The organism is Streptococcus sp. HMSC10E12 (assembly GCF_001807855.1).
Lineage (GTDB): Bacteria > Bacillota > Bacilli > Lactobacillales > Streptococcaceae > Streptococcus > Streptococcus salivarius.
This window is the reverse complement of sequence record NZ_KV791087.1, coordinates 212,385-269,235: the sequence shown is the minus strand read 5'-3', so window position 1 is coordinate 269,235 and position 56,851 is coordinate 212,385. Positions and strand designations below refer to the sequence as shown.

Below are 56,851 nucleotides of genomic sequence, written 5' to 3'. Positions count from 1 at the left end.
CCCAAAGTATACGAAGCCGGTGGGATGATTAGTTTAATTGGCATGATACTTGGGATAAGGATAGCAATTGCAGTTAATAAAGCTGCAAAGGTCATTTCTTGAATTCTCTTTTTCGGTTTCATAATTTACTCCTTTTTACTGTATATACATTAGTATATTACAGTGTATAGTTATATAAGTCAATATTTTTCAGAAAAAAACACTAGAGCAATATGCCCTAGCGTTTTAAGTCTCTTATTTACGTTTTTTCTTAGCTTTTTTCATCTTATTAGCTTGACGCTTCATCGCATGTTTCATGGCAAATGAACCAACCTTACCTTTAAGGCCACCACCAAGCATTTGGCTAAGATCCATATTTCCAAGATCCGGCATACCAGCGCCACCCATCATGCCTTCGAGAGCAGACATATCCATATTACCCATATCAGGCATATTTGGCATGTTTTTTGGCAAATTATTTGGGTTAAGACCCATTTGACGCATCATTTGCTCCATATCACCAGACATAACACCTTGCATCATTTGTTTGGCTTGGTTGAAGTCTTTAATAAACTTGTTTACTTCGATGAAGGTATTCCCTGAACCATTGGCAATACGGCGACGACGACTTGGTGTCAAAAGATCTGGATTTTCACGTTCTTCAGGAGTCATAGATGATACGATGGCACGTTTGCGTGCAATTTGCTTTTCATCTACTTTAACATTAGCCAAGGCTGGATTGTTAGCCATACCTGGCAACATCTTAAGCAAATCTTCCATTGGACCCATATTTTGTACCTGGTCTAATTGGTCAATGAAGTCATTGAAGTCAAAGGTGTTTTCACGCATCTTTTCAGCCAACTCAAGAGATTTTTTCTCATCGTACTCTTGAGAAGCTTTTTCGATAAGGGTAAGAAGGTCACCCATACCCAAAATACGACTTGACATACGGTCTGGGTGGAAAGTCTCGATATCCGTAATTTTCTCACCAGTACCCGTAAATTTGATTGGCTTGCCGGTAATCTCACGAATAGAGAGAGCCGCACCACCACGTGTGTCCCCATCAATTTTAGTAAGAACAACACCAGTGATATCTAGCTGTTCGTTGAACTCCTTGGCAACGTTAGCAGCTTCCTGACCAATCATGCTATCCACAACCAAGAGAATTTCGTTTGGATGAGCAAAGTCCTTGATATCATGCAACTCTTGCATGAGAGTCTCGTCAATCTGCAAACGACCAGCCGTATCAATCAAGACATAGTCATTCTTATTGGCACGCGCTTGTTCCAAACCATTTTTGACAATCTCAACTGCTGGTGTCTCTGTTCCCATATCAAAAACAGGAACATTGATTTGTTGCCCCAAAGTTTTCAATTGATCAATGGCTGCTGGACGATAGATGTCCGCCGCAATCATCATTGGACGGGCTTCTTGTTCCTTGATCAACTTATTAGCCAATTTACCAGCAAAGGTTGTCTTACCAGCCCCTTGGAGACCAACCATCATAATGATTGTTGGAATCTTTGGGGATTTCTCAATTTCAGATGTTTCAGACCCAAGAATATCTGTCAATTCTTCATTAACGATCTTGATGATTTGTTGCGAAGCATCAAGAGTATCAATGATTTCGTGACCTACAGCACGTTCACGAACACGTTTAATGAATGTCTTAACAACTGGTAGGGCTACGTCTGCTTCAAGAAGTGCCAGACGAATCTCTTTAGTGACTTCTTGAACTTCTTTCTCTGAAAGTTTTCCTTTACGTCTTAAATTTTTGAAAACGCCTTGCAAGCGTTCCGTTAAGCTTTCAAAAGCCATATATCATTTCCTCTCTTAATTTCTGCTTGAATCTAATCTCTATTATCAATGCTGCTAAGCACAGCAATTTGTTCCTGAAGATAGCTATCGTCTGGATATTTTTCCATAATATCATCAAAAATTTGGCTACGAACAATGTAATCTGAATACATATGTAGTTTCATCTCGTAAGCTTCTAAAATCTTCTCAGTACGCTTGATGTTATCATATACAGCCTGACGACTCACACCAAATTCCTCGGCAATTTCTGCCAAACTATAATCATCTGCATAATATAGCTCAATATAGTTCATCTGCTTATCTGTTAACAAGGCTGCATAGAACTCAAAAAGGGCATTCATGCGATTGGTTTTTTCAATTTCCATAAGCTCCATTTTACCATAAAATCATGGTGTTAGCACCATTCTTGTGCAGAAAAAAGCCGTGACTGTTAATTGTTCTCCAAATAAAATTCAAAACGGTCGCCAACATAGTAACTTCGTACATATTCGAAAGCCTGCCCGTCTTGGAGGAAGGAAATTTGTGTCAGACTCAAGAGAGCATCGCCAGTTTTAACCTTGAGGTGCTTGGCTAAACTACTATTGGCCAAACTTGCTGATATGGTCTGCTGACTTTTCCCTATTTCATAGCCATTATCAGTTAAGGTCTTGAAGAAGTGTTCGGTAATTTCTGATTCCTTAAAACCTCGGATAATTTTCTCAGGGATACTGGCAATCTCATAGGCAACTGGAATGTCATCGGCAAAACGAACACGTTCCATACGAATGACATAGGACTGCGGTAAAACACCTAAATTCTTGATTTCAAATTCATTGGGATGTACACGTTTATAAGAAATGAGCTCACTAGATGGTTTCTTGCCTTGGGATTTAACAATCTCTGTGAAACTCGTGGTTCCACGCATCTTTTCCTTAACTCGACTGCTAGCCACAAAGGTTCCACTGCCTGGTTTGCGTTCTAAAATCCCCTCATCCACTAAAAGTGTTATCGCCTGGCGCACAGTCATCCGACTCACATCAAAAGTCTCGCAAAGATCTCGCTCGCTAGGGAGACGTTGCCCGATTTTCCAAGTACCATCATCAACATCTTCCTTAATCTTATCATGTATGCGAATATACGCTGGTAACATCTAATACCCCCTTCTGTACCCCTATTTTACAAAAAAAGTAACAGAATTGTAAAGAAGAGTATGATACTTACAGTTTCTCGTATAAATCTAGGTGCTAAGTCCATAAATTTGTGATACAATGATTGCATAAGAAAGAGTCCATGTGTGACGTAAAAAGAAAGGGTAATAATGACTGACATTTCTACTTTGAATGATGTGCAGAAAATCATTGTTCTAGACTATGGTAGCCAATACAATCAGCTGATTGCACGTCGTATTCGTGAATTTGGCGTTTTCTCTGAATTGAAAAGCCATAAAATTACCGCTGATGAAGTCCGTGCCATCGATCCTATCGGTATCGTACTATCAGGTGGTCCTAACTCTGTTTATGCCGAAGATGCCTTTGGTATTGACGAAGAAATTTTTGAACTTGGTATTCCAATTCTTGGTATCTGTTACGGAATGCAACTGTTGACCCACAAACTTGGTGGTAAAGTTGTTCCTGCTGGTGAAGCTGGTAACCGTGAGTATGGCCAATCAACACTTCGCCTTCGTGCCCAATCAGAACTCTTTGCAGGAACTCCTGAAGAACAAGTCGTTCTTATGAGCCACGGTGATGCTGTTACAGAAATTCCAGAAGGTTTCCATCTTGTTGGTGACTCAGTAGATTGCCCATTCGCTGCAATGGAAAATACTGAGAAAAACTTCTACGGTATCCAATTCCACCCAGAAGTTCGTCACTCTGTATATGGTAACGATATCTTGAAAAACTTTGCTTTTGGTATCTGTGGTGCCAAAGGTGACTGGTCAATGGCTAACTTCGTAGATATGCAAATTGCACAAATCCGTGAAGCAGTTGGTGACCGTAAAGTCCTTCTTGGACTCTCAGGTGGGGTCGACTCATCTGTTGTTGGTGTCCTTTTGCAAAAAGCAATCGGAGATCAATTGACATGTATCTTTGTTGACCACGGTCTTCTCCGTAAAGGTGAAGGTGACCAAGTTATGGAGATGCTCGGAGGTAAATTTGGCCTTAACATTATCCGTGTTGATGCTTCTAAACGCTTCCTAGACCTCTTGGCTGGTGTTGATGATCCTGAGAAAAAACGTAAAATCATCGGTAACGAGTTTGTTTACGTCTTTGATGACGAAGCAAGCAAACTTAAAGGTGTAGACTTCCTAGCTCAAGGAACACTCTACACTGATATTATTGAATCAGGTACTGAGACAGCCCAAACAATCAAATCTCACCACAATGTTGGTGGTCTTCCAGAAGACATGCAGTTTGAATTGATTGAACCACTTAATACCCTCTTTAAAGATGAAGTTCGTGCCCTTGGTACTGAGATGGGAATGCCTGATGAAGTTGTCTGGCGTCAACCTTTCCCAGGACCAGGACTTGCCATCCGTGTTATGGGTGAAATCACTGAAGAGAAACTTGAAACTGTTCGTGAGTCTGATGCTATCCTTCGTGAAGAAATTGCAAAAGCCGGTCTTGATCGTGATGTATGGCAATACTTCACTGTTAACACAGGCGTTCGTTCTGTCGGTGTTATGGGTGATGGCCGTACTTATGACTACACTATCGCTATCCGTGCTATTACTTCAATTGACGGTATGACAGCTGACTTTGCGAAACTTCCATGGGAAGTTCTTCAAAAGATTTCTGTTCGAATCGTTAACGAAGTTGACCACGTTAACCGTATCGTCTACGATATTACAAGTAAACCACCTGCAACTGTAGAGTGGGAATAAAATATAAACCTAATTTAAAGTGACTTGATTGATTTAACAGCATTTTGAATTGTTTTAAAACGCTAAAATCTAATTAATTATATTTGGTTCCCCACCAAATACCCCACCAGAATTTCTTTCTGGTGGGGATTTTTTATATCTTATTTAAAAAATAAACCAATAAGCAATGATATGGGGTCAGAAAAATTTTTCCTTTTCTGATGTTCAGTACTAACTCTTACAACATACTTAGACAATGGGGAAAATCAAAACACTCAGATTGTTATTTATTTGTAAAAATTTCACTTTAACCATTTGCTATATTGCTTTCATTGACATTTAGCCCATAAATTTCAAAATCATGATAGGATCCATTATAGAACTCGAATTGGGAAATTTTGCTTTCCTTTTTAAAACCTAAACTGATTGGTATAAACTTACTTTTAACATTATCAACATCTATATAAATCAAAATCTTATCAATTTTAAATTTGGATGGAATGATTTTTATTAATTCTTTTAATCCCTGCTTTACAAAACCTTGATTTTCATATTTTTCTGATATCCAATATCCAATTTCGGCTTGATGTTTTTGTAAATCAATATTATGTATATCTATCATCCCTACTGGTTTCTGATTGACGCAAATTGTTAACATAAATAACTCATTACGCTCCATTTTTTCACGTGCATACTTTATAAACGCTCTTTCATTTTCAATACTTTTCATATCTTCCACCCAAGGAAGCCACATAGCAAGACGTTCTCGTTCAGTAGAAACAATCTCATATAACCCTTCACTATGGCTATCGGATATATATAAAAGTTGGCATCGTTTCCCATGTGATTTAAACTCTATGAATAGTTCCGAGTCCAAGTTGGTAGAATCCATTTCATACTCCTTGTTATAAATGATAATATTCTTTAACTCTTTATTTACGAAATCATTATATAACTTTTTTACTACTTTTCATATGAATAAAATTTTGTCTATCTTTTTAAGGTCAGAGCCTATTACAACAACAAACGAATTAAGGTAAAACTAAAGGACCTAGTCCTATATAGCAGAAAACTAAATCCTTCACTTAAATTATTTGTGTAACTTTCTGGTATCAGTGCAAGTCTACACCACTCGACTCTTCACATAGTCAGGATAGCATAGATAGATGTTTGCTTACTTAGTGAAATCCAATACTTTACGTCCTTGAATTTCACCTTTTTCCATTTGATCAAAGACTTCCACCGCTGTATCAACAGGAACGGTTTCAACAACTGGTACTACCAAGCCTTGTGCACCAAAGTCGAAGGCTTCTTCTAAGTCTTTACGTGTACCTACAAGAGATCCAACAACACGGATACCATCTAGAACTGTTTTGACAATTGAGAGCTCCATATATTCAGATGGGAGACCAACCGCAACGACTGTTCCACCAGCACGTACACTATCGATAGCCTGATTGAAAGCAACCTTAGAAACAGCTGTTACAACAGCACTGTGTGTACCGCCAGTTTTTTCTTGGATATAGCCTGCTACATCTTCAACTTCTTTACCGTTCACCACTAAATCAGCACCAGATTCTTTAGCCAAATCAAGTTTATCTTGGTTGATATCAACAGCCACTACTCGTGCATTGAAAACTTTCTTAGCATATTGAATAGCCAAGTTACCTAGTCCTCCAGCGCCATAAATAGCTACCCATTGACCAGGTTCAACTTTAGCTTCTTTAATAGCTTTATATGTTGTAACTCCCGCACAGGTAATAGATGAAGCTTGAGCAGGATTAAGTCCTTCTGGAACTTTCACAGCATAGTCGGCGGTAACCAAAGCATAGTCACTCATACCACCATCAACACTATAACCAGCATTTTTTACAGAACGACAGAGTGTTTCACGACCAGTTGTACAGTATTCACAATAACCACATCCTTCGAAGAACCAAGCGATTGATACACGGTCACCTTTTTTAAGTGTTTCAACCCCTTCGCCAACTTCTTCGACAATACCAATACCTTCGTGGCCCAGTATACGACCTGGTACTTGACCAAAGTCTCCATGAGATACGTGAAGGTCAGTATGACAAACGCCACAGTACTCAACTTTAACCAAAGCTTGGCCATGACCTACTACTGCTGGTTTTTCATGATCAACAACTTCAACACCTGTGCTTGCTTGATTAACAACAACTGCTCTCATCTTAATTACCTCCATATGATAACTTTTAACACCTTCATTATAGCACTTACAGAGGTAATATCAACGCTTACATAAAGTTTTTCTTAGCTTGCGAAAACTTTCTTGAAAAGTCTCTATACAAATTCGATAAGTACTATTTTTTCTGCTGATATAGCTATATTTCAATCATTCCCAAGATATCTATACTGTCTCACAAGTGTCTTGGAATCCGGTAGGCTGACTTCAAAATGGAAATAATGATTGCGTCCATCTCTGGCATTCTCTTTATTTAATAAAAAATAATTCTTTTGACTGATGGCCATCTCCCTCATAATATCATCCGTCAAAAAGGTTAAGGGAATATCCATGGCAGAATAGCGATAAAAGTCCTCTTCAAATTTTAAATAGCTAGCAGAAAAATAATCAATTTGAAGTTTATCATCATAAATTTTTCTCTTCCTCATCTATGTTTTCAACCCCCAAACTAATTTCTAATATATCCTTTGTTAGAATACATTTATGTCGCTTGCAAGATTTTATAGTAACTTGATTAAAATCCAAGTCAACCACATAGCCACTACATCTACAGCACCTACCTTGATCCTTTATCTGGAAATTTCCCAATAATTGACCTGAATAAAGCTGGTTTAATAAAGTAAACTTCTCTAAATCATCCAAATGACTCGTAAGATTTTCTTTAGTCTTATCTTCATGTAGGGAACTTGTGTGTTCCGACAAGAAAAAGCCCATCCACTTCATCATTCCCCTATCTTTATGTTCCCTAGCTGATTGAAAGGGAAGGTAACTACGGTCTATCATTTTAAGCCATCTAATCCCCCAGCCGAGTGTCCACCAATAAGCTTACTTCGAGCAAGACTCCTAGATGCCCCCTGTAAAGAAGTCGCTTTTTGAATGGTCGTAAAGCCAAATTCCTGACGAATACTATCTATAGCTGACTGAAGCCTTTCTTCTTTATCAATGTCATCTGGATTATCAAATAAAGAAAGAATTTGAAACCCTTCATCTACAAAATTTGCATAAGAGACACTCACACTTCGAACAGCCCCTCCTTGATATTTCTTCCTAAAGAGTGCAATGACATGTCCTATTAATATCCTTGTGTTATTAGCAGGTTCAATCTTCATCTGTGCTTGTAGCGAACGCTTGCCCTCTAACTTTGAAAATCCAATGCTAATGGTAACTTGACAAGCTTTCTTATGAGCTCGTCTTAACCTAATGGCTACCTGCTCCGCCATCTCTCTTAGAATCAATTCAATATCAGCTTGACGCTCATAGTCTCGTGGTAAGATTTGAGAATTTCCTAAGCCATGTGACTTTGGTTTATAAGGTTTATGAACATTACTCTCATCAATACCGTTAGCATGAAAAAAGAGGTCTAAACCTACAATACCTAACTCCTTTTTAAGAGTATCAGGATTGCTATTAGCAAGTTCTCGAATGGAGCAAATTCCCAACTTGTTTAGCCGCTTCTCCATCCGCTTACCAATCCCCCAGAAATCAGTCATATGGGGAATATTCCAAACCTTAGTCTCGACATCTTCATAGGACCAGTTGGCTCTCATAGTAGCCGTATGTTTAGCCTCATTATCAAGAGCTAACTTAGCCAATAGGGGATTGCTGTTAGACATCCCAACTGTCGAGTAAATACCTGTCTCCCTCCAAATATCTCTTTGAATACGCCCTGAAATCATATCTAACTTATCTTTTCTTGTAACTGTTCTATCGGGAATAAAGTAATTCAGTGACGACGTGAGATCAATGAAACCCTCATCAATGGAATAAGGAAGAATGTCTTCAACACTGGCATAATTCTGGAAAATGTGTTGAATTTGGATATTCTTTTTTATATAGAGGTCCATTCTAGGAGGAACGATAAAGGTAACCTTGGCCCAAGATTCGATGTAATTTACAAAATCTCTATCCGTTGGAAGTCCCTGCTTTTTGGCATTATAATAATGAAACTTACGAGAATGAATGTCAAAAGGTAAGTCATAAGAACGACTAACATTTGACTTGCCAAAAACCTGCTTAAATATGGGGGAGGAGGCTAATATCAAACCATTAGCATTTTCAGCCCTGCTCATCACACATAGAGAAGTCTTAAGAGGGTGCAGCCCACGTTCAACACACTCTACACTCGCATAGAAAGATTTCATATCTACAAAAGCAATATCACTTTGCGGTTCTCTTGAATAATCAAAATATCCCATGCTCACCCTTTCGTTAGTTTATAAACTAACATTAGTATAAAATATAACTTGTTTTATTTCAAGTATTTTCCACAAAAAAATAACAACATCCCTTCTAGAATGTTGTTATCCTTCTATTTTTTCCCTTTAACTTGGTCGGTGGCAACATCTTCACCAAACCATTTGTCAGAAATCTTTTGGAATTCTCCATTTTTATAAAGGGTTCTAAATCCTTGATTGATTTTTTTGATCAGTGTCTTATCTGCCTTACGAGCACCTACAGCAAAGCTTTCACCCTCGTAACCAGCAGGCATAACGTTATACTGATCCAGAACTCCTGATTTTTCTAAGTAGTAATTAGCATACACACGGTCAATCAATAGGCCGTCAATACGTCCACTATCAAGGTCAATCAAGGCCTGAGTAAAGGTCGAATATTGGACTGCTTTTTGGTTGGCCACGATATCCTTCAAAATCTTCGGAGAAGCATTGAAAGCATCATAACCGGAAGAGCCTGCTTGGGCACCTAAGGTCTTACCTGCCATTCCTGCAACAGAATCAATTCCCGAAGACTTTTTGGTTACCAGTACTTGTTCATTGACCATATAAGGCACTGTAAAGTCTGCAGACTGCTTACGCTCATCCGTGACCGAGTAACCATTCCAAATGAGGTCAATTGTCCCATTCTTCAGTTCTGTTTCTTTCATATCCCAGTCAATAGCCTGCCATTCGACATCGATACCATACAATTTAAAAACTGCAGTAGCAAGATCAATATCAAAACCAACATAGCTACCATCCTTTTCCTCATACCCCATAGGAACAAAGGTCGCATCAAAACCAATTTTGATTTTCTTTTCTTTGGTATAGGTCTGCCACTGATTTTTCTGAGTTGCAAAATGTGAGCGCGAGCTACAAGCCGATAGCGCAAACAAAGGCAAAATGACAAGACAGCCTAGCAAAATCGTTTTTACTATTTTTTTCATGGAAAATCCTCACTATTTTGGATTGATAGTGACAATCTCATCGGCGATGTGCTGTGCAAACTGCATATCGTGAGTGATAACGATTTGCGTAATCCCAGTCTCACGATTCTGCAAAATCAATTTCTCAACTTCTTGACGCAACTCAGGGTCAAGAGCTGATGTTGGTTCATCATAACCGACAATTTTCGGATCAATCATCATAGCACGCGCAAATGCAACACGTTGTTTTTGTCCCCCAGAAAGAGAGTAAGGATAAGCATTTCCGTGAGCTCCAAGGCCTAAACGGTCAAGCAGAGCTTGAGCTTTTTTCTGAGCATCCTCCTTAGACATTCCCATCGTCTTAATTGGCGAAAGCGTTAGATTGTCTAAGACTGTTAAATGTGGAAACAGTTGGAAATCTTGGAAGACAAAACCGAGCAAATTACGGCTTTCCATCTGATCCAAAGGAATCTCTTCATTTTCATAAATAATTTGTCCTGAATCAATGGTTTCAAGTCCTGCTAGCATACGCAAGAGAGTCGTTTTACCACCACCAGATGGTCCGACAATAGCCAAGATTTTTCCTTCTTCTACTGTCAGATTATACTTATCAAAAATTTTGTGTTGACCAAATTGCTTGGAAATATTTTTTAATTCTAACATAAGGTCTCCTATTTATAATAGTTGAATTTCTTTTCGATGTTTTTCGAAGCCACAGTCACAACACCCACAAGGATAAGATAGATAGCTCCAGCCACAAACATCGGTGCTAAGGTCGCATCACGGTTCGCAGCGGTACGACTTTCCAAAAGAAGGTCTCCAACCCCAAGCACATAAACCAATGATGAATCCTTAACCAAGTTAATAATCTCGTTAAAGATACTTGGCAAGACAATCTTGACTACCTGAGGAAGGATAATGTAGCGGATGGTTTGGAAAGGACTAAGTTTAAGCATTTTTGCTGCTTCGTATTGTCCTTTCGGAATAGCCAAGATTCCTCCACGGAAAATCTCTGCGAAATAAGCTGCATAGTTAAGCGTAAAAGCAAGAATAGCAGCTGGTAGACGATCGAAGACAATTCCTACACTCGGAAGAACATAATAAACGAAGATCAATTGTAAAAGGAGGGGCGTTCCACGCATAATCCAAACGTAAAGGGTGAGTAACCAATTTAAAGGTTTGAATTTAATCTGCATTAAGAAAGCAAGTACAATCCCTAATGGAATCGACAGTACGATAACAATGAAGAATACTTGAAGTGTGACTACCGCACCGTTCAAAAGGGCTGGTAATACTTCCAAAACGTATGACATATAAACTCCTATAATTATTTAGTATTGCTGAATATTATACCAAATTTTTAAAAAAAATGATATAAGATTTTGAAAATAGTAAAAAGGAGTGCGACTAGACCCACTTTTTAAATGAGTTCATAGTCACACTCCTGAGAGACTTAAATAATCTGTCCTGAGAAACAAACAATACTTAAGTCTAGCATCTCTAAAGCTTATTTAGATTTTCTTAACAAATTCAGATTTAAGTTTCATAGCACCAAAACCATCAATCTTACAATCAATGTTGTGGTCACCTTCAACCAAACGAATATTTTTAACACGTGTGCCTTGTTTAATATCTTTTGGCGCACCTTTAACTTTCAAATCTTTGATAACCGTAACAGTGTCACCGTCAGTAAGACGTGTGCCATTGCTATCAAGAACCACAAGTCCTTCTTCTTCTGCAACTTCGTTTGGATCCCACTCATAGGCACATTCAGGACATACAAGCAAGATTCCATCTTCATAAACATACTCTGAGTTACATTTTGGACAATTTGGTAATGACATAATTCTCTCCTAAGATTGTGATATAGATACTATTCTACTTTAGATTTCTCAATTAAGCAAGGGTGAAAACGATAAAAACAAACAAACAACATCCCTTACACTGTAAGAGATGTTGGTATTTTTATTCAACAGTAACTGATTTAGCCAAGTTACGTGGTTTATCGACGTCGAGTCCACGATGGAGTGTTGCAAAATAAGCAATCAATTGTGTCGGTACAACCATTGAAATTGGTGACAAGTAAGGGTGAACGTTATTAAGAACGATGTCATCGCCTTCTTTAGCAACATTTTCCTCAGCAATAGTCAACACTTTAGCACCACGTGCTGCTACCTCTTGGATATTACCACGAGTGTGGCTAGCAAGAACAGCGTCAGACAAGAGGGCAATAACAGGTGTACCATCTTCGATCAAAGCAATCGTTCCGTGTTTCAACTCACCTGCTGCAAAACCTTCACATTGTATATATGAGATTTCTTTCAATTTAAGACTAGCTTCCATAGCAACGTAGTAATCTTGACCACGACCAATATAGAAAGCATTACGTGTTTCTGCAAGAAGAGCTGCCACTTTCTCGTCAATGACTTCTTTTTCAGAGAGTGTTGATTCGATAGATTGTGCTACAAGTGACAATTCATGTACCAAGTCGAAAGCTTTAGCTTTTTCATTACCATTAGCCTCACCGACTGCTTTAGCCAAGAAGGCAAGAGCCGCAATCTGAGCAGTGTAAGCTTTAGTAGAAGCTACGGCAATTTCTGGGCCAGCATGAAGAAGCATTGTATGATCAGCTTCACGAGAAAGAGTAGATCCCGGAACGTTTGTCACTGTCAAACTTGGAATACCCAACTCGTTAGCTTTAACAAGAACCTGACGGCTGTCTGCTGTTTCACCTGATTGGCTAATAAAGACAAAGAGAGGTTTCTTGCTAAGGAGTGGCATACCATAACCCCACTCAGAAGAAATACCAAGCTCAACTGGTGTATCTGTCAACTCTTCGAGCATCTTCTTAGAAGCAAAACCAGCATGATATGATGTTCCTGCCGCAAGAATATAGATACGATCAGCCTCTTGAACAGCCTTGATAATATCAGCATCTACAGTCACTTGCCCCTTGTCATCTGTGTAGGCTTGGATAAGCTTACGCATCACTGTTGGTTGCTCATCGATTTCTTTGAGCATGTAGTAAGGGTAAGTGCCTTTACCAATATCAGATAGGTCAAGTTCAGCTGTATAGCTATCACGTTCTTTTACATTGCCATCATAATCTTGAACTTCAACACTATCAGCTTTCACGATAACTAACTCTTGATCGTGAATTTCCATGTATTGATTAGTTTCGCGAATCATAGCCATGGCATCTGAGCAGACCATGTTATAGCCATCACCAAGACCAATCAAAAGTGGTGATTTGTTTTTTGCAACGTAAATTGTTGAGGCATCTTCAGAATCCATGAGGGCAAAGGCATATGATCCACGGATAATGTGAAGAGCTTTCTTGAATGCTTCAAGAGTTGACAAACCATCTTCTTCAACGAATTTTCCAATCAAGTGAACTGCAATTTCAGTATCAGTTTGACCTTTGAAATGGTGACCAGCAAGGTATTCTTCCTTAATTTCAAGATAGTTTTCAATAACACCATTGTGAACCAAAACGAAACGTTCTGTTTCTGAGCGGTGTGGGTGAGCATTGTCCTCTGTTGGTTTACCGTGAGTTGCCCAACGAGTATGTCCAATACCGGCTGTGCCTTCTACTCCTTCAGTTTTAGCAGCAAGTTCCGCAATACGGCCAACAGCCTTAACCAATTGACTAGATGCATCGCCCGCTACAAAGATACCAGCTGAATCATAACCACGGTATTCTAGCTTTTCAAGTCCTTGAATCAAGATATCAGTTGCATTTGTGTTACCTACAACACCAACAATTCCACACATATTTTTAATAATAACCTCAGATCAAAGAGGTCATGTCTCCTTCATTTAAAATTGGTATAGTCAATAAGCTCTTTAAAAAGCTTAACGAGGACAGTATATTGCATATATTTGACATTGTCAAGTATAAAAATTGGTATAGTCCTAAAAAGACCTTTTACTTGCCTCTTATCCTAAGGAATAATCCTTAAAATATGCTATAATAAGGCTATGCGAATTCAACAATTACATTATATTATCAAAATCGTCGAAACCGGCTCAATGAATGAAGCTGCAAAACAACTTTTCATTACGCAACCAAGTCTTTCAAATGCTGTTCGTGACTTGGAAAGAGAAATGGGAATTGATATCTTTATCCGTAACCCTAAGGGAATCACCTTAACCAAGGATGGCGTTGAATTTCTCTCTTATGCCCGTCAGGTAGTGGAACAAACGAATCTCTTGGAAGAACGCTACAAGAGTCACACAGAGACACGTGAATTGTTTAGTGTTTCCTCTCAACACTACGCTTTTGTTGTCAATGCCTTCGTCTCACTTCTCAAGAGAGCTGATATGACACGTTACGAGCTCTTCTTACGTGAAACACGTACTTACGAAATTATTGAGGACGTTAAAAACTTCCGTTCAGAAATTGGTGTTCTCTTCCTTAACAGCTATAACCGAGATGTCTTGACTAAGATGTTTGACGACAACCGTCTCACATATACCAGTCTCTTCAAAGCTAGACCACATATCTTTGTCAGCAAGTCAAATCCCTTGGCTAAGCATGAAGTTGTCTCTTTAGAAGATTTAGAAGACTTCCCATACCTTAGCTACGACCAAGGGATTCATAATTCCTTCTACTATTCTGAAGAAATTCTCTCTCAGATTCCCCATAAAAAATCCATCGTGGTTTCAGACCGCGCGACACTCTTCAACCTATTAATCGGTTTGGATGGTTATACCATTGCTACAGGTATTTTAAATAGTAATTTGAATGGTGATAACATTGTCTCTATCCCGCTTGATATTGATGATGAGATTGATATTGTTTACTTGAAGCATGAAAAGGCAACCCTCTCTAAAATGGGGGAAAAATTCCTAGATAACCTCGTTAAAGAAGTCACTTTTGACAACTAATAGATGTTAGTCCCCAGCATATAATGTTGGGGACTTTTTATCGCCCAAACTATTCAATTTTGGTGCACAAAAAAAGAGCCTTTCGACTCTCATCATTATTTATAATTTTTATAGCTTGCCCAAGCCTCATCTATAGATAAGGTCTCAGCATCTGTGTATGAGCCTCTATAGCTATTCCAAACAAGGCCACTTGTTGAAGCAGTTGCTTGAGTAACTGGAGCTTGATCGTAGGCAGTCAAACCATAGTATGCAATAATGCTATTTAATTTAGAAGCGTAAAGACTGTCAGTTGCATAAGTTCCTGTCAGTGCTTGAGTGGCATCTGCATAACTACTTGTATTTGATTTCCATGTACCAGCATAAGTTGATGACGTCATCAAAGCAGCATAATCGGCTAAAGAATCACTTAGACTTCCATAAGAACGGAAAGGTTCATCAATCTCATAAGTCTTCCCTGTACCATCGTCTTCCCAAGTACGCATGGTCACAGAATTCCCGTTATAAGAGCCCTTAATCCCGAAGAAGTTGTAATAAGGAGCTTGACTCAAACCTGACTGACCTGAATTTGATTCCAGAATGGCTTGAGCAATTAGAACAGAAGCATAGATATTGTAATCTTGACCAATCTGTCTAGCAGTCTCTCCGATACTATCAATAAAAGCCGTCGTAGTTTGATTGTAGGCAGCTTCAGCTTTAGCATTAACACTGTTATCATTTTTTCTATCTGTTGTGAAAGCTAGAACCAAAAAAAGTGAACACATAAAAGCTCCCACGATAAAAATCATATACTTCTTTAAATGACGATACATACAACCCTTCCTTCATAATATTTCCGATTATAATATTTTAATACTATTCTATCAGAAAAACTGACAAGTCGCAACTTTCAGACCTATTTTCCTTGATAAATAAAGCAAATGTCATCTTTACATCATATTTATAATAAGCTATAATATAGTCAAATTTTAAGGAGATAGATGAATGAAAATAAAAGAATTCTTACTCGGATTAAGTATTGCAATACTTATATCTCTCCTAGCATGGTTCCTTGGAAACTTGTTCCCTATCATTGGTGGACCTGTCCTTGGTTTATTTATAGGACTTCTGCTAGGAATAATTCTAAGAGATTCACAGAAACTTAAAGCAGGAATGCAATTCACTTCTAAAAAAGTATTACAATACGCTGTTATTCTTCTTGGATTTGGACTAAATCTTTCCCAAGTCTTTAAGGTTGGCGTAACATCACTTCCCATTATTCTAGTAACTATTACTACAGCACTGCTTACTGCTTATGTCGTCCATCGCGTGTTCAAGCTAGATAGTGAAATTGCTACTTTAGTAGGTGTTGGTTCTTCTATTTGTGGGGGATCTGCTATCGCTGCAACTGCTCCTGTAATCAAGGCTAAAGATGAATCTATTGCAACAGCAATCTCTGTAATTTTCTTTTTCAATATCTTAGCAGCTCTACTCTTCCCTCACTTGGGATCCTGGTTGGGACTTAGTAATCAAGGCTTTGCCATATTTGCTGGAACAGCTGTCAACGATACTTCTTCTGTAACTGCTACAGCCAGCTCTTGGGATAGCTTACATGGAACATCCATTCTAGAGCAGGCAACAATTGTTAAGTTGACTCGAACGCTTGCTATCATCCCTATAACTCTTGGGCTTTCTGTATGGCAGTCGCGAAAGGACAATACAAAGGAAGCATTCTCGCTAGCCAAAGCAGTGCCTAACTTTATCCTTTGGTTCCTTTTGGCCTCACTGATTACAACTGTTTCAATGTCACTCGGTGTAACACCTGCCGTCTTTTCACCTTTAAAAGACCTTTCGAAATTTATGATTGTTATGGCCATGGCAGCTATTGGTTTCCAAACAAATCTCAAACAACTAATCACTAAAGGAGGCTCAGCACTTCTAGTGGGAGGAGTTTGTTGGTTATTAATCAGTCTTGCTTCTCTTCTCATGCAAAAGCTATTAGGACTTTGGTAAAAGACATCTAAAAAACTCACAATCTTGCTAAGTTTGTGAGTTTTTATTATAGAATCATTTTTTATACTCAAAGACATAGGTTTGAATAACCTTGTCCCCATCGTTTGTTACTTTCAAATCAACATTGTAACTCTTAGTTTCACCACTAATATCCTGAACCTTATAATCACCATCTTTTTTTACAGAAGAGGTGGTCTGCCCTGAATAATGCTTTACTTCAAGACTTGAAGTTCTGTCTAGAGAAAAAGGAATGAGCCCATTTAAAGAATATAGCCCATACAAAATAAGACATAAAAAGCTCAGTGACGCAAGGCTCACCAAATAATATTTAACAAAAGCCCCCAATTTCAACCCCTGTTTACTCACTTAGTTGTTATCTTCCTTTAACTTAACATTATTTTTATTAGAGTATTTTCAAATTTTATTTTACACACATTTGCGTATTTTGTCAAATTATTTGATATTTAAAACAGAACCTATATTTTTTTATATACTAAAAGCCGTTAGATGACTAACGGCTATTTTTTATTTCTGAAATAACGTATTCAAGACGGCTATAGAGACCAAGTAATAAGTCGTAACTTCGATTTTCATTTTCTTTCAAAACAGTGAAAACTGTTGTACTATAGGTAAATTCAAAGAAGTCATCTAATTCCTTGAGCCAGTCATCAATAACCCCTAAATTTTGATCAATAATTGCAAACAAACTTGGTTGATACCAGATTGTACCTTCGATATAAAGGTTTTTGTCAGATAATTTAGATAGGGATACTTTCAAGTCAGCAAGCTCTCGTTTAGCAAGATTTGGTTCAATCTTTAAATCAAAAAGCAAGCGTGCATCATGATTTAGAATATCGAGTTCTGCTTGAAGCAGTTGAATATAATGTATCGCTACTAAATACTGGTTCATGGGTCTCTCCTGGTCATCTGAAAATCGTACTATTATTGTACCACTAAAGAATGAAAAAATGTAGTAATTATTTAATTTTTTACAGGATTTTTTTAGAAAAAATACCATGCTTTAAATTTCTATTTAAAAATAATGACACTAGCGATTTTCTAAGAGTTTAAGAAATGAAAGATTTTTTTAAAAAAGAAAAACACTCACGAATGAGTGCAATTCTAGTATTAATGACTAACCATTTCTTGGGCAATTTCAAAGCCACTAAGTTTTCCAGGATAGTAAGTTGGCCAATTATCCATCTCTTTTAGAATCTCATCTTGGCTACTATTTCCGAAGAAAATATGGAAATGTGCTGAAGTTGTTGGATCTATTTGATGATCTGAAAATTGGACATACTGGTAAGGGTTATCTGCTGCTTGACTGTCAGTTGCTGTGAAGAGATAACGGACACCTTTTTTACCAGAAGCATAAGTTAAAATCTTATAACCATCATAACGATAAGTGTGTGTCACGCTACTTCCATCATTTTTTGTGAAAGTCATGGTCATCTTTTTACCATCAATAGCAATTTTAGAAACATCTGTTTGATAGCCCTTAGTGTAGTACTCTTTATACTCTTGTGCGGTTTTATCCTTATTCGATAGAGCTTTGTATTCAAATACTTGATCTAAAGTACCATCTTGGAGGTAAGGATAGACCGATTGCCATTCACCAGACCAATCAGAAAGTTCCCTATCTTTGACATCTTTGTCATCAAAGTAACCATTTTGGACTGTTTTCTTATCATCGCTTCCTGTTTCAGGTTGGATAGCTTTACCTTCAACATCTGTTGTTAAACGAAGGTTTTTGAGATTCTCAGTCATAACACTGACATAATCTTCACCTTTTTTCAACTGTTCCTTAGTTAGTGATTCAATTGGATTTAAAACTGCTGTCTTAACTCCTACTTCGTTAGCTAAGGTTTTGGCAACGCTACTTGAAGCATTTTCCTCAAAGTAGATATAGTTAATATCATATTCTTTGACATACTTAGAAAGGCTAGCGATACGTTTTGCAGATGGATCAGATTCAGCTGAAACACCTGAAATTGGTACTTGTGTCAAACCGTAATCTAAAGCAAGGTAGGCAAAAGCTGAGTGCTGGGTAACAAAACTTTTCTGTTTCGCTTGACTTAAGGCTTCAGTATACTCCTTATCCAAAGTCTTTAATTTTTTAAGGTATTTCTCGGCATTGGTTGTAAAGACTGCTTTTTTATCTGGGTGTTGAGCAATCAAACCGTCCCTAATAGTTTCAACTAATTTTTGAGAACGTTTAGGTGAGAGCCAAACATGAGGATCATATTCGTGGTGATGCTCTTCTCCACCGTGATCATGATCTTCTTCCTCTATTCCAGGTAAGAGAACCATGCCTTGACTTGCCTTAATGATTTTTGTATTTTTAGTGTTGATAGACTTTTCAACTTTTGGAACCCAGGTTTCCATATTTTCATTTAGGTAGACAAAAGTGTCTGCTTTTTCAATGTCAGCGACATTCTTAGTAGATGGTTGAAAATCGTGGGCTTCACTACCAGCGGGAATAAGATAAGACACCTCTCCCTCATCGCCAACAACCTGCTTTGTAAATTCATAAACAGGGTAAAAGCTGGTCACAACCTTCAAGTCGCTATTTCCTTTTGAACCGTGGTGACTAGTCGTATAATAAATACCTGCACCAGCAGCTAAAACAACTGCTGCTATTCCTGCTAGGCCAAAAATGCGTTTCTTTTTCATGATATTCCTTTCAAAATACTTAACCAGTTAATAGTTTACTGGTTAAGTATATCACACTTCATTTATTTTGCAAGTACTAAAATAAAAAAATTGAAATATTTCGATGAAAAAGAATTATTTGATATACTGGAAATATCATTTGGAAAGTAGGTTATACATGTTTCGTAAATTAACCCTATATCTTTTTTTATTGCTTGCATCCATTGGCCTGACTTATGATACACAATCATACACCTCAGGTGCCTTGTCTGGTTCAGCATACGGTATTATTGGACTATCAACACTAATTGCCTTATGTTATATCCTACCAGGAATATTTCTGGTTCGATACTTAGGCAAGAGATGGCAGGTGAAACCACTTGTTCTCATATTTGCTCTAATTGGTGGAGTCTTTATCACAGGATGGATAGCTGGTTATGCCAATACCATTTCTCACGACTGGGTGACTGCTCATCTTTCTTCAAAGAGTTTCTTCTACCGCTTTGAGGATGCTCTTATGGCTCCCCTAGTTGAAGAACCCCTCAAACTAGCTGCTTTTCTCTTTGCTATCTATATGGTGCCAACAAAAAGTTACAAGGAGCTCTTGCTTGTCGCTATTACGGCAGGTCTTGGCTTCCAGATTAGTGAAGACTTCTCCTATATTCTTTCAGATTTGCCTGATGGTTTTTCTTATACGATTTCGGGAATCCTTGGTCGAACTATTGGTGCTGTATCGTCTCACTGGCTTTACACGTCCTTCCTTGCTATGGGGCTAGTCCTTATATGGCGTTCACGTCAAAAACTCATTAATTCCAAGTACAGTCTTATTGGTATTCTTTATGCTTGTGGTGCTTTTGCGACACACTTTGCTTGGAATTCACCTCTTAGAAATTTAGAAAGCGATTTGCCATGGGCATCAGGCCTTCTCATTTCACTCAATCTTTTCTTTTTCATTACACTTTACCAACTCCTCTCGAAACTGGATGAAGAAAACAAGTAAGGTTAGACTACGAAAAAACCTTTCCATAAAATTGGAAAGGTTTTTTTGATGACTTTAATCACTCATAGAAAAACGATTAGTCATCAAGTTACTTGCATCATCTAAGACTTTTGCCAATAGTTTATCTGTTTCTGACTGAATCTTATCACTAATTTTTTGATTTTCAGATTCAAAATCAATACTCTCACCATTTGCTAAAGCATTGTCGACATGATTAATCATAGCATGGCCAAGAGCCATCGTTGTTTCTACATAAGCATCCAAATCAGCCTCATGCTGTTGGAAATGAGGATCACAGATAGCAGCAATCAAACGATTACTCCAGTAGAAATTGCCTGTATCTACTTTATCAGTTGTTTGACGGAAATAAGCAGGTGTTGTTCCGACCTGAGTCCAGAATGGCACCATTGTACCAAATGGCATTGATCCATAGGCTAACCACTGAATACCAGTTGTTTCTGATGGTTTGTTAGGACGCATTTGCAAGAGAGCTGTTTGACTAGTACGGTTAATACCGATTGGACGGAATTGGCGTTGACTCACTGCATCTCCTTGAGGTCCATAAGGATCATAAGGCGTATCTTGGTAATGAAGACTCAAAACGTATTTAACATCTTCAACTGTAATTTTGCGGTATGGTTTTTGGCACCATGGAATAAAGAATGATTTTGGATCATAGTCTTTTTCTGGGTTCAAAAATTTCTGCATAGCCCAAGCGCGTGGTGTATTATAATGACGATCCTTATCTCGTTGGCTACCAAAAGCATAACGTGGATTAAAGTGTTCATTAGAATAAGTCAAATCCAAGTGATGTTTATTAATAAAATTTCGAATGTCTGGTGAGGCAAGATAGTCGTCTGGATTTTCAAACTCATAGTGATCGATACCAAGTTGGTTTGGGTTAGTAACATAGGCATCGTCTGGAACACGTCTTGCAATCCAATGGTGACCACCAATTGTTTCTAACCACCAAATTTCTTCAGTGTCTGAAAAAGCAATACCGTTTGACTCGTAAGTTCCGTAAGTTTCAAGGAGTTGTCCCAAACGAAGAACACCTTCACGCGCCGTCTTGATATATGGCAAGACCAAAGTCAACATATCCTCTTCTCCAAAACCATCTTTAACAAGAGGATCAGCGCCGAGAACACGCGCATTAGTCGTGATTGTTTCTGTTGCACTCATGGCAACATTAGCTGAGTTAATACCAGCTTCACCCCAAATACCGTCTTTCCCAAGCGCATCTGGGACAGAGGTATATCGTAGAGGATTATCTGGTAAATCAATTGAAAAATTGCTAAGCACAGACTGGTAATGACGCGGTTGGTCTTCAGGGGTCACGACGAGAAATTCTTTGGGCGTAAAAACGCCTGATTGAGAATCCTCAGTACGTGCAATCATGGTAGAGCCGTCATATGAGGCTTTCTTACCTACTAAAATCGTTGTACAAGCCATAAAAGCTTCCTTTCTACTTACAAATCGTCCGCAATCTTATTGATTTTTCTGAGACGATGGTTAACACCACTCTTGGTCAGAGGAGGTTCTATACTATCTGCGATCTGCTGGATAGAGTAATCTGGGTTGGCAATACGAAGTTGGGCAATTTGGCGCAGCTCCACCGGTAAAATCTCCAAGCCAACCGTATCCATAATCTTGATAATATTATTAATTGTTTTCATACTAGCACTAATCGTTCTAGCAATATTGGCTGTTTCCGCATTATTGGCACGATTCAGATCATTTCTGGTTTCTCGCATAATTTTGACTTCTTCGAAGGTATCCTTAGAGTTCATTGCGCCAATAACAAGGAGAAAATCCATAATGTCCTCAGCTTTTTGAAGATAGGTCACAAAACCATTTTTATGACTCAAAACCTTGGCATCGAGCATAAATTTTTTCATGAGAGAAGCTAAATCCTCTGCGTGGTCTTGGTAAACGGAAAAAATTTCTAATTGATAACGGCCTTTTTCAGGATCACGTACTGTTCCAGTCGCCAAAAAAGCGCCTCGTAAATAGGATCTTCCAGCTTCGTCATCTTCCATTACTGATGTTTCAATACCTGTTTCAAAGCCAAAGAAAGAATCCGCCAATTGTAAATCGGACAAAATATCATTGACATGGTCAGCGACAAAAACCGTGTAAACACGATTTTTCTTGAGATTGGTCTTGTTGTGATGTCTCAATTCAGGATTACTCTGATAACGACTTTCCATTAATTGGTAGATATGTCGTGCAATCTTTGCATTTTCTGTTGAGATGGAAAGAGTCAATCCTTGGTTGGTCAATCCAACAGAACCAGACATCTTAATCAATGCTGACAATTCAGCCTTGTCTTTGCTTGAAGCAGCAATTATCTCTTCTTTAACCTTAATTGTGAAACTCATGACTTGTTCCTCACTAGATGCATGAGCTCATCCACTACCAAGTCACCATGGTGGAAGGCACCACCATTTTCAAGTCGCAAAAAATTAGAAGACACAACTGTTTTAGCTTCACGACGTAAGCCCTCAAAATCATGCTCAACCTGAACAAGGTATTCATCAAATTTATTACTAGCCATGTATTCCTTAGGCACTTTCTTGATGTTAACTAAGACATTGTCAATCACATCAGAGCCAAGATGACGATTAAGAACAGCCACATGGTCGGCATCTGAGAATTGTTCAGTTTCTCCGTACTGAGTCATAATATTACAAATGTACGTGACATCAGCCTTGGTCTCGATAAGAGCCTGACGAATCTCTGGTATCACAAGGTTGGGCAAAATCGATGTATAAAGAGATCCAGGACCTAAAACAATCATATCACTATTCATAATAGCATCAACAACCTTACGACTGGCCTTAGGCTCTTCGTCATTATAGGTATTTGTCACATAAACGCGCTCAATCATGCCATCGTACTGGGCAATACTACTCTCCCCTGCTACTTCATGACCATCTTGAAAAACGGCATGAAGCGTCAAAGCTGTCTCACTAGCTGGATAAATCTTTCCTGTAACATGGAAGAACTTCGTCAGAAGCTGCATAGCATTATAGGTAGATCCCTGCATTTCTGAAATTCCAGCGATGATTAGGTTTCCGAGTGGATGACCAGCCAAAGCACCATCGGTTTTATCAAAACGATATTGGAAAACTCTTTCATAAAGTTTAGGCATATCACTCATAGCTACCAAAACATTACGCAAATCCCCTGGAGGTGTCAGTTGCATGATATCACGCAAATCTCCCGAAGAACCGCCATCATCAGCTACAGTTACCACAGCAGTGATATCAACATCCTTATGACGCAAACTACGAAGAATGACTGGGATACCAGTTCCCCCACCTATTACTGTAATTCTTGGTTTTTTCATGAACGATTCACTGTCTCCTTACGTCGATCCTTATCACGATGTGTTTCATTGACTGTCCAATCATTTTTCAAATCTTGAGCCAGACGATGTGCAAAGGCTACACTACGGTGTTGACCACCTGTGCAGCCAACAGCAATGGTAAGAACAGACTTACCTTCTTTTTTGTAGCCAGGCAAGATTGGTTTAATAAGCTGTGTCAAATGATTGTAAAAGTCTTCTGATTCCTTATGTTTCATGACATAATCAAAAACTTCTTTATCCAAACCTGTGAGGTTACGAAGTGCAGGATCATAATAAGGATTTGGCAAGAAACGGACATCAAAAACCAGATCTGCATCCAATGGCAATCCATATTTAAAACCAAAACTCAAAACTTCAATACGGAAAGAAGATTGGTCTTGTTCAGATGAGAACTGTTCAGAAATAGCCTTACGCAACTGGCGTGGGGTTAATTCTGTCGTGTCAACCACGTTTTGACTCAAACTCTTAAGCGGTGACAAAAGCTCACGCTCAAGCTTGATGCCATCCAAAACACGGCCATCTGCCGCAAGTGGGTGACTACGACGTGTCTCTTTATAACGAGAAACCAATTCACCATCCGTGGCATCCAAGAATAGAATCTTGAAATTAAGTTCCTCATTGCTTTCCAATTTATCCAGAATATCGTTAATCTCATCGAAGAACAAGCGACTACGCATATCAACAACAAGAGCAATCTTATCTGTCTCTTCACTATGTTTTACCAATTCGATAACCTTAGGTACCAAAGAGGGTGGCATATTATCAATGGTGAAGTATCCAATATCCTCAAAGGATTGAATTGCTACAGTCTTACCTGCACCACTCATCCCTGTTACAACAACTAAATTAATTTTTTTCGTTCCCATGAGACTCCCTTTCTAGTCTTTCTTCTTTCAAGACACGAATATCGTCTGACATCTTCTCAACTTGTTGGCTAACCCCCATAATCATTTCTGTCTGCAATTTTTGAATTGTCAAAAGATCTGATTGGTCTTGTTGGACCAAGTGGTCAATTTTTTCATGCAAAAGTCGGATTTCTTCCTTAGACTGGGTATTGACCTGATAGTCGTTACGCGCTTGTAAACGGTCGTAATCCGATGCTCGATTCTGACTCATCATAATCAATGGTGCCTGAACGGCTGCTAGAGTAGACAAGGCCAGATTCAACAGAATAAATGGATATTTATCAAAGGCAATCCCAAAAGGTTGAACAACATTAAGCCCCATCCAAATAGCCATAAAAGCAACGAATGACAAGATAAAAGTCCAAGATCCACCAAATCGGGCCACTTCATCCGCTACTTTTTGACCAAAAGTGATCCTACTATCCAATTGTTCCTGGATGTCTTGATCCTCGTACAATAAACTCTTGGTCACATCGTGAACGGTTTCCCGAACATGTTCGTTTTTCTCATTAGCATTTGCAATAACTTCATCAAGAAAAACCAACCTATAATCCAAAAGACTGATATTACTAATAAAATCATGTCCTTGTAAATCAGGGTAATCTTTTTTCAAAAGCACCTGCAAACGACTATTTAGACGTTCGAAATAGGAACCATCGGTTTCATCGAACCACTCTTTAGAGATATAATCCTGAACTCTCTTAACCTGCATATTTTCGCCTTCTTTCTAGGCTCTATTATACCATATTGAAAGCTTAAACGTTCAATAGATAAAGGAAAAGAGTCCAAGACTAACCTCAGACTCCTCCATTATTGGGACAATTAATTTAAACTCTTCTTATTGGTAATTTAAAGTCCAGTAGTAAGTACCGTCACCAGCGACAACACAAGCTACTGCTGCTTGAGTAGCATCTGGACTCATGAGAAGTTCACGAATACCACTACTCAACCATTTATTGGCTACAACTGAACCATCAGATTCACGACGGTAAACAATACCATCACTGTTGTAAGTGTGTGAAATATCTTTGGCATGTGGAAGGGTTGTGCTATTGTAAAGATCATCAGACCATGTAAGTGCTGGCAAACCAGCAGCTGTACGTTGAGCATTGATTTCATTAAATGCAGCCTTAGCTGAGTCAACTTCAACATAATCAGAGTTTTCAGTTGGTTCTACATGATAAACAAATTTAACATAACCAAATTCAACATCACTATATTTTTTGTCGTCAACACCGCTCTTGAGATTAGCTGTAATAACATAGTCACGTGCCCAAGCACTGCCCTTAGAAGCGTTGAAGTTGTCAACATCTTCAATTTCCCAAGTTACATTACAATCCCAGCCAGCATTATCTAAGAATTTTGGAGCAAAATTCTTAATAACATAATCTTTGAATTCATCCACATTTTGGAATGGAAGAGCTTCACCAGCTTTACCAGTACCAACTACATTTTCAGAATACAACTTAACACTTGATGCATTGTCATCGTACATGTATTCGTCGTTTCCTGCTGGTTTATGGAAATCTGGATCAAGCTCAGGGTCATCATTGGCAGTACCATTGTAGAGTTTCCATTTACCATCAACCCATTTGTAGTAACCATCGATACCACGCGCATTATCTTCATCTGTCAATGCCACACGGTAGTAATAGGTACCGTTGTCATCTACAAATCGTGGATCTGAATACATGCGATAATCTGTTGGTGGCAATGTTGGTTTTGGCAACTTATCATAGTCAATGTTTGTTTCAGGCGCATATGGTGGTTTTTCAAGTTCAGGAGCTTCAGAACTTGTTTCTGATGTTGAACCTGTCTCTGAAGTTGCTGCTGAAGAAGATTCAGACGTTACAGCAGAACTTGAGTTACCATTCGATACTACTTCTGAAGTTGAATTACCTGTTGAAGCAGCATCTGAAATTGTAGAAGAAGTTGAATCTACGGTTGATGGTGCTTCTGAGCTTGCTGATGACGTTGAATCTACGGTTGATGGTGCTTCTGAAGTTGCAGACGATGTTGAATCTACGGTTGATGATGCTTCTGAAGTTGCAGATGATGTTGAATCTACAGTTGATGGTGCTTCTGAAGTTGCAGATGAGCTTGAATCTACGGTTGATGGTGCTTCTGAGCTTGCTGATGAAGTTGAATCAACGGTTGATGGCGCTTCTGAGCTTGCTGATGACGTTGAATCTACAGTTGAAGTTGTTGGAGCTTCAGAATCTGTGCTTGAAGCCTTAACAAGCACCCACTTACCATTTGAATAATAGTAATAATCACCATTATCTTTCAAATAATAGTGAGTACCATTTTCATAACGGTAGTGAGGGTCATTTCTCAAAACCTCATAACCTGTCGTTGGTGTATTGTTAGAACCACCATTGTTGTTATTATAGTCACCACCACGAACCCAACGACCGTTATAGTTAACATAGTAGCTACCATCACTCAAGATGTAGTACAAATAGCCATTGCTATAGCGGTAAGTACCTGATTCGTTGTAGTTGTTGTAACCAGGATTATAGTTGTTATAGCCATAATTATAGTTATAATTATAGCCATAGTTATAGTTTGGATAGTAATTATTGTAACCGTAGTTATAGCCATAATTGTAAGTATAGCCTGGATAATAGCCATTGTAGCCGTAGTTATAACCATAGTTTGGATAATAGTTGTTATACCATGAGTTATAACTATAGTTATTAGAATAACCACGTCCATAATAACTATCGGCTTGTGCATGATTGTTGCCAACTACTGTTGGTGCTAAAATAGCTGCCCCTAGGACAGCACATGAAAATAATCGTAAACTCTTTCTCATTGTCTTTTCCCCTTTTAAAAAAAATATACCTTTTATAAGCAATCGCTTACATTTCCATTTACACTTTAATTGTAAGAAATAAAACTTCTATTGTCAAATTATTTCAATAATAGAAGTTTCTCAGACTAAACCAATAGAAGACTAACAAAGACCTAACTTTCTTTGTGAAAAACGGTTAGGCAAACCTCTTTTAGGGCTTAAAGGCAAGTGTTTAAACAAAAAAAGCCCTCTATTTGTATAAGGACTTTTAGCGTAACATTAACGATTATCAATATTTTCTGGGTAAAGATCGTGATTAAAGAGACGTTGCTCAGCCATCTTCTCATACTTTGTTTCAGGACGACCATAATTATAATAAGGGTCAATCGAGATACCACCACGAGGTGTAAATTTACCCCAAACTTCCAAGTAACGAGGGTTCAAAAGCTCCACCAAATCTTTACCAATGGTATTAATACAGTTTTCATGGAAGTCTCCATGATTACGGTAACTAAAGAGATAAAGCTTTAGAGATTTAGACTCAACGCAGAGCTGGTCTGGAATATAAGAAATATAAATACTTGCAAAATCAGGTTGCCCAGTAATAGGACAAAGTGATGTAAATTCTGGACAGTTGAATTTGATAAAGTAATCATTATCAGTATGACGATTATCAAAAGACTCCAAGACTTGTGGAGAGTATTCAAAAATATAAGGTGTCTCCTTATTACCAAGGAGAGTGAGGTTTTTCATTTCTTCTTGTTGTGACATTTTTCTTCCTTTGTTGTTAATTTTTCTAGACCTTTATGTGTTCATTTTTTAATCTAAATTTCTAATGTTAATCATTAAAAAAGTAAAAATACTATCAATTCTAAGCTTATAGAATGTGAAGATTAGACTCCGCGCTCATTATCATAGAGTAGAGTATGAAGCTGAGGGAGAACACGCACATTTCCCCACGAGTCGTCAGCGGCTACTGTCTCCCAAAGCTCTTTGAGGCGATCTAATTGATGTTGGACAATATTACCTTCTGCTTTCGGTTCAGGATTACCCGCTGAAAGAAACATGACATCTGGCTGATAACGTTCTTGAATCATTTTAGCAAAGGCTAAATCATCATCGTCGAAAACAGGAACCTTAAAGGTAACTTTATCAGGATCAAGTTGTGAAACAATAAAGTCAAGGGTTTCCATATTGACTTCCATCTTGGATGATGGTGGTTTAGGACTTAAGGTTACTTGATCAATATCCTTTAACCACTCCTGCCAGCGAGAACCCTGTGTCTCAACGGCCAAAGTTACTCCTCTAGCCTTGAGTTTTGAAACGAGTTCTGCCATATTTGCTGCTAAAAGAGCTGGGTTCCCTCCAGACAGAGTAACATAGTCGTAAGTTCCTAGCGCATCCAAAGCTTCAATAACTTCATCAGCTGTCATACGCGTTGGCTTCTCTGACCCATCCCAAGTAAAGGCAGAATCACACCAATCACAATGGTAATCACATCCTGCCGTCCTTACAAACATGGTCTTTTGCCCGATTGCTCGACCTTCTCCTTGAAAGGTTGGTCCAAAAATTTCAAGCACAGGTAGTTTGAGTACACGTTCTCTAGTCATCCAACCACTCCCGTCTAAACTCTGCAAAGGCTGTTGGTGTTTCATAAAGACGCACATATTCCAAACGAAGTCCTCTCTCCTCAGGCAGATGTTGACTCGTTATCTGAAAAATCCAGAAAACCATATTTTCCGCAGTTGTGTTCATATAAGGCAGAGTCTCATTGAGATAACGGTGATCTAAGTGAGGTTCCAAATGGTCCTTATAAATGCTCTTTAGATCACCAAAATCGAAGGTCATGCCACGCTCATCCAAGTATCCACTTACTGCAATCTGAAGATGGTAGGTATGACCATGAAGTGATTTGCATTTGCCTTCATAATTAAAGAGATGGTGGGCAGCATCAAAAGTAAACTCTTTAGAAACCATTGTACGGTGAGGATTGTAAACCAAGGACTCACCTGTTTCTTTTTTGATTTCTTTCGGTGCAAAGAACATTAAGCTTCTCCTCTTTCCGCTAGATATTTTTCAAGGCCTTTTTGACGCAAGTGACAGGCAGGGCATTCCCCACAACCAGTTCCAATAATACCGTTATAGCAAGTTAGCGTTTTTTCACGAACATAGTCAAAAGCTCCTAGTTGGTCAGCCAAAGCCCAAGTCTCAGCCTTATCTAACCACATGAGTGGGGTTTGGATAACAAAATCATAGGCCATGGCAAGATTAAGTGTGACATTAAGCGATTTGACAAAAACATCACGACAGTCTGGATAACCAGAAAAATCTGTCTCACAAACACCTGTAACAATGTCAGTGATACCACGTTGCTTGGCTAGAACAGCTGCAAAAGAAAGGAAAAGATGATTACGCCCGTCCACAAAAGTATTAGGAACTTCACCTTCTTCTGCCTCAATCTCAATATCAGATGTTAAGGCATTTTCAGTGATTTGACCAAGCAAAGACATGTCCAAAACATGGTGTTTAAGCCCTTGTTCTTGCGCAATCTCTTTAGCTACTTCAATTTCCAAGCTATGACGTTGGCCATAAGCAAAAGTAACTAATTCAACTGTTTCATAATGTTTTAGCGCCCAAAATAGGCAAGTAGTAGAATCTTGACCGCCACTAAAGACGACCAAAGCTGATCGACGTTTCATAATATTCCTCTTTATTCATGATGTCTGAGACACATAAAAAGGCCCCTTGGGGGAGCCAAAAAAACGCCAGTAATGGTTTTTTTTAGCGATGGTGTCTCCCAAACATCGAAAATGATTTATCTTTAATAGTCTATCACAGTTAAGAAAAAAAGAAAAGAGCCAAGGCTCTCTTCATTAATCAATCTCAGCGATAACTTCGATTTCAATTTTAACATCTTTTGGCAAACGTGCCACTTCTACCGCAGAACGTGCTGGGAAATCAGATGTAAAGGCAGTTGCATACACTTCGTTAAATGGAACGAAATCGTTAATGTCACTTAGGAAGCAAGTTGTTTTAACAACGTGATCAAAGTCTGTACCTGCTTCTGCCAAAATAGCACCAACATTTTTAAGAACTTGTTCTGTTTGTTCTTGAATTGTTTCACCAATGATTTCACCTGTTTCTGGTGACAATGGTACTTGACCAGAAGCGAACAAAAGGTTGCCTACAATTTTACCTTGGACATAAGGTCCGATTGCTGCTGGTGCTTTATCAGTATGAATAGTTTTTGCCATGATAGTTCTCCTTTGACTAATATGTTGCTATTATAACAAAATATTCTGAAAATTGAAACATATAATTCCAAAAAGAAAAGAATCAGCGCTAGGCTAATCCTTCTCCTACTATTTCAGATACTTTTTGACATAGCTATAATAGTCTGGTTTGTCTTTTTTATTAAGTGCAAAGAGCATTTGACCCTTAAGGGGCTCTTTCTCATCATTTGGTTCTAGAAAGAGAGCAACCTCTTTGGATTTAGTTGGGAAAAATACTGTATAAGACGTCTCTTTTCCCTGATCTTTTACTTTTAGCGAATAATAGGTAAAGTCATCCTTAGACTTGGGACCATCCACTGTATAGTTATAATCCTGCTCACCAATCTTGACCTTATCTTTCTTGAAGACAATCGTATAATCCTTCTTTAAGGCATCTTGTGCCTGCCATTCACCCTCTAGTGAGGGAGTAGTCTTGCTACAAGCTACCATCGAAACCATACAAAGTAAGGTCAAAAGACCAAGTAACCATCTTTTCATACTTTTGCACTCCTAAAGAATTTTACTTATGGTTTGATACGGTGCAACATACGTGGGAATGGAATAGCTTCACGGATGTGTTTTGTTCCAGCTACGAAAGTAACCATACGTTCAATACCGATACCAAAACCACCGTGTGGTACTGAACCATATTTACGAAGGTCAAGGTAGAATTCGTATTCTGAACGGTCCATTCCGAGTTCATCCATTTTAGCTACAAGAGCATCGTAGTCATCTTCACGCATTGAACCACCGATGATTTCACCATAACCTTCTGGAGCCAAAAGGTCTGCACAAAGAACGCGCTCAGGATTACCAGGAACTGGCTTCATGTAGAAGGCCTTAAAGCTTGCTGGATAATTAACAACGAATGTTGGAACACCAAAATAGTTAGAAATCCAAGTTTCGTGTGGAGAACCAAAGTCATCTCCATGTTCGAGGTGCTCATAATCTGTATCTTCATCATTTTCATGTGCTTGAAGAAGGTCGATAGCTTCATCATATGACACGCGCTTGAATGGCTCAGCAATGTATTTCTTAAGAAAATCTACATCACGTTCAAGGATTTCAAGAGCTTGTGGCGCACGATCAATAACACCTTGAATAAGAGCCTTAACATAAGCTTCTTGCAAATCAAGTGACTCATCATGTGACAAGAATGAATACTCAGCATCCATCATCCAGAACTCAGTCAAGTGACGGCGTGTTTTAGATTTTTCGGCACGGAAAACAGGACCAAAGTCAAATACACGACCAAGAGCCATAGCACCAGCTTCAAGGTAAAGCTGACCAGATTGGCTTAGGTAAGCAGGTGTACCAAAGTAATCCGTTTCAAACAATTCTGTTGAATCTTCAGCTGCATTTCCTGACAAAATTGGACTATCAAATTTGATGAAACCATTTTTATCAAAGAATTCGTATGTTGCGTAAATAATCGCATTACGAATTTGTTGAACAGCCATTTGTTTACGTGAACGCAACCAAAGGTGACGATTATCCATCAAGAAGTCAGTTCCGTGTTCTTTTGGTGTGATTGGGTAATCATGTGATTCACCGATGACTTCTACTGCTGTCACATCCAACTCGTAACCAAATTTTGAACGTTCGTCTTCTTTGACCACACCAGTCACATAAACTGATGTTTCTTGGCTAAGACGTTTAACAGTATCAAATTTTTCAGTACCTTCTTCTTCACCGTATTTTTCGATGAAGTTAGGTTTGAAAGCTACCGCTTGGAAGAAGGCAGTTCCATCACGCAATTGAAGAAAGGCCAATTTCCCTTTACCTGATTTGTTAGCTACCCATGCACCGATAGTGATTTCTTCGCCCACGTGTTTAGGCACATCAATAATTGAAACTAATTGTTTAGACATGTAATTACTTCTCTTTTCTTTTGATCTATATTAATTCTATTTTTCCATAAAGGCTTTGATTCGGCGGACTGCTTCTTTCAAAGTATCTAAGTCTGTTGCATAGCTAAGACGAATATTTTCAGGTGCGCCGAATCCTGCACCTGTTACCAAAGCGACTTCAGCCTCTTCAAGAATAGCGTTTGTAAAATCATTAACATTTGTGTAGCCCTTGATTTCCATCGCTTTTTTAACATTAGGGAAGAGGTAAAAGGCACCTTGAGGTTTGATGACTTCAAAACCAGGCACTTCAGCTAGGAGTGGATAAATCGTATTCAAACGTTCCTCAAAAGCTTGACGCATTTCTTCGATAGAAGACTGATCACCTGTTAAGGCTTCAATAGCAGCATATTGAGAAACTGCTGTAAGATTTGATGTCGTTTGACTGATAATCTTAGCCATACCTGAAATAATTTCTGGATTTCCGACAGCAAAACCAACACGCCAACCTGTCATAGCATAGGTCTTGGAAACACCATTAATCACGATTGTTTGCTTACGAATGGCATCTGAAAGACTTGAAATTGGAGTAAAGGTATTGCCATTATAGACCAAACGGCCATAGATATCATCTGCTAAAATCAAAATATCGTGCTCAACCGCCCAGTCACCGATTGCTTGCAATTCTTCCTTGCTGTAAATCATTCCTGTTGGATTTGATGGAGAATTAAGCAAGACAACTTTAGTTTTTTCAGTGCGAGCAGCTTCAAGTTGTTCAACTGTTGCTTTAAAGTGATTAGCTTCAGTCGTTTGGAAAGTGACTGGAACACCCTCAACCATTTTAACTTGGTCTACATACGAAACCCAGCAGGGTGTTGGAATAATGACTTCATCACCAGGATTGATGACCGTAGCAAAGAAAGCATATAAGATAAACTTCGCACCAGTGCCGACAACAACCTCATTTGGTTTTACAGCATAGCCATAGAAGTTTTCCATGTAAGTGCTAATCGCATCCTTAAGTTCTGGAAGTCCAGAAGCTACGGTATAGAAACTTGCCTTACCATTTTCAATAGAGGTAATAGCAGCATCTTGAATGTTCTTAGGTGTTACAAAATCTGGTTCACCAAGTGTCAAACTCAAGATATCACGTCCTTGAGCTTTAAGAGCTTTAGCACGCGCACTGGCAGCTAAAGTAACACTTTCTTCCATTTGTAATACACGATTTGATAATTTTGTCATTTCATTATAGTCCTTCCACTTTAATAACCTGACCTGAGATAAAATCAACCAGATAATACTGGGTTCCTGACTTCACTTCCCAAATAGGAGTTTTGCCATATTTTCCTAGGTGGACATAGGATATATCCTTAGCACCGTAGGCCTTAGCAGCTTTCTTGGCCACTGACTTACTAATACCATCCGATTGCTTGTAGATATCAACCTCACCTGAATCATGACTCACGATAACAGCTATTTTCTCACCTTGACCAGACTTTCCAAGAAGTCCGTAATAGGTAGCCTCACCATGGTAGATATCAAATTCAGTAACAGTCTTAATATCTGCTTTGCTCTCTGCTATGGCAATAACCTTCTTTTCAGCGTCTACATAAGGCTTAGTCGCTACAATAAGAATAGCAGTCAAAGAGGCAATTAAAGTCACAACGATTACAATTATTCCAAAAATGAACTGTTGCTTTTTGGTCCAGGGTGAACGTTGTTTACGCATAATGCCTCCTAAAAAAGTTTCTGAATTTATTATATCAGAAAATGATAAATCTTTACATAGCAATATAGCTAGTATTGAGCAATTAAGTCTATCTTTTTTATAAGTCAGTAAAATTTATAAAACCTAAGTAATCTTAGAAAAGGTTGGTTTTAAAAAGTTAACTTTCTTGTTCTAAGAAATCCTGAATATCCTCTTTGACTTCCTCGAACTTAGCGTGCTTAAGCGCAACTTCTTGTGTCACTTCTTTTAGAAATAGTTTTCCATAACTCTTAACGAGCGGGCGATTATCCATAAGAAGAATAGTCGAGCGCTGTTCTGGACGTCTCTGAGCACGCCCAATAGCTTGTTTAAAACGTAAAACCGTCATGGGAAGACTGTAACTATCAAATGTGCTCTTTCCTTGCTTAGAAAACCAAGATTCAATCTTTTGATAGAATGGATCCTTAGGATTGTCAAACGGCAGACGTGCAATAACCTCAATTACCCTATCTTGTTGGGCAAAGTCCACACCTTCCCAGAACGACCCCATACCCAGAAGGAGATTGGTCTCACCTCTATCAAAACGTTTTTTGACATTAAAAGCAGTCCCATTTTTCTCTTGAGTTAGGTGACGAACTTCCCTATGATCCAATAAATCTGAAACAGCCATCATACTCTTTCGAGACGTGAATAGTACTAAAATTGGATATTCCATTTCAGATAGCTTCTGGAGACGCTTTGCAAGAGCAACTTCATACTCTTCCTCAGAAGCAATACCAATCATAGGCATACTTTGATCAATCCAAATAGCTTGATTGGGTAAAGTGTCCATTGGGAGGCTAACCTTGCGTACCTGTTTTAAGCCCAACAAATCAGCCACATCAACATCAGGTCCTACATCAATAGTTGCTGAAACAATTATCACTTTTTGGGCACTTGGTAGATAAGCTGAAAGTTCTAAGAGCTCTTGGCGTGATGCCTTTAAATAAGTCACACGATGTTCCTGATAATAGTCTGTTTCAAGCCAGAAATGGCTGTAAAGGGGTGTCTTCAAGGGAGACAACATCTCCATCAAATCACTTTCACCCTCCAGTTCAGAAATGGTTTGTAGCAAACGATCTAATTGCTGGCGATTATACTGCTTCTGAGGAAATTGTTGATGTTCTTGGATTAGATGGCTAACTTCAAACTGCAGATTTTCGAGCAAGCGTTGTTGAAGCAAGCTTTGACTACCACTATCAAGAATTCGATGAATATATTGCAACAGGACAGTAAGATTGACTTGATGACGTGAAAATTGTTCTAAAGCCAGGACCATCTTTTGTCCCTCATCAATCACAAGAGTTTTTCCTCGAACAAAATCATAATCATCTTCCATACGCGTCAACAGATAAGCATGGTTGGTCACAACTACCCTAGCTTCCTGGGCTTTTTGATAGGACTGTTGCCAGAAATCATATTCGGCAAAAAGACTGTCAGCTTTTAACTTACCATCGTGCTTAATCTCATCAAAATAAGCCATATAGCGCTGTTTTTGTCTGATTTCGTCAAGATCCCCTGTCTCTGTTTCAGTCAACCAAACCAAGAGTTGCATTTTATAACGATTAACCAAACGGTTACTATCCTGACGAAGTAAGGTTTGGTAGAAGGCATCTAACTTGATATAATTCTGAGGTCCTTTGAGACTATGAAAGTTAATATTAAAGACATCCGATAATGCTTTAGCTTCTTGATTCATAATCTGATTTTGAAGAAGCTTGGTTGGAACAGCTACTACTACTTTATCTACATCAGATTGTGCTAACAAGGGAAGCAAATAGCCATAGGTTTTCCCAATTCCAGTCTGAGCCTGAATCATGGAAATAGCAGTATTATCAAGCTCCGTCCTTACTGCCTCAGCAAACTCTCTTTGTTTAGGTCTTGACTCTAAATCTAAGAGAGCAATATTGGTAGCAAAATCTTGAGACAGTTTTCGTTCCGCCTTATAAGCCACAGGTCTACGAAGAACAATTCCGGATTCTTCAAGCATGACATATTCCTTTGAAAGACCTAAATTTTGATCTCTTATAGCATCACGAATAACCAACTCTGTCTCAAAAAGTAGATTATCTGAAAAAGTTAAAAGCATCTCAATGGTCTGTCTAGGTAGGCTGGCAATCTTATCCATCAAATGAAACAAAAGCTGTCCGGTCGCTCTCGCATCTTCAATAGCGGTATGGGCCTGAGCTAGGTCAAGATTAAGAACCTTGGATAAATGAGATAGCTTATATTGTTCTAACGTCGGATAAAAGACCTGAGCCAATTCGACAGTATCCACACGAGGAGTCCTTAGTTCGAAGCCCTCCATGAAAAGTGCCTCTGCAAGCAAATTGGCATCAAATTTAACATTATGGGCAACAAAAATACAGTCCTCAATCAGTTCAAAAATGGTTCTAGCAATTTCCGAGAAATCTGGGGCTTGAGCCAACTGCTGATCGGTAATCCCTGTTAAATGAATAATGTGATCATCTAGTTCTTGGTGTGGGTTAACATCACTCGCAAATTCGTCAATCACCTGACCATTTTGCATGATGACAATTCCCACCTGTATAATACTAGCCGTTGACGAAGCGGAGGTTGCTTCCAAGTCAACAATGGCATATTTATTCGTGTTTTTTTCACTCATAGTGACCTTATTATAGCATATCCAAAGCCTCAAAAAAAGACAAAGCCATCATTCTGATATTGGAAAAAGCCTGAAATTCGTGCTACACTAGAGCTATGAAAATAAGACGAATTTTAAATCCTGTTGCCCAGGAAAATACCTATATTTTAGAAAACGATACAGCCTGTCTAGTTATTGATCCAGGAAGTGATACTTTTAGTATCTTAACTGAACTTAAAGCAATCGACAAACCAGTTGCTGCTATCCTTTTGACACATACACACTACGACCACATTATGAGTGTTGAAGCAGTCCGTCAGGCATACAATCATCCTCCTGTTTACGTTGCTGAAGCTGAAAAAGACTGGTTGCTGAACCCTATCGATAATTTATCTGGACTACCACGTCATGACGATATGGAAGACGTTATTGTCAATCCAGCAGAATACTACTTCGATTTCACTCAGGACTATAACATCGAGGATTTCCAGTTTAAAGTTGTTCCAACCCCAGGACACTCTATTGGAGGTGTTTCTTTTATCTTTGATAAAGAAGAAACTGTATTTTCTGGTGATGCCCTCTTTAAAGAAACAATTGGACGCTGGGACCTTCCAACAGGGAACCACGAACAATTACTCACTAGTATTAAAGAACAACTCTTTACACTTCCTAACCACTACAGAGTTTTCCCAGGTCATGGATGGGACACCACTATTGGTCATGAGAAGGTCTTTAACCCACATTTTTCATAAGAATAAAAGCTCAGCAAACTATAAAGCTGGGCTTTTTACATGCATAAAAAAGAAGGTCTAAAGACCTTCTTACTTGAAATACTAGATTGTATTTATTTAGATTTGATATAGTTAACACCATCAGCTTTTGGTGCTACTGCTTTACCAAAGAATGCAGCCAAGACAATAATTGTCAAGACATATGGTGCAATTTGCAAGTAGACGTTTGGTACATGTGAAATAAGCGGAAGTTGTTTCCCGATAATTGCCAATGATTGTGACAAACCGAAGAATAAACTTGAGAGCATAGCTCCAACTGGATTCCAACGACCAAAAATCATAGCAGCCAAGGCGATGAAACCAGGACCTGCAATCGTCGTAATAGCAAAGTTGTTAGAGATGGATTGAGCATAAACTGCACCACCAACACCACCAAGGAATCCTGAAATCATGACACCATAGTAGCGCATACGGTAAACATTAATACCAAGTGTATCCGCTGCCTGTGGGTGCTCACCTACTGAGCGAAGACGCAAACCAAAGCGAGTCTTGAAGATAACCCACCAAGACACAACTGAAACCAAAATCGCTACATATGCAATCAAGGAAACGTTCGTAAAGAAGACTTTACCCAAGACTGGAATGTGGCTCAAAATTGGAAATGATACAGTTTTAAAGTTATGGCTAATAGCTGGTGTTTGGCCGGCACCAAAGATAACACGTGTCAGAAAGACTGCTAAAGATGGAGCAATCAAGTTCAATACCGTACCAGAGACAACATGATCCGCACGGAAATTAATGGTCGCAACCGCGTGGAGCAATGAGTAAACAAGACCAATAAGACCTGCTACAATTGCGGCAATCCAAGGAGTTGCATCACCAAAACTATCTGCAAAATTCAAGTTAAAGAGAACACCTGCGAAGGCTCCAATAACCATGATTCCCTCAAGACCGACATTTACGATACCGCCTCGTTCAGAGAAAGTACCACCGATACTTGTGAAAATCAATGGTGCTGAGTATTTCAGCATAGAGGCAACAATCAAGGCTAAAATTGTAATGAAGTCCATATTAGTTTTGTCCTCCTTTAGCTTTCACTGACTTTTGACGAGGGCGAACCCAATATCTAATAATATAGTTAGCACCGACAAAGAAGATAATCAAAGCAGATACAACGTCGATAACTTCAGGAGGCACACCAATCATACCACTCTTACCTACAGACAAGACACCATAAAGAAGGGCAGCAAACGGAATACCAATAGGTGAATTAGTAGCCAAAAGAGCAACCGCCATACCGTTCCAACCAATTGCCAATGAAGAGTTTTGAACAAAGGCATTTTGGAAGGTACCAAGTCCTTCTACTGTTCCTCCAAGTCCACAAAGGGCACCTGAAATAATCATAGACATGATAATAACACGTTTTGATGACATCCCTGCATATTCAGATGCATGAGGGTTAAGACCTACAGATGTAATTTCAAAACCAGTTGTTGTTTTCTTAAGCAAGAACCAAACTAAGAAGGCAGCCGCAAGAGCCAGGAAGAAACCAATATTGAAACGCGAACCACCAGTTATTTGAGATAAGTACTCTGTTTGATAACTAGCTGAGGCTACAACCTTGTTAGAAGCTTCTGAAGAACGCAACATATCAGCTGTAAACCCAAAGCGAATAATATTGTTTGCTACATACAAAATGATGTAGTTCATCATGATGGTAACAATGACCTCACTAGTTCCCAAGTAAGCACGGAGAATACCTGGAATAGCCCCAGCGATACCACCTGCAACCAGACCGATAATGACTGTACAGATAACTGAAATCACCTTTGGTAAGTCAGGGAATGACAATGCAAACCATACGGCAGAAACCCATCCCGCCAAGGCCTGTCCTGGCAAACCAACGTTAAAGAAACCTGCCTTAGATGCAACAGAGAATCCTAGTGCAATCAGAATCAGCGGACTCATGGCACGAAGAATTTCACCAATATTTTTCAATGAGCCGAAGGCCGTTGTGAAAAGATCATAGTAAGCCCAGAATGGATCGTAACCGAAAATCAACATCAAAACGGCTCCAATCAGCATTCCTAAGAGGACAGCAATTAAAGGAACTGCCCAATTTTGTACTTTTTTAGACATTTGCTTCCTCCTTATTCAATTGTCCACCAGCCATAAGAATACCAAGATCTTGCTTATTCGTTTCAGCAGGATCTAGAATTCCCTGAATTGCACCATCATAGATAACCGCAATTCTGTCTGACATATCAAGAATTTCATCCAATTCAAAGCTGACAACAATCACAGCCTTACCTTTATCACGTTCTGCGATAATACGTTTACGGATGTACTCAATGGCACCAACGTCAAGACCTCGAGTTGGTTGACTTACAATAAGAAGTTCTGGGTCACGGTCAATCTCACGAGCAATAACAGCTTTTTGTTGGTTACCACCTGACAATTCACCACCAGCAATTAACTCTCCTGCACCACGAACATCAAATTCTTTCATCAATTCACGCGCTTTAGCATTGATGACATTATAGTTCAAGATACCATTCTTAGAATTTGGCTCTTTGTAGTAGGTTTGAAGAGCGATATTTTCAGCAACTGTCATTTCAAGGACCATACCATCACGGTGACGATCTTCAGGAATATGACCAACACTCATTTCAGTAATCTGACGAGTTGTCTTATGAATAATCGATTCACCCTTGATGGTAATATCACCTGACTTAACTTTACGAAGTCCTGTAATCGCTTGGACAAGTTCTGTCTGACCATTGCCATCGATACCGGCAATACCGATGATCTCACCAGCACGAACATCTAATGACAGATTTTTTACAGCAGGTATTCCTCGGTTTTCGTTAACCACCAAATCTTTAATAGAAAGAACAACTTCTTTTGGATTTGAAGGAATTTTCTCTGTCTTGAAGGAAACCTGATGGCCAACCATCATTTCGGCCAAGTCAGCATTTGTTGACCCTTCAATCGTTACCGTATCAATTGATTTACCACGTCTAATGACAGTGACACGGTCAGAAACTGCTCGAATTTCATCCAACTTATGAGTAATCAGAATAATCGACTTGCCTTCCTTAACCAAGGTCTTCATAATGTTTAGAAGTTCAGTAATTTCAGACGGAGTCAATACCGCAGTCGGCTCATCGAAAATCAAAATATCAGCCCCACGATACAGAGTCTTAAGGATTTCAACACGCTGTTGAGCACCAACAGAGATATCTGCAACTTTGGCAGTTGGATCTACCGCAAGACCGTATCTTTCAGAGAGTTCAGTAATTTCCTTAATAGCCTTCTTCATATCAAGGACGCCACCAGCTTTAGTTACCTCACTACCTAGGATGATATTTTCAGCAACTGTAAAAGCTTCAACCAACATAAAGTGTTGGTGAACCATCCCAATCCCCAGTTTCGTTGCTTTAGATGGTGAATCAATCGTCACCTCTTGTTCTTTAACCTTAATGGTACCGCTCGTAGGTTGCAAAAGACCTGAAAGCATATTCATTAAAGTTGACTTACCTGCACCATTTTCACCGAGGAGGGCATGGATCTCTCCTTGTCTCACATCAAGATTGATATGGTCATTTGCCACGAATTCACCAAATTTTTTGGTAATATCGTGCATCTCAATGACATTTGGCTTCGTCATACAATCTCCTTCCAAGAATAATTTTTATTTCAGCAAAGGGGATCATTATCTGCTTCCCTTTGCTGAGACAAAAATTTGTCTCAGTCTAAGTTCTATAAAGACTTATACTTAACTATTATTTGCTAAGACCATCAGTTGGTTTCAATTCACCATTCTTGATTTGTTCTTTAGCTTTTTCTACTGCATCCTTGATATCTGAAGGAAGATTAGACGTTACAATGTCAACACCACCGTCTTTGATACCGTAAGTCTTAGTTTTACCACCTTCGAATTTATCGCCTTTGACTTGTCCGTTAGCAATATCTTTAACAACTGTACCAACTTGTTTGATTGTTGAAGTCAAAACAAAGTTAGATTTTTTCTTGTCTGAAGATGTATAATTACCTTCTGCTGTTTGGTCACGGTCAACACCGATTACCCATACTTTCTTATCGCTTTCAGCATCAAGTTTTTCGTTAACTTCTTTAGCAGCTGTGAAAACACCAGTACCAGTACCACCAGCAGCTTGGTAGATTACGTCAACGCCTGAAGCATACATAGTTGAAGCAATTGTTGTACCTTTAGCAGCGTCTGAGAATGATTCAGCATATTGAACTTGTACGTCGATGTCAGGTTTTACTGATTTGGCACCTGCTGTAAAACCAGCTTCAAAACGTGTAATTGTATCTGATGTTTGACCACCAATGAAACCAACTTTATTTGTTTTTGATTGCATTGCTGCTGCGATACCTGCAAGGTAAGCACCTTCGTTATCGGCAAACAAAACGCTCTCAACATTCTTTTGGTCTTTGATAACATCATCAATGATTACGTAGTTAACATCTTCATGTTCCTTAGCAGCATCTGAAACAGCATCATGAAGGGCAAAACCAACACCAAAGATGAGGTTGTAACCTTGGCTTTGAGCGGCTGACATATTGTTTGCAAAGTCAGACTCTGAGTTTGATTGGAAGTAAGTAAAGCCAGAATCTTTTTTAAGTTTGTTAGCTTTACCCCACTCTTGGAGTCCTTCCCATGCTGATTGGTTAAATGATTTATCATCTACCCCACCAGTATCTGTAACGATAGCAGCTTTAACTTTAGAATCAGCTGCTGATCCACCACGTCCGCCACGAGCACATGCTGCAAGACCAAGTGCTGCTACAGCAACAAGGCCAAGACCGATAATTTTCTTGTTCAATTTCATCTTGAACACTCCTCCTATAACTTGCAAGAAAACTTGCTTAATAAAGAATAAAACAACTAGACTATTGTAAGTCCGTAAAAGAGTATGGTAACAACTCTCCGACTGTCATCTCGACTGTCGATTTATCTTCAGCGATAAGAATCACTTTAGAATCGGATTTAAAAAATTCAACCATCACTTGGCGACAAGCACCACACGGTGAGATGGGCTCTTTGGTGTCTCCGTATACTGCGAGACATTCAAAGTCACGGTGTCCTTCAGATACCGCTTTAAAAATAGCCGTTCTTTCTGCACAATTGGTCAATCCAAAAGAGGCATTTTCTATATTGCAGCCTTGAAAGATTTCTCCATTTTTTGTAATCAAAGCCGCACCAACTCTAAACTTAGAGTAGGGAACATAGGCATTTTCTGCTGCCAATCGAGCTGCTTCTATCACTTGCTCTTTTTCAATAACTGTCATGACTTTCTTGCCCTTTCATTATGGCCACTCCTGACGAAGTACCAATACGGGTTGCACCAGCTTTGATAAAGGCTTTAGCCGCCTCAAGTGTACGTGCTCCACCAGATGCCTTGACTCCCATAATAGGACCAACAGCTTCTCGCATAAGTTCAATATCTTCAATGGTAGCACCACCAGTAGAAAACCCTGTAGATGTCTTCACAAAATCTGCACCTGCCAGTTTTGCTAATTGGCAAGCTTCGACCTTTTCTTCATCAGTCAATAGACAAGTTTCAATAATAACCTTCACAAGTTTTCTTCCACTAGCTTCAACAACAGCTTTAATATCGTCTTCAACTAATTTAAGATTTCTAGATTTAAGAGCACCGATATTGATTACCATATCAATTTCATCCGCCCCATTGGCAATAGCATCCTTGGCTTCAAAAGCCTTAACTGCAGAAGTCGATGCTCCCAAAGGAAAACCGATAACCGTACAAACTTTAACAGAACTATCTTTTAGCAATTCAGCTGCCGTTTTGACCCAAGTTGGATTAACACAGACGCTGGCAAACTCATACTTCTTAGCCTCATCAATTAAGGAAAGAATCTGTTCTTTATTAGCATCAGTTTTTAGTAAGGTATGGTCAATATAGCTATTAACAGACATAGACAAACTCCTTGATTAGAATTAAATTAAGGGTTAGCGAATTATCTTTAATATTTCTGTCGTTTCTTTACATTTACTACCCATAATAACATTTTTTTCGAATTCAGTCAGCATTTTTTCAGATAAAATTTCTTGGCTATAGACCTTGGCAATAAGGTCTCCTTGAGTCACAGAATCGCCAACTTTCTTTTCAAATACAATTCCTGTTTCATAATTAAGACTATCTGACTTCGTAGCTCGACCTGCTCCTAATTGCATAGCGAATTTTCCAAATGCCATAGCAGGTAACTCTTTAATGTAACCTGTTTCATGAGCATGAATATCTGTCACAACAGGAGCACTGCTATGACGATAAAGATCAGTCAAATCACCACCTTGAGCTTGAATGAGTTCTTCAAACTTAGCAAGGGCTTTTCCACCCACTAAGTGCTGACGAATCTCTTCTTGGCTAGCTTCGACCTGAGCCAAATCTAATAGAATCTCAGCCAACTCACAGATAAAGTCAGTGATATCTTCACGTCCCTTACCTTGCATAATTTCAATAGCCTCTGTGATTTCTAAACGGTTACCAATAGCCTTACCTAGTGGCTGACTCATATCTGTAATAACTGCAATCGTTTCACGATTGACCTCATGCCCTAGTGCAACCATGGTCTCTGACAACTTCTCAGCGTCAGACATATTTTTCATGAAAGCGCCTTGACCAACAGTAACATCCAGTAAAATCTTATCAGCGCCTGCTGCAATCTTTTTGGACATAACAGAGCTTGCGATTAGAGGAATGGAATCTACTGTTGCAGTGACATCACGCAAGGCATAAAGAAGTTTATCAGCCTTAACCAAATGCTCAGACTGACCAATAAGGGAAATCCCAATGTCTTTAACTTGCCGAATGAACTCTTCCTTGCTACGCTCAACCTGATAACCTTTGATAGACTCTAATTTGTCAATTGTTCCACCTGTGTGTCCGAGACCACGACCACTCATCTTAGCCACTGGAACGCCAAAGCTAGCTACAAGCGGCATCAGAATGATGGTTACCTTATCACCAACGCCTCCGGTCGAATGTTTATCTACCTTAATACCTGGAATTTCTGACAAATCATATTGTTCGCCTGAAGCAACCATATCAGTGGTCAAATCATGGATTTCACGAATAGACATACCTTGATAATAAATCGCCATCGCCAAAGCAGCTATCTGATAGTCTGGTATTTCCCCAGACACATAGCCATTAATGAGATATGAAATTTCCTCTGTGCTTAACTCGCCACCATCTCTTTTCTTTTCAATTAAATCAACTGTTCTCATAATTTCTCACTTCTAAGGATATAATATCCTTTAGCCTTTTTAACGACTTCAGCATTACCAAACACATCCTCCATCTTAGCCTTAGCTGACGGAGCACCTTGTTTTTTCTGAATAACAATAGTTAGGTTACCACCTTGATTGAGATAATCATATGCCTCCTCGATAACTTGATGAACCACTTTCTTGCCCGCACGGATAGGTGGATTAGAAATAATATAGTCAAAACTTCCAGTGACATTTTCATAGATATTTGATTGGAAGATAGTAGCTTCAACCTTATTTCGTTGAGCATTTTGTCTAGCTAAATCAATCGCCCTACTATTGATGTCAATCATAGTGACTTTAACTCCTTGGACCTTGGCTAAACTGATACCGAGAGGACCATAGCCACAACCCACATCTAAAAGCGTTTTGCCAGCTTCCAAATCTAATGCACTCAAAAGCACTTGACTCCCAAAATCAATCATTTTTTTAGAGAAAACCCCAGCATCTGTATAAAACTGAAAACTTTCTCCTAATAAGTTTACCTTTAAATCGTGAATATCGTGAGCCGCATCTGGCGTCTCAGCATAATACATTTTTGACATTGTTTTTTCCTTCTAGATAGTACTTTTTCTCTATCGTATCATAAATAGAAAAGTAAGGCTAGTGAAATGACAAGGCTTACATTCGACCTTTTTTTCTGCTATAATGTTATTTATGTTAAATGAATTTATCAATTTCGAAACGATATCACGCAAGGAATGGCAACGCCTTCATAAAGAGGACAATGCCCCATTGACTGCAGAAGAACTGGATTCCATTCGCAGCCTTAATGATAAGATCGATGTGCAAGAAGTTAGTGACATTTATCTTCCTCTTATCAATCTTATTCGTATCTATCAGAAAACTGCCAATGATCTGACCTTTTCTAAAAGTATCTTTTTACAAAAATCACAGACTAACCGTCCATTTATTATTGGGGTATCTGGTTCAGTTGCTGTTGGCAAATCCACTACCAGTCGTTTGCTTCAACTCTTGTTGCAGCGTACCTTTCCCCAATCTAATGTTGAACTTGTGACAACTGATGGCTTTCTCTATCCTAACCAAACCTTGAAAGAAAAAGGCATCCTTAATCGTAAGGGCTTCCCTGAGTCCTACGATATGCCACTTCTTCTCAACTTTTTAGATACTATAAAAAATGGTGGTGATGTCAATATTCCTGTTTACTCTCATGAAATTTATGATATTGTACCAGGACTTACCCAAGAAATCAGACAGCCCAATTTTCTAATTGTCGAAGGGATTAATGTTTTCCAGAACCCTATTAACCAACGACTTTACATGAGTGACTATTTTGATTTTTCTCTCTACATTGACGCTGAAGTTAATAATATCGAATCCTGGTATCTTGAACGTTTTCAAACCCTTCTTGAGCTTGCCAAAAAAGATGAAAACAACTACTACCATAGTTTTACTAAATTTAGTAAGGATGAAGCTTTATCTTTAGCACAAAAAACCTGGCGTGATATCAATTTGGTTAACCTGGAAAATTATATCGAACCTACACGAAGTCGAGCTGAACTGATTCTTCACAAGGGAGACAATCATAAAATCGACTTCATCCACTTAAAAAAATAGAAAAAGCTTGCAAAGGGGCCTAAAATAACGTATAATGACATAGTTAGATAAATTTTGGAGGTGAAAACATTGGCAAATATTAAATCAGCTATCAAACGCGCTGAACTTAACGTTAAACAAAACGAAAAAAACTCAGCTCAAAAATCAGCTTTGCGTACTGCTATTAAAGCATTCAACGCTAACCCAACTGAAGAAGCTTACCGTGCTGCATCAGCTAGCATCGATAAAGCCGCTTCTAAAGGTTTGATTCATAAAAACAAAGCAAGCCGCGATAAATCACGTCTTGCAGCTAAATTGGCTAACTAATTGAAAGCTCCATTTAGGAGTTTTTTTATTACCTAAAAAACCTGCTAGATTATCGTCTAGCAGGTTTTCTTTATTAATTAAACTCCGGTGATCTTAACTTCAAAAATCGTTCCCTTTGGTTGATTATCTTTTACAACAATTGTTCCTTTAAGGGCTAAAACAATTTGTTGCGCTAGGGATAAGCCAAGTCCAAACCCACCTTTTTGTCTGGTTCTAGCCTTATCTACGCGATAAAATCGATCAAAGATTTTTTTCTTATCACTATCTGATATTCCAGGACCATTATCAGCTACACAAATATAAAGATGGCGGTCATTAGTGCGGACAGTAAAGGTAACATGTCCGTCATCCTCCGTATATTTAATAGCATTATCAAATAAGATGGTCATTAACTGTTTCAATAACGTTTTATCAGTCTGGATTGGACGACCAACTTGGTTTTGAGCCGTGAAACCTTTCTCATTTTCTTCTGCAATCATGGCATAGTTGGTAAATACTGTATCAAAGAAAGCAGGTTCTAAGGTTTCGATTTCTGGTTTAATACCATCGTCACGACGAGCCAAGTTCAAGAGATTAGTCGTCAAAAGACGCATATTACGTACTTCATCAAGACTTGATGCGATATTCTCAGAATTATCTAAAATGGTGCTCTCAGGTTTTCGGAAAAGAACTTCTAAACGGTTTTGGATAACTGCAAGTGGCGTGCGTAACTCATGACTAGCATTTTCAACAAAAGCCTTCTGCTTCTCCAAGCTTTCCTGGATAGGACGTCTTGACCACTTGGCCAAATACATACTAGCCGCAACAGATAAGAGCCAGAAGAAACTCATCATGATGACAATGAGCTTAACATAACGTTCAGTAGCTTCTTCCAATTGAGTTGTATTAATCGCAATAACAAGGTACTTAGCATCAGGATAGAGACTATTGTCTACTTTTTCAGTAATCAGACGGTACTTTTCCGTTTGATCGAAATAATTCTGAGCACTTCCCTTGCTGATAACATCAATGTTATTTTTGTCTATTGGTAAATTGGATAAGCTTGAAAATTTATCAACAACATTAAGGACTTTTCCATTCTTATCAAGTACCAAGACACTAGTATTTGCCGCAACAGATAAATCGTGAGGGGTATCTTCAATTTTTGATTTCTTCTTAGGTTCTTTTTTAGAGCCACTCGAGTCAGGTGTTTCAGCTGTCGACTCTTTAGTATCATAGGCTTGGTAAATGGTTGTCGTATTATTTTGATCCACCTCAGAAGTCAGAAAAAGTTCCCGTTTGAGCATTTCCATTTCTAAATAAGAATTGGTCTTAGTGGCTGCCATTTTCAGACTAGAGTCCACATTGGAATAAACGCCATAACTCAAAATCTGTAAAATCATGACAGTCATGATAAGGAAAATACCAGAAAAAGTGGCAAAGAAATGAATGAACGACTTAAATCCGTCTGACTTGATTCTCCTAAAGAGATAATTGAAAAATTTAGTCAGCATTCTTCAAAATATACCCCACACTTCTCAAGGTTTGGAGGTTAGCAGCAAAGTCTGTTCCTTTAAGTTTCTTACGAATTTTAGAAACATAAACCTCGACAACTGATACTGTGGTATCACTATCAAATCCCCAAAGACGGTCAAAAATTTGTGACTTAGGCAAGATGACATTTTGATTTTGTAAGAAGTAAACTAATAAATCAAACTCTTTACCAAGAAGTTCTACTTCTTTATCCCCCACAAAGGTTGAATTTGTAGCAAGATTGACACGAACATCTCCAAAAGAAAGTGTGTTTTGATCAAATTTACCAGAGCGTTTCAAAAGTGCTTGAATACGCATCTTCAACTCTTCTAAATAGAAAGGTTTGGTTAGATAGTCATCTGCCCCCAGTTCAAAGCCGTGCCCCTTATCGTCTAGACTTTCCTTAGCCGTCATGATAAGTACAGGAGTTGTTACACCTTTTTCACGTAATTCTCTAAGAACCGTGAAACCATCTTTTTCAGGTAACATAAGGTCTAAAAGAATCAAATCATAGACGCCACTTTCAGCTTCGTAGAGACCTTCATCTCCATCAAAGACTTGCATCACATCAGCAAAGTCATCTAAAAAATCAAAAACTGAGTTCGACAAACTCAAATCATCTTCTACTAGTAGTATTTTAATCATAGTTATCCCCCTTGTTAGGTGTCAAAGATACAAATAACACTTTGACTAAGTTTTATCATTATATCTAAAATAGACGTAATCATCTAGTGCTTTGATCTTCTTTTATTTAGATTTAGTCTACTAAACTTTCCTTAAGTTTTTCATAACTCAAACAAAAAACAGCACCAATAGGTACTGTTTTATATCGATATTTCTTCTTAGAACAAACCAACAGCTGTTCCGTCTTCAGCCACGTCCATCTTGAGGGCTGCTGGTGCTTTTGGAAGACCAGGCATTGTCATGACGTCACCTGTAAGAGCTACGATAAATCCAGCACCTGTTTTAGGAACAAATTCACGGATAGTGATATCAAAACCTTCTGGTGCTCCAAGTAAGAATTGGTTATCTGAGAAGCTATATTGTGTTTTGGCCATACATACTGGCAATTTATCCCAACCGAATTCTGCAAATTGTTTGAGTTGGTTCTTAGCTTTTTTCTCGAAGACAACTGATTTACCACCATAGATTTCAGTAACAATCTTAGTGATTTTTTCTTCCAAGCTATCATCATCAGAATAAAGACGTTTATAGTCGGCATTACCATTTTCAACAGCATCAACTACTGCGTTGGCAAGGTCAATACCACCATCAGCACCATTAGCCCAAACGCTAGCCAATTCAACAGGAACATCGATTTCTGCACAAAGTTCTTTAAGGGCTGCAATTTCAGCTTCTGTATCAGCAACAAATTCGTTAATAGCAACGACTGCTGGAAGACCAAATTTACGAACGTTTTCCACATGACGTTTCAAGTTTGCGAAGCCATCACGAACAGCCTGAACATTTTCTTCAGAGAGGTCAGTTTTGGCTACCCCACCGTGCATTTTGAGGGCACGAAGTGTCGCAACAATAACAACGGCATCAGGAGTTGTTGGGAGGTTTGGAGTCTTGATATCAAGGAATTTTTCAGCACCAAGGTCAGCACCGAAACCTGCTTCAGTAATCGTATAATCAGCCAAACGAAGAGCTGTAGCTGTAGCTAGAACTGAGTTACATCCGTGAGCGATATTGGCAAATGGACCACCGTGTACCAAGGCTGGTGTTCCATAAATTGTCTGTACCAAGTTTGGTTTGATGGCATCTTTAAGAATAAGGGTAAGCGCACCTTCAATTTCAAGATCACGTACATAAACTGGTGTACGGTCATAACGGTAGGCAACTACAATGTTAGCCAAACGTTCTTTAAGGTCATTAATATCAGTAGCCAAGCAAAGAATCGCCATGATTTCAGACGCAACAGTAATATCAAAACCATCTTCACGTGGAATACCATTAAGTGGTCCGCCAAGACCAACGTTTACATGACGAAGCGCACGGTCATTAAGGTCAACCACACGTTTCCAAATGATACGACGTTGGTCAATGCCGAGAGCATTCCCTTGGTGAATATGATTGTCAAGAAGGGCTGATAAAGCATTATTTGCTGTAGTAATAGCGTGCATATCCCCTGTGAAGTGGAGGTTGATATCTTCCATCGGAAGCACTTGAGCGTAACCACCACCTGCAGCACCACCTTTGATTCCCATAACCGGACCAAGTGATGGTTCACGAAGGGCAATCATTGTTTTCTTACCAATTTTGTTAAGAGCATCTGCAAGACCAATTGACATGGTTGATTTCCCTTCACCAGCTGGTGTTGGGTTGATAGCTGTCACCAAAATCAATTTTCCTGGCTTATTGTCTTTGACAGCATTGATTTTATCAAATGACAATTTTGCCTTATATTTTCCGTAGAGTTCCAAATCGTCAAAGCCGATTCCAACTTTTTCAACTACTTCTGTGATTGGTTTTAATTCTACACTTTGAGCAATTTCGATATCTGTTTTCATGAGACACTCCTCTATATTTTTCTAGAATCTATTATATCAGAGTTTGATAAAAAACGCATTATTTTTGGTTAATTACTTTTCAATGTTCGGTTTTTGTTTTGTTATAAATCGTTATAACTTTAATTTATAGGGGTACGCCTCAAAAATACTTACTTTTTATTTACTAAAGACCCAATTTTTAGTACAATACTACTATGAAAATTTTGATTACATCGGGTGGTACCACTGAAAAGATTGATGCTGTACGTGGAATCACAAACCATTCAACAGGTTATCTAGGAAAGGAAATCGCTGAACTTTTCTTGGCTAAGGGTCACCAAGTAACCTTAGTAACGACCAAGACAGCGGTTAAACCAGAACCGAAAGAAAATCTAAAGATTACAGAAATTACGAACGTAGAAAGTCTTCTCAAAAAGATGGAGCCACTCGTCAAAGAGCACGATGTTCTTATACATAGTATGGCAGTCTCTGATTATACTCCTATTTATATGACGGATTTTGCTGAACTGGAGGACACCGAAGATCTCGCTCAATTCTTGCATAAATCTAACACTGAAAGCAAGATATCATCGGCTTCTGATTATCAGGTTCTTTTTCTTAAAAAAACACCGAAGGTCATTAGCCTCGTCAAACAATGGAATCCTGATATTCAATTGATTGGCTTCAAACTTTTGGTTAATGTAAGTAAAGAAGAGCTTTTTGAGGTTGCTCGTGCAAGTCTGAAACACAACAAAGCTGATATTATTGTTGCCAACGACTTGAGTGACATTACTCCAAATCAGCATATTGCCTATCTTGTTGACGAAAAAAACGAGGAGAAAGTTACGACTAAATCTGCGATTGCTCGAGCCTTATTTGAAAGGATATGCCATGACTAAACGTATCATCCTTGCTGTTTCAGGATCAATATCTGCCTATAAAGCAGCTGATCTAACAAGTAGGTTAAAGAAAAAAGGTTATGACGTTCACGTCATTATGACTGAAGCTGCTCAAGCCTTTATCACCCCTCTGACACTTCAAGTTCTCTCGAAGAACCCCGTTCACACTGATGTCATGGAAGAAAAATTAGCTGAACGTATTAATCATATTGACTTAGGAAAAGAAGCTGACCTCTTTATTGTAGTTCCAGCTTCAGCAAATACCATTGCCAAATTAGCACATGGTATGGCCGATAATATGCTTACTGCTACTGCTTTAGCTTTACCTAGCACTACCCCAAAACTAATTGCCCCTGCAATGAATACGAAAATGTATGAAAATCCACTGACTAGGAAAAATTTAGATACTTTGCATGACCTTGGCTACCAAGAAATTCTTCCAAAATCAGGTTTACTGGCTTGTGGAGATACGGGACGCGGTGCCTTAGCTGATATCGATGACATTATTGAATCCATTAACAATGCTTTAACAAAATAGCCTTGTAGAGAATAAAAAGGAGTTTATGATGAATAAGAAAAATAAAGCAAACCAAACAGCGCAGTTAGCGCTCTTGATAGCGACTATGGTTGTTATCGAAGTACTTAGTCAAACCATCTTTGCCGCTTTTGTACTTCCAATTAAACCAACCCTAACGCACATCCCAGTTATTATTGCTAGTATCGTCTATGGTCCTAAAATTGGAGCCTATTTGGGTGGTTTCATGGGAATTATGAGTATTGTTCGTAATACAATCATTTATACGGTTAGTAGCTATCTCTTTAGTCCCTTTGTTGAAGGGGGAACTTGGGCATCTGCAGTCATTGCCATCGTCCCTCGCATCCTAATCGGTATTTTCCCTTACTTTGTCTACAAGTTACTTCAAAACCGTCTAGGTTTGACTCTATCTGGGGTTTTAGGTGCTTTCACAAATACATTTTTCGTACTTATTGGCATCTACTTCTTAATCCCTAACTTCTACACAGCGGGTGGAAAAACACTAATGGCAACCATTTTCACAACAAATTCGATTGCTGAAATGATTATCGCTGGTCTGTTAACTCTAAGTATCACACCAGTGTTACTGCGATTGAAAAAATAAAGAAAAAACATGGTAATTACCATGTTTTTTTTCTTTAATTATGGTATAATGTAAGCGTTTAAAAATATAAAGGAGATTGCTATGTCTTACACTGAAAATTATCAAAAATGGCTCGACTTTGCTGAATTGCCTGCTTACCTTCGTGATGAGTTGGTCGCAATGGATGAAAAAACGAAAGAAGATGCCTTCTATACCAACCTTGAATTCGGTACAGCTGGTATGCGTGGATTGATTGGTGCCGGTACTAACCGCATTAACATTTACGTTGTTCGCCAAGCAACTGAAGGTTTGGCCCAATTGATTGACTCAAAAGGGGAAGAAGCTAAAAAACGTGGTGTTGCTATTGCTTATGATAGCCGTCACTTCTCTCCAGAGTTTGCTTTTGAATCTGCTCAAGTTTTGGCTGCACACGGTATCAAATCTTATGTATTTGAAAGCCTACGTCCAACACCTGAATTGTCATTTGCTGTTCGTCATCTCCACACATTTGCTGGTATCATGGTAACAGCTAGCCACAACCCTGCTCCGTTTAATGGATACAAGGTTTATGGTGAAGACGGTGGACAAATGCCACCTGCAGATGCCGATGCTTTGACAGATTACATCCGTGCTATCGAAAATCCTTTCACTGTACAATTGGCTGACCTTGAAGAAAGCAAAGCTAACGGCTTGATTGAAGTTATCGGTGAAAATGTCGACGCTGAATACTTGAAAGAAGTGAAAGGTGTTAACATCAACCAAGACTTGATCAATGAATACGGTCGTGACATGAAGATTGTCTACACTCCACTTCATGGTACCGGCGAAATGTTGGCTCGTCGTGCCCTTGCCCAAGCTGGATTTGAAGCAGTTCAAGTTGTTGAAGCTCAAGCCGTTCCAGATGCTGACTTCTCAACTGTTAAATCTCCAAACCCTGAAAGCCAAGCTGCCTTTGCTCTTGCTGAAGAACTTGGTCGCAAAGTAGACGCTGATGTATTGGTTGCAACTGACCCAGATGCTGACCGCCTTGGTGTTGAAATCCGCCAACCAGATGGTTCTTACCTCAACCTTTCTGGTAACCAAATCGGAGCTATCATTGCTAAATATATTCTTGAAGCTCACAAAACAGCTGGTACCCTTCCTGCCAATGCTGCCCTCTGTAAATCAATCGTATCAACTGAGTTGGTTACTAAGATTGCAGAAAGCTACGGCGCAACTATGTTTAACGTCTTGACTGGTTTCAAATTTATCGGTGAAAAAATCCATGAATTTGAAACACAACATAACCACACTTACATGCTCGGTTTCGAAGAAAGCTTCGGTTATCTTATCAAACCATTTGTACGTGACAAAGACGCTATCCAAGCAGTACTTATCGTTGCTGAAATCGCAGCTTACTACCGCTCACGTGGTATGACTTTGGCAGACGGTATCGAAGAAATTTACAAACAATACGGTTACTTCGCAGAAAAAACAATCTCTGTTACCCTTTCAGGTGTTGATGGTGCTGCTGAAATCAAGAAAATCATGGATAAATTCCGTGGCAATGCTCCTAAACAATTCAACAACACAGATATTGCTAAGACTGAAGACTTCTTGGAACAAACAGCTACTACTGCTGACGGCGTTGAAAAATTAACAACTCCTCCAAGTAACGTACTTAAATACATCTTGGCTGATGATTCATGGTTTGCCGTTCGTCCTTCAGGTACAGAACCAAAAATCAAATTCTACATTGCTACAGTTGGTGAATCTGAAGCAGATGCTAAAGAAAAAATTGCTAACATCGAAGCAGAAATCAATGCTTTCGTAGGCGAATAATACTTAAGACTTAGAGCTAAGCTCTAAGTCTTTTTTATACATGACAATACTAGGATTACGTAAGCAAGTCACCTTTTTCATACTAAAACTACGAAACCACCTATAGATTGATCTATAGGGGGTATTTTTATGATTCAATTATAGAGCGCCAACTTGTGAATGATGCTTAAACAAGGAATGAGTAGCTTCATGAATATGACGAGCAGTTTCTGCATTATTCATGGTATAGAGGTGAACGCCTGCAACATCTTGAGTAACAAGGTCGACAATCTGGTCAATAGCATAGGCAAGACCTGCCGCTCTAAGTGACTCAGGATCATGTTCATACTTATCCAAAATGGCACGGAACTTACGTGGCAAATGGATATTTTCACAAGTCTTAAGCAAACGTAGAGCTTGGTTACGATTCAAGATAGGCATAATTCCAGCATGAATTGGTACGTCAATGCCAGCCAAGGTACATTTATCTTGAAAATCATAGAAACGCTCATTATCAAAGAAGAGTTGGGTTACAAGGCTAGAACAACCTGCATCAACCTTTTTCTTGAGGTTTTGGATATCAGAGATTTGATTTGCTGAATCGGGATGCCCTTCAGGATAGCAGGCACCGATGATATCAAATTGAGGAGCTTGGTCCTTGATAAACTCAATCAAATCAGTTGCATATCTAAAATCTTTAAGAGGTTCAACACCTGGGATAATATCGCCACGTAGGGCTAAGATACGGTGTACACCAACAGCATCCAAGTCACGTAAGGTATCAGCAACCTTTTCTTTACTCAAATAGATAGCTGGAAGGTGAGCAATCGTTGGGATAGCTAGGTCATTTTGAATATGATCTGCCAAAGGAACCGTCGTCTCTTTGATATTATATTTGTTATTACTAGCTGTCACACTGATAAAGTGTGGGGCCAATCCTTGCATATCCTCGAGGGCACGTAGAATTTTTTCATTACCCACTGCTGGGTTGGGTGGAAATACTTCAAAAGAGAGTGATGGTGTTTGGCTTGTCATATTTTATACCTTCTTCTTTTTAGATTTTTGTTAAGACAAAAGCAGTTTTAAGTGCCTACTGACTTCATAAGTAGCGTACACTTGTTAATCATAGCCTGCTTGCAAAAATCTTTAGAATATTATTAGCTATTGAAAACCTTCTACACTTAAGGAAGAAGGTCTTCAACGTATGATAACTTCTGCTTACAAGTTTTCGCGAGCTGCTTTTGCAGCTTCTACAAGCTTGATTAAGCTTTCTTTAGTTTCTTTGATTCCGCGAGTCTTCAAACCACAGTCAGGGTTAATCCAGACTTTACCACTTGGTACTTTAGCCAAGATTGCTTCGATAGTGTGGTCAATTTCACCGTCTTGTGGGACACGTGGTGAGTGGATATCGTAAACCCCAGGTCCAACTTCTGTTTGGAAGTTTTGTGCTTTAAGTTCATCCAAGATTTCAAGATTTGAACGACTAGCTTCAAATGAGATAACGTCAGCATCCAAGTTGTCGATGGCTGGAATGATATCTGTAAATTCTGAGTAACACATGTGAGTGTGGATTTGTGTGTCTGGTGCTACAGTTGAGTGTACCAAACGGAAAGCTGGAATTGCCCAGTCGAGGTAATCCTCATACCAGTCACTACGACGGAGTGGCAATTTTTCACGAAGAGCAGCTTCGTCAATTTGGATAATTTTAACGCCTGCAGCCTCAAGGTCAAGGACTTCATCTTTGATTGCAAGAGCAATTTGAAGAGTTGAATCCTTGATAGAGATGTCCTCACGTGGGAATGACCAGTTAAGGATAGTAACAGGTCCAGTCAACATACCTTTAACAGGTTTGTCAGTACGGCTTTGTGCGTAGCTAGACCATTTCACAGTGATTGGGTTAAGACGAGTCACATCACCCCAAATGATTGGTGGTTTAACCCCACGCATACCGTATGATTGCACCCAACCGTTTTTAGAGAAGAGGTAACCTGACAAGTTTTGACCGAAGTATTCAACCATGTCGTTACGTTCGAATT

59 protein-coding genes (2 of these 59 only partly in view) are annotated in these 56,851 nt (G+C 38.9%); 12 read left to right on the top strand and 47 right to left on the bottom strand.

Translation table 11 applies throughout. From position 1 onward, the window contains the following. The 4 genes from HMPREF3112_RS04440 to HMPREF3112_RS04425 all read right to left on the bottom strand — a co-directional run. Window positions 1–122, bottom strand: partial view of an ECF transporter S component gene (locus HMPREF3112_RS04440; RefSeq protein WP_002883896.1) — the 5' portion only. The gene continues 406 nt to the left of window position 1, outside the view; the window shows 122 of its 528 coding nt (coding positions 1–122); its start codon is at window positions 120–122; its stop codon lies off the left edge, out of view. Window positions 123–234: 112 nt separating this feature from the next. Beyond that, window positions 235–1,797 carry a signal recognition particle protein gene (gene ffh, locus HMPREF3112_RS04435; protein ID WP_021144071.1) on the bottom strand — a complete coding sequence of 521 codons (1,563 nt, stop codon included), beginning with the start codon at window positions 1,795–1,797 and terminating at the stop codon, window positions 235–237. Between the two features lie 32 nt (window positions 1,798–1,829). After that, entirely contained in the window at window positions 1,830–2,162 is a 333-nt protein-coding gene (locus HMPREF3112_RS04430; protein ID WP_002883908.1) for a putative DNA-binding protein, read from the bottom strand. Window positions 2,163–2,227: 65 nt separating this feature from the next. Next, on the bottom strand, window positions 2,228–2,926 hold the full coding sequence (locus HMPREF3112_RS04425) for a GntR family transcriptional regulator (RefSeq protein ID WP_070438346.1): 699 nt from the start codon (window positions 2,924–2,926) through the stop codon (window positions 2,228–2,230). A gap of 168 nt (window positions 2,927–3,094) precedes the next feature. On the opposite strand from HMPREF3112_RS04425, the gene guaA reads away from it, so the two are divergent. After that, window positions 3,095–4,657: a glutamine-hydrolyzing GMP synthase gene (gene guaA / locus HMPREF3112_RS04420; protein ID WP_070438341.1), complete on the top strand. Its 1,563-nt coding sequence runs from the start codon at window positions 3,095–3,097 to the stop codon at window positions 4,655–4,657. 286 nt (window positions 4,658–4,943) lie between these two features. Here the strand turns inward: guaA and HMPREF3112_RS04415 are convergent, their stop codons facing one another. The 10 genes from HMPREF3112_RS04415 to glmS form a co-directional block, all read right to left on the bottom strand. Further along, window positions 4,944–5,528 carry a GNAT family N-acetyltransferase gene (locus tag HMPREF3112_RS04415; RefSeq protein ID WP_048675622.1) on the bottom strand — a complete coding sequence of 195 codons (585 nt, stop codon included), beginning with the start codon at window positions 5,526–5,528 and terminating at the stop codon, window positions 4,944–4,946. Between the two features lie 282 nt (window positions 5,529–5,810). Further along, window positions 5,811–6,830 carry an alcohol dehydrogenase AdhP gene (gene adhP / locus HMPREF3112_RS04410; protein WP_048675618.1) on the bottom strand — a complete coding sequence of 340 codons (1,020 nt, stop codon included), beginning with the start codon at window positions 6,828–6,830 and terminating at the stop codon, window positions 5,811–5,813. 161 nt (window positions 6,831–6,991) lie between these two features. After that, the gene (locus HMPREF3112_RS04405) at window positions 6,992–7,273 is read right to left on the bottom strand and encodes a DUF5960 family protein (protein WP_037600001.1); all 282 of its coding nucleotides are present in this window, start codon (window positions 7,271–7,273) and stop codon (window positions 6,992–6,994) included. Beyond that, complete coding sequence (locus HMPREF3112_RS04400) at window positions 7,251–7,628, bottom strand: hypothetical protein (protein ID WP_048675615.1); 378 nt, start codon at window positions 7,626–7,628, stop codon at window positions 7,251–7,253. The genes HMPREF3112_RS04405 and HMPREF3112_RS04400 overlap by 23 nt, the downstream gene beginning before the upstream one ends. Beyond that, window positions 7,625–9,040 carry a Y-family DNA polymerase gene (locus HMPREF3112_RS04395; protein WP_048675612.1) on the bottom strand — a complete coding sequence of 472 codons (1,416 nt, stop codon included), beginning with the start codon at window positions 9,038–9,040 and terminating at the stop codon, window positions 7,625–7,627. The genes HMPREF3112_RS04400 and HMPREF3112_RS04395 overlap by 4 nt, the downstream gene beginning before the upstream one ends. 113 nt (window positions 9,041–9,153) lie before the next feature. Next, window positions 9,154–10,005, bottom strand: coding sequence for an amino acid ABC transporter substrate-binding protein (locus tag HMPREF3112_RS04390; RefSeq protein WP_048675609.1), 852 nt, complete (start codon window positions 10,003–10,005; stop codon window positions 9,154–9,156). A 12-nt stretch (window positions 10,006–10,017) separates the two neighbouring features. Next, window positions 10,018–10,647, bottom strand: a complete 630-nt coding sequence (locus tag HMPREF3112_RS04385) for an amino acid ABC transporter ATP-binding protein (RefSeq protein ID WP_014634575.1) — start codon at window positions 10,645–10,647, stop codon at window positions 10,018–10,020. An 8-nt stretch (window positions 10,648–10,655) separates the two neighbouring features. After that, a complete protein-coding gene (locus HMPREF3112_RS04380; RefSeq protein WP_014634576.1) occupies window positions 10,656–11,297 on the bottom strand; it encodes an amino acid ABC transporter permease in 642 nt (213 codons plus the stop codon). A 198-nt stretch (window positions 11,298–11,495) separates the two neighbouring features. After that, the gene (locus tag HMPREF3112_RS04375) at window positions 11,496–11,828 is read right to left on the bottom strand and encodes a zinc ribbon domain-containing protein YjdM (RefSeq protein WP_037603162.1); all 333 of its coding nucleotides are present in this window, start codon (window positions 11,826–11,828) and stop codon (window positions 11,496–11,498) included. Window positions 11,829–11,949: 121 nt separating this feature from the next. Next, window positions 11,950–13,758: a glutamine--fructose-6-phosphate transaminase (isomerizing) gene (gene glmS, locus HMPREF3112_RS04370; protein ID WP_002891089.1), complete on the bottom strand. Its 1,809-nt coding sequence runs from the start codon at window positions 13,756–13,758 to the stop codon at window positions 11,950–11,952. Between the two features lie 207 nt (window positions 13,759–13,965). On the opposite strand from glmS, the gene HMPREF3112_RS04365 reads away from it, so the two are divergent. Next, window positions 13,966–14,874 (top strand): LysR family transcriptional regulator, encoded by a 909-nt coding sequence (locus tag HMPREF3112_RS04365; RefSeq protein ID WP_002891090.1) that lies wholly within the window; start codon window positions 13,966–13,968, stop codon window positions 14,872–14,874. 95 nt (window positions 14,875–14,969) lie between these two features. Here HMPREF3112_RS04365 and HMPREF3112_RS04360 read toward each other — a convergent pair whose 3' ends face one another. Beyond that, the gene (locus HMPREF3112_RS04360; protein ID WP_022496673.1) at window positions 14,970–15,683 is read right to left on the bottom strand and encodes a glycoside hydrolase family 73 protein; all 714 of its coding nucleotides are present in this window, start codon (window positions 15,681–15,683) and stop codon (window positions 14,970–14,972) included. 172 nt (window positions 15,684–15,855) lie between these two features. Here HMPREF3112_RS04360 and HMPREF3112_RS04355 point away from each other — a divergent pair, with 172 nt between their 5' ends. Beyond that, entirely contained in the window at window positions 15,856–16,863 is a 1,008-nt protein-coding gene (locus HMPREF3112_RS04355) for a YeiH family protein (RefSeq protein WP_022496674.1), read from the top strand. A gap of 54 nt (window positions 16,864–16,917) precedes the next feature. Here the strand turns inward: HMPREF3112_RS04355 and HMPREF3112_RS04350 are convergent, their stop codons facing one another. The 3 genes from HMPREF3112_RS04350 to HMPREF3112_RS04340 form a co-directional block, all read right to left on the bottom strand. Then, window positions 16,918–17,229, bottom strand: a complete 312-nt coding sequence (locus HMPREF3112_RS04350; protein WP_022496675.1) for a hypothetical protein — start codon at window positions 17,227–17,229, stop codon at window positions 16,918–16,920. Window positions 17,230–17,374: 145 nt separating this feature from the next. Then, window positions 17,375–17,773 carry a hypothetical protein gene (locus HMPREF3112_RS04345; RefSeq protein WP_004182057.1) on the bottom strand — a complete coding sequence of 133 codons (399 nt, stop codon included), beginning with the start codon at window positions 17,771–17,773 and terminating at the stop codon, window positions 17,375–17,377. Window positions 17,774–17,991: 218 nt separating this feature from the next. After that, a complete protein-coding gene (locus HMPREF3112_RS04340; RefSeq protein WP_070438338.1) occupies window positions 17,992–19,536 on the bottom strand; it encodes a metal ABC transporter solute-binding protein, Zn/Mn family in 1,545 nt (514 codons plus the stop codon). A 157-nt stretch (window positions 19,537–19,693) separates the two neighbouring features. Between HMPREF3112_RS04340 and HMPREF3112_RS04335 the strand changes: the two genes are divergently transcribed. Next, window positions 19,694–20,515 (top strand): PrsW family glutamic-type intramembrane protease, encoded by an 822-nt coding sequence (locus HMPREF3112_RS04335; protein ID WP_048675597.1) that lies wholly within the window; start codon window positions 19,694–19,696, stop codon window positions 20,513–20,515. A 54-nt stretch (window positions 20,516–20,569) separates the two neighbouring features. Here HMPREF3112_RS04335 and HMPREF3112_RS04330 read toward each other — a convergent pair whose 3' ends face one another. From HMPREF3112_RS04330 to HMPREF3112_RS11915, 6 genes are all read right to left on the bottom strand, one after another. Then, window positions 20,570–21,967 (bottom strand): C69 family dipeptidase, encoded by a 1,398-nt coding sequence (locus tag HMPREF3112_RS04330; protein WP_048675595.1) that lies wholly within the window; start codon window positions 21,965–21,967, stop codon window positions 20,570–20,572. A gap of 17 nt (window positions 21,968–21,984) precedes the next feature. Further along, the gene (whiA, locus tag HMPREF3112_RS04325) at window positions 21,985–22,896 is read right to left on the bottom strand and encodes a DNA-binding protein WhiA (RefSeq protein WP_004182012.1); all 912 of its coding nucleotides are present in this window, start codon (window positions 22,894–22,896) and stop codon (window positions 21,985–21,987) included. Beyond that, window positions 22,893–23,867, bottom strand: coding sequence for a YvcK family protein (locus tag HMPREF3112_RS04320; RefSeq protein WP_002891102.1), 975 nt, complete (start codon window positions 23,865–23,867; stop codon window positions 22,893–22,895). The genes whiA and HMPREF3112_RS04320 overlap by 4 nt, the downstream gene beginning before the upstream one ends. Next, window positions 23,864–24,754 (bottom strand): RNase adapter RapZ, encoded by an 891-nt coding sequence (gene rapZ / locus HMPREF3112_RS04315; RefSeq protein ID WP_014634584.1) that lies wholly within the window; start codon window positions 24,752–24,754, stop codon window positions 23,864–23,866. Before rapZ ends, HMPREF3112_RS04320 begins: the two co-directional genes overlap by 4 nt. Then, complete coding sequence (locus HMPREF3112_RS04310) at window positions 24,735–25,505, bottom strand: DUF1003 domain-containing protein (RefSeq protein WP_048675589.1); 771 nt, start codon at window positions 25,503–25,505, stop codon at window positions 24,735–24,737. The genes rapZ and HMPREF3112_RS04310 overlap by 20 nt, the downstream gene beginning before the upstream one ends. A gap of 126 nt (window positions 25,506–25,631) precedes the next feature. Further along, window positions 25,632–26,522 (bottom strand): CAP domain-containing protein, encoded by an 891-nt coding sequence (locus HMPREF3112_RS11915; protein ID WP_158084690.1) that lies wholly within the window; start codon window positions 26,520–26,522, stop codon window positions 25,632–25,634. 13 nt (window positions 26,523–26,535) lie between these two features. Between HMPREF3112_RS11915 and HMPREF3112_RS11910 the strand changes: the two genes are divergently transcribed. Then, window positions 26,536–27,057: an alanine-zipper protein gene (locus tag HMPREF3112_RS11910; protein ID WP_371106351.1), complete on the top strand. Its 522-nt coding sequence runs from the start codon at window positions 26,536–26,538 to the stop codon at window positions 27,055–27,057. Window positions 27,058–27,869: 812 nt separating this feature from the next. Here the strand turns inward: HMPREF3112_RS11910 and queF are convergent. The 10 genes from queF to HMPREF3112_RS04255 all read right to left on the bottom strand — a co-directional run bounded on the left by queF (window position 27,870) and on the right by HMPREF3112_RS04255 (window position 37,082). After that, complete coding sequence (queF, locus tag HMPREF3112_RS04300) at window positions 27,870–28,361, bottom strand: preQ(1) synthase (protein ID WP_003097375.1); 492 nt, start codon at window positions 28,359–28,361, stop codon at window positions 27,870–27,872. A gap of 122 nt (window positions 28,362–28,483) precedes the next feature. Then, a complete protein-coding gene (gene queE, locus HMPREF3112_RS04295) occupies window positions 28,484–29,200 on the bottom strand; it encodes a 7-carboxy-7-deazaguanine synthase QueE (RefSeq protein WP_004182409.1) in 717 nt (238 codons plus the stop codon). After that, window positions 29,193–29,636, bottom strand: coding sequence for a 6-carboxytetrahydropterin synthase QueD (gene queD, locus HMPREF3112_RS04290; RefSeq protein WP_070438336.1), 444 nt, complete (start codon window positions 29,634–29,636; stop codon window positions 29,193–29,195). Before queD ends, queE begins: the two co-directional genes overlap by 8 nt. Continuing rightward, window positions 29,636–30,289 (bottom strand): 7-cyano-7-deazaguanine synthase QueC, encoded by a 654-nt coding sequence (gene queC / locus HMPREF3112_RS04285; RefSeq protein ID WP_004182086.1) that lies wholly within the window; start codon window positions 30,287–30,289, stop codon window positions 29,636–29,638. Before queC ends, queD begins: the two co-directional genes overlap by 1 nt. Window positions 30,290–30,463: 174 nt before the next feature. Beyond that, on the bottom strand, window positions 30,464–30,844 hold the full coding sequence (locus HMPREF3112_RS04280) for a RidA family protein (RefSeq protein WP_002891112.1): 381 nt from the start codon (window positions 30,842–30,844) through the stop codon (window positions 30,464–30,466). Between the two features lie 108 nt (window positions 30,845–30,952). Next, complete coding sequence (locus HMPREF3112_RS04275) at window positions 30,953–31,360, bottom strand: hypothetical protein (protein ID WP_048675578.1); 408 nt, start codon at window positions 31,358–31,360, stop codon at window positions 30,953–30,955. A gap of 26 nt (window positions 31,361–31,386) precedes the next feature. Continuing rightward, the gene (asnS, locus tag HMPREF3112_RS04270; protein ID WP_048675576.1) at window positions 31,387–32,733 is read right to left on the bottom strand and encodes an asparagine--tRNA ligase; all 1,347 of its coding nucleotides are present in this window, start codon (window positions 32,731–32,733) and stop codon (window positions 31,387–31,389) included. Between the two features lie 36 nt (window positions 32,734–32,769). Then, the gene (locus HMPREF3112_RS04265) at window positions 32,770–33,951 is read right to left on the bottom strand and encodes a pyridoxal phosphate-dependent aminotransferase (protein ID WP_070438333.1); all 1,182 of its coding nucleotides are present in this window, start codon (window positions 33,949–33,951) and stop codon (window positions 32,770–32,772) included. Window positions 33,952–33,955: 4 nt separating this feature from the next. Next, entirely contained in the window at window positions 33,956–34,438 is a 483-nt protein-coding gene (locus HMPREF3112_RS04260) for a cell wall elongation regulator TseB-like domain-containing protein (RefSeq protein ID WP_048675572.1), read from the bottom strand. A 157-nt stretch (window positions 34,439–34,595) separates the two neighbouring features. Further along, window positions 34,596–37,082: a bifunctional DnaQ family exonuclease/ATP-dependent helicase gene (locus HMPREF3112_RS04255; protein WP_070438331.1), complete on the bottom strand. Its 2,487-nt coding sequence runs from the start codon at window positions 37,080–37,082 to the stop codon at window positions 34,596–34,598. A gap of 95 nt (window positions 37,083–37,177) precedes the next feature. Here HMPREF3112_RS04255 and HMPREF3112_RS04250 point away from each other — a divergent pair, with 95 nt between their 5' ends. Continuing rightward, window positions 37,178–37,813, top strand: a complete 636-nt coding sequence (locus HMPREF3112_RS04250; protein WP_070438327.1) for an MBL fold metallo-hydrolase — start codon at window positions 37,178–37,180, stop codon at window positions 37,811–37,813. Between the two features lie 92 nt (window positions 37,814–37,905). Here HMPREF3112_RS04250 and HMPREF3112_RS04245 read toward each other — a convergent pair whose 3' ends face one another. From HMPREF3112_RS04245 to HMPREF3112_RS04210, 8 genes are all read right to left on the bottom strand, one after another. Further along, a complete protein-coding gene (locus tag HMPREF3112_RS04245) occupies window positions 37,906–38,862 on the bottom strand; it encodes an ABC transporter permease (protein WP_037600844.1) in 957 nt (318 codons plus the stop codon). A gap of 1 nt (window position 38,863) precedes the next feature. Next, window positions 38,864–39,931: an ABC transporter permease gene (locus HMPREF3112_RS04240; protein WP_048675557.1), complete on the bottom strand. Its 1,068-nt coding sequence runs from the start codon at window positions 39,929–39,931 to the stop codon at window positions 38,864–38,866. Beyond that, the gene (locus tag HMPREF3112_RS04235; protein ID WP_004184111.1) at window positions 39,924–41,462 is read right to left on the bottom strand and encodes an ABC transporter ATP-binding protein; all 1,539 of its coding nucleotides are present in this window, start codon (window positions 41,460–41,462) and stop codon (window positions 39,924–39,926) included. The genes HMPREF3112_RS04240 and HMPREF3112_RS04235 overlap by 8 nt, the downstream gene beginning before the upstream one ends. Window positions 41,463–41,577: 115 nt before the next feature. Further along, complete coding sequence (locus HMPREF3112_RS04230; protein WP_305366750.1) at window positions 41,578–42,642, bottom strand: BMP family lipoprotein; 1,065 nt, start codon at window positions 42,640–42,642, stop codon at window positions 41,578–41,580. A 67-nt stretch (window positions 42,643–42,709) separates the two neighbouring features. After that, window positions 42,710–43,108 carry a cytidine deaminase gene (locus HMPREF3112_RS04225; RefSeq protein WP_070438321.1) on the bottom strand — a complete coding sequence of 133 codons (399 nt, stop codon included), beginning with the start codon at window positions 43,106–43,108 and terminating at the stop codon, window positions 42,710–42,712. After that, entirely contained in the window at window positions 43,095–43,757 is a 663-nt protein-coding gene (gene deoC / locus HMPREF3112_RS04220; RefSeq protein ID WP_070438318.1) for a deoxyribose-phosphate aldolase, read from the bottom strand. Before deoC ends, HMPREF3112_RS04225 begins: the two co-directional genes overlap by 14 nt. Window positions 43,758–43,790: 33 nt before the next feature. Next, window positions 43,791–45,068 (bottom strand): pyrimidine-nucleoside phosphorylase, encoded by a 1,278-nt coding sequence (locus HMPREF3112_RS04215; RefSeq protein WP_070438315.1) that lies wholly within the window; start codon window positions 45,066–45,068, stop codon window positions 43,791–43,793. Continuing rightward, window positions 45,065–45,655, bottom strand: coding sequence for a class I SAM-dependent methyltransferase (locus HMPREF3112_RS04210; RefSeq protein WP_014633038.1), 591 nt, complete (start codon window positions 45,653–45,655; stop codon window positions 45,065–45,067). Before HMPREF3112_RS04210 ends, HMPREF3112_RS04215 begins: the two co-directional genes overlap by 4 nt. A 112-nt stretch (window positions 45,656–45,767) precedes the next feature. Here HMPREF3112_RS04210 and coaA point away from each other — a divergent pair, with 112 nt between their 5' ends. Next, window positions 45,768–46,688, top strand: coding sequence for a type I pantothenate kinase (gene coaA / locus HMPREF3112_RS04205; RefSeq protein ID WP_022496694.1), 921 nt, complete (start codon window positions 45,768–45,770; stop codon window positions 46,686–46,688). A gap of 69 nt (window positions 46,689–46,757) precedes the next feature. After that, on the top strand, window positions 46,758–46,994 hold the full coding sequence (gene rpsT / locus HMPREF3112_RS04200; protein ID WP_004182129.1) for a 30S ribosomal protein S20: 237 nt from the start codon (window positions 46,758–46,760) through the stop codon (window positions 46,992–46,994). A gap of 77 nt (window positions 46,995–47,071) precedes the next feature. Here rpsT and HMPREF3112_RS04195 read toward each other — a convergent pair whose 3' ends face one another. From HMPREF3112_RS04195 to HMPREF3112_RS04185, 3 genes are all read right to left on the bottom strand, one after another. After that, entirely contained in the window at window positions 47,072–48,487 is a 1,416-nt protein-coding gene (locus tag HMPREF3112_RS04195) for a sensor histidine kinase (protein ID WP_037600837.1), read from the bottom strand. Next, window positions 48,477–49,151, bottom strand: coding sequence for a response regulator transcription factor (locus HMPREF3112_RS04190; protein ID WP_002891134.1), 675 nt, complete (start codon window positions 49,149–49,151; stop codon window positions 48,477–48,479). Before HMPREF3112_RS04190 ends, HMPREF3112_RS04195 begins: the two co-directional genes overlap by 11 nt. Window positions 49,152–49,348: 197 nt before the next feature. After that, window positions 49,349–51,019, bottom strand: a complete 1,671-nt coding sequence (locus tag HMPREF3112_RS04185) for a formate--tetrahydrofolate ligase (RefSeq protein ID WP_004182072.1) — start codon at window positions 51,017–51,019, stop codon at window positions 49,349–49,351. Window positions 51,020–51,213: 194 nt separating this feature from the next. Here HMPREF3112_RS04185 and HMPREF3112_RS04180 point away from each other — a divergent pair, with 194 nt between their 5' ends. The 4 genes from HMPREF3112_RS04180 to HMPREF3112_RS04165 all read left to right on the top strand — a co-directional run bounded on the left by HMPREF3112_RS04180 (window position 51,214) and on the right by HMPREF3112_RS04165 (window position 54,836). Then, window positions 51,214–51,897, top strand: coding sequence for a phosphopantothenate--cysteine ligase (locus HMPREF3112_RS04180; protein WP_022496696.1), 684 nt, complete (start codon window positions 51,214–51,216; stop codon window positions 51,895–51,897). Further along, on the top strand, window positions 51,890–52,435 hold the full coding sequence (coaC, locus tag HMPREF3112_RS04175; protein ID WP_070438312.1) for a phosphopantothenoylcysteine decarboxylase: 546 nt from the start codon (window positions 51,890–51,892) through the stop codon (window positions 52,433–52,435). The genes HMPREF3112_RS04180 and coaC overlap by 8 nt, the downstream gene beginning before the upstream one ends. A 28-nt stretch (window positions 52,436–52,463) precedes the next feature. Further along, window positions 52,464–53,036 (top strand): ECF transporter S component, encoded by a 573-nt coding sequence (locus HMPREF3112_RS04170; RefSeq protein ID WP_070438309.1) that lies wholly within the window; start codon window positions 52,464–52,466, stop codon window positions 53,034–53,036. A gap of 81 nt (window positions 53,037–53,117) precedes the next feature. Then, entirely contained in the window at window positions 53,118–54,836 is a 1,719-nt protein-coding gene (locus tag HMPREF3112_RS04165) for a phospho-sugar mutase (protein ID WP_070438306.1), read from the top strand. Window positions 54,837–54,974: 138 nt separating this feature from the next. On the opposite strand, the gene metF is transcribed toward HMPREF3112_RS04165, so the two are convergent. Together metF and metE are read right to left on the bottom strand one after the other, a co-directional pair. Further along, window positions 54,975–55,850: a methylenetetrahydrofolate reductase [NAD(P)H] gene (metF, locus tag HMPREF3112_RS04160; RefSeq protein ID WP_022496700.1), complete on the bottom strand. Its 876-nt coding sequence runs from the start codon at window positions 55,848–55,850 to the stop codon at window positions 54,975–54,977. A gap of 183 nt (window positions 55,851–56,033) precedes the next feature. Then, window positions 56,034–56,851, bottom strand: the 3' portion of a protein-coding gene (metE, locus tag HMPREF3112_RS04155) for a 5-methyltetrahydropteroyltriglutamate--homocysteine S-methyltransferase (RefSeq protein WP_021144025.1). 1,432 nt of this gene lie beyond the right edge of the window; 818 of the gene's 2,250 nt are visible here — the last part of the coding sequence; the start codon falls outside the window, past its right edge; its stop codon occupies window positions 56,034–56,036.

What these genes read in the sequence shown, in the direction of transcription:
- HMPREF3112_RS04260 (WP_048675572.1), bottom strand. Translation starts at nt 34,438, where the DNA reads ATGCGTAAACAACGTTCACCCTGGACCAAAAAGCAACAGTTCATTTTT.
- HMPREF3112_RS04250 (WP_070438327.1), top strand. Translation starts at nt 37,178, where the DNA reads ATGAAAATAAGACGAATTTTAAATCCTGTTGCCCAGGAAAATACCTAT.
- HMPREF3112_RS04210 (WP_014633038.1), bottom strand. Translation starts at nt 45,655, where the DNA reads ATGTCAAAAATGTATTATGCTGAGACGCCAGATGCGGCTCACGATATT.
- HMPREF3112_RS04395 (WP_048675612.1), bottom strand. Translation starts at nt 9,040, where the DNA reads ATGGGATATTTTGATTATTCAAGAGAACCGCAAAGTGATATTGCTTTT.
- HMPREF3112_RS04275 (WP_048675578.1), bottom strand. Translation starts at nt 31,360, where the DNA reads ATGAAAAGATGGTTACTTGGTCTTTTGACCTTACTTTGTATGGTTTCG.
- HMPREF3112_RS04365 (WP_002891090.1), top strand. Translation starts at nt 13,966, where the DNA reads ATGCGAATTCAACAATTACATTATATTATCAAAATCGTCGAAACCGGC.
- HMPREF3112_RS04340 (WP_070438338.1), bottom strand. Translation starts at nt 19,536, where the DNA reads ATGAAAAAGAAACGCATTTTTGGCCTAGCAGGAATAGCAGCAGTTGTT.
- HMPREF3112_RS04240 (WP_048675557.1), bottom strand. Translation starts at nt 39,931, where the DNA reads ATGTCTAAAAAAGTACAAAATTGGGCAGTTCCTTTAATTGCTGTCCTC.
- asnS (WP_048675576.1), bottom strand. Translation starts at nt 32,733, where the DNA reads ATGTCTAAACAATTAGTTTCAATTATTGATGTGCCTAAACACGTGGGC.
- coaA (WP_022496694.1), top strand. Translation starts at nt 45,768, where the DNA reads ATGTTAAATGAATTTATCAATTTCGAAACGATATCACGCAAGGAATGG.
- queE (WP_004182409.1), bottom strand. Translation starts at nt 29,200, where the DNA reads ATGACTAGAGAACGTGTACTCAAACTACCTGTGCTTGAAATTTTTGGA.
- HMPREF3112_RS04280 (WP_002891112.1), bottom strand. Translation starts at nt 30,844, where the DNA reads ATGGCAAAAACTATTCATACTGATAAAGCACCAGCAGCAATCGGACCT.
- deoC (WP_070438318.1), bottom strand. Translation starts at nt 43,757, where the DNA reads ATGTCTGTTAATAGCTATATTGACCATACCTTACTAAAAACTGATGCT.
- queD (WP_070438336.1), bottom strand. Translation starts at nt 29,636, where the DNA reads ATGTTCTTTGCACCGAAAGAAATCAAAAAAGAAACAGGTGAGTCCTTG.
- HMPREF3112_RS04245 (WP_037600844.1), bottom strand. Translation starts at nt 38,862, where the DNA reads ATGGACTTCATTACAATTTTAGCCTTGATTGTTGCCTCTATGCTGAAA.
- HMPREF3112_RS04190 (WP_002891134.1), bottom strand. Translation starts at nt 49,151, where the DNA reads ATGATTAAAATACTACTAGTAGAAGATGATTTGAGTTTGTCGAACTCA.
- HMPREF3112_RS04330 (WP_048675595.1), bottom strand. Translation starts at nt 21,967, where the DNA reads ATGGCTTGTACAACGATTTTAGTAGGTAAGAAAGCCTCATATGACGGC.
- HMPREF3112_RS04265 (WP_070438333.1), bottom strand. Translation starts at nt 33,951, where the DNA reads ATGACAAAATTATCAAATCGTGTATTACAAATGGAAGAAAGTGTTACT.
- HMPREF3112_RS04375 (WP_037603162.1), bottom strand. Translation starts at nt 11,828, where the DNA reads ATGTCATTACCAAATTGTCCAAAATGTAACTCAGAGTATGTTTATGAA.
- HMPREF3112_RS04235 (WP_004184111.1), bottom strand. Translation starts at nt 41,462, where the DNA reads ATGACGAAGCCAAATGTCATTGAGATGCACGATATTACCAAAAAATTT.
- HMPREF3112_RS04385 (WP_014634575.1), bottom strand. Translation starts at nt 10,647, where the DNA reads ATGTTAGAATTAAAAAATATTTCCAAGCAATTTGGTCAACACAAAATT.
- HMPREF3112_RS04320 (WP_002891102.1), bottom strand. Translation starts at nt 23,867, where the DNA reads ATGAAAAAACCAAGAATTACAGTAATAGGTGGGGGAACTGGTATCCCA.
- HMPREF3112_RS04195 (WP_037600837.1), bottom strand. Translation starts at nt 48,487, where the DNA reads ATGCTGACTAAATTTTTCAATTATCTCTTTAGGAGAATCAAGTCAGAC.
- HMPREF3112_RS04215 (WP_070438315.1), bottom strand. Translation starts at nt 45,068, where the DNA reads ATGAGAACAGTTGATTTAATTGAAAAGAAAAGAGATGGTGGCGAGTTA.
- HMPREF3112_RS04380 (WP_014634576.1), bottom strand. Translation starts at nt 11,297, where the DNA reads ATGTCATACGTTTTGGAAGTATTACCAGCCCTTTTGAACGGTGCGGTA.
- adhP (WP_048675618.1), bottom strand. Translation starts at nt 6,830, where the DNA reads ATGAGAGCAGTTGTTGTTAATCAAGCAAGCACAGGTGTTGAAGTTGTT.
- queF (WP_003097375.1), bottom strand. Translation starts at nt 28,361, where the DNA reads ATGTCACAACAAGAAGAAATGAAAAACCTCACTCTCCTTGGTAATAAG.
- HMPREF3112_RS04185 (WP_004182072.1), bottom strand. Translation starts at nt 51,019, where the DNA reads ATGAAAACAGATATCGAAATTGCTCAAAGTGTAGAATTAAAACCAATC.
- rapZ (WP_014634584.1), bottom strand. Translation starts at nt 24,754, where the DNA reads ATGGGAACGAAAAAAATTAATTTAGTTGTTGTAACAGGGATGAGTGGT.
- HMPREF3112_RS04400 (WP_048675615.1), bottom strand. Translation starts at nt 7,628, where the DNA reads ATGATAGACCGTAGTTACCTTCCCTTTCAATCAGCTAGGGAACATAAA.
- HMPREF3112_RS04170 (WP_070438309.1), top strand. Translation starts at nt 52,464, where the DNA reads ATGAATAAGAAAAATAAAGCAAACCAAACAGCGCAGTTAGCGCTCTTG.
- HMPREF3112_RS04390 (WP_048675609.1), bottom strand. Translation starts at nt 10,005, where the DNA reads ATGAAAAAAATAGTAAAAACGATTTTGCTAGGCTGTCTTGTCATTTTG.
- HMPREF3112_RS04355 (WP_022496674.1), top strand. Translation starts at nt 15,856, where the DNA reads ATGAAAATAAAAGAATTCTTACTCGGATTAAGTATTGCAATACTTATA.
- HMPREF3112_RS04430 (WP_002883908.1), bottom strand. Translation starts at nt 2,162, where the DNA reads ATGGAAATTGAAAAAACCAATCGCATGAATGCCCTTTTTGAGTTCTAT.
- HMPREF3112_RS04425 (WP_070438346.1), bottom strand. Translation starts at nt 2,926, where the DNA reads ATGTTACCAGCGTATATTCGCATACATGATAAGATTAAGGAAGATGTT.
- metF (WP_022496700.1), bottom strand. Translation starts at nt 55,850, where the DNA reads ATGACAAGCCAAACACCATCACTCTCTTTTGAAGTATTTCCACCCAAC.
- HMPREF3112_RS04335 (WP_048675597.1), top strand. Translation starts at nt 19,694, where the DNA reads ATGTTTCGTAAATTAACCCTATATCTTTTTTTATTGCTTGCATCCATT.
- HMPREF3112_RS04310 (WP_048675589.1), bottom strand. Translation starts at nt 25,505, where the DNA reads ATGCAGGTTAAGAGAGTTCAGGATTATATCTCTAAAGAGTGGTTCGAT.
- HMPREF3112_RS04415 (WP_048675622.1), bottom strand. Translation starts at nt 5,528, where the DNA reads ATGGATTCTACCAACTTGGACTCGGAACTATTCATAGAGTTTAAATCA.
- glmS (WP_002891089.1), bottom strand. Translation starts at nt 13,758, where the DNA reads ATGTGTGGAATTGTTGGTGTTGTAGGTAACACAAATGCAACTGATATC.
- ffh (WP_021144071.1), bottom strand. Translation starts at nt 1,797, where the DNA reads ATGGCTTTTGAAAGCTTAACGGAACGCTTGCAAGGCGTTTTCAAAAAT.
- HMPREF3112_RS04225 (WP_070438321.1), bottom strand. Translation starts at nt 43,108, where the DNA reads ATGACAGTTATTGAAAAAGAGCAAGTGATAGAAGCAGCTCGATTGGCA.
- HMPREF3112_RS04345 (WP_004182057.1), bottom strand. Translation starts at nt 17,773, where the DNA reads ATGAACCAGTATTTAGTAGCGATACATTATATTCAACTGCTTCAAGCA.
- HMPREF3112_RS11910 (WP_371106351.1), top strand. Translation starts at nt 26,536, where the DNA reads ATGTTTGTTTCAGGCGCATATGGTGGTTTTTCAAGTTCAGGAGCTTCA.
- HMPREF3112_RS04255 (WP_070438331.1), bottom strand. Translation starts at nt 37,082, where the DNA reads ATGAGTGAAAAAAACACGAATAAATATGCCATTGTTGACTTGGAAGCA.
- queC (WP_004182086.1), bottom strand. Translation starts at nt 30,289, where the DNA reads ATGAAACGTCGATCAGCTTTGGTCGTCTTTAGTGGCGGTCAAGATTCT.
- guaA (WP_070438341.1), top strand. Translation starts at nt 3,095, where the DNA reads ATGACTGACATTTCTACTTTGAATGATGTGCAGAAAATCATTGTTCTA.
- HMPREF3112_RS04180 (WP_022496696.1), top strand. Translation starts at nt 51,214, where the DNA reads ATGAAAATTTTGATTACATCGGGTGGTACCACTGAAAAGATTGATGCT.
- whiA (WP_004182012.1), bottom strand. Translation starts at nt 22,896, where the DNA reads ATGAGTTTCACAATTAAGGTTAAAGAAGAGATAATTGCTGCTTCAAGC.
- HMPREF3112_RS04165 (WP_070438306.1), top strand. Translation starts at nt 53,118, where the DNA reads ATGTCTTACACTGAAAATTATCAAAAATGGCTCGACTTTGCTGAATTG.
- HMPREF3112_RS04360 (WP_022496673.1), bottom strand. Translation starts at nt 15,683, where the DNA reads ATGTATCGTCATTTAAAGAAGTATATGATTTTTATCGTGGGAGCTTTT.
- HMPREF3112_RS04405 (WP_037600001.1), bottom strand. Translation starts at nt 7,273, where the DNA reads ATGAGGAAGAGAAAAATTTATGATGATAAACTTCAAATTGATTATTTT.
- coaC (WP_070438312.1), top strand. Translation starts at nt 51,890, where the DNA reads ATGACTAAACGTATCATCCTTGCTGTTTCAGGATCAATATCTGCCTAT.